The sequence below is a fragment of the Acinetobacter sp. B-6 genome, assembly GCF_056930735.1.
Genome location: NZ_JBXPBY010000002.1, coordinates 173,014 through 230,684 on the forward strand (window position 1 = coordinate 173,014; position 57,671 = coordinate 230,684).

Consider the following 57,671-nt stretch of genomic DNA (forward strand, 5'->3'; position numbering starts at 1 on the left):
ATACGATGGTAACTGGAAACTTACCGCTGAAAATGGTGCAGATGGTTATCATGTCTCTGCAGTACATTGGAACTATGCCGCAACCACCCAACAACGAAAAGAAAAACAACAGGAAAATGATAATGTTCGTGCCATGAGTGCAGGTGCATGGGGTAAGCAAGGCGGTGGCTCTTATGGTTTTGAGCATGGTCACATGCTGTTATGGACCCAATGGGCAAATCCTGAAGATCGTCCGAACTATCCAAAAGCCGCAGAATATACTGAAAAATTTGGCGCCCCCATGTCGAAATGGATGATCGAACGCTCTCGTAATTTATGTCTTTACCCGAATGTTTATTTTATGGATCAATTCGGATCACAAATACGTGTACTTCGCCCGATTTCAGTCAATAAAACTGAAGTCACGATTTACTGTATTGCCCCTGTAGGTGAAGCGCCAGAGGCACGTGCCCGTCGTATCCGCCAATATGAAGATTTCTTTAATGCATCGGGTATGGCGACTCCTGACGACCTCGAAGAGTTCCGTGCCTGCCAAGCAGGTTATGCGGGTATTGAACTGGAATGGAATGATATGTGTCGAGGCTCAAAGCATTGGATCCAAGGTCCAGACGATGCTGCCAATGAAATCGGTTTAAAACCAAAACTCAGTGGCATTAAAACAGAAGACGAAGGTTTATATCTTGCACAGCATCAATACTGGTTAGAGGTGATGAAACATGCCATCCAATCAGAAAAACAACTTGCTCAAAAAGAAGTGAACACGCAAGGAGAAGTCGCATGAATGCAACAGCACCTATTGAACAATTGTCTTTAGAAAATATTGCTCAATTTCTCTACCGTGAAGCCCGCTTTTTAGACGATGAACAATGGGACCAATGGTTGGCATGTTATGCGCCGACTGCATCTTTTTGGATGCCTGCTTGGGATGATGATGATCGCCTCACAGAAGACCCGCAATCAGAAATTTCATTGATTTACTATCCAGATCGTCAAGGGTTGGAAGACCGTGTTTTCCGTATCAAAACCGAACGTTCTTCAGCAACAATGCCCGATACACGTACCAGTCACAACATCAATAATATTGAAGTGGTTGCTACTGATGGACTTAAAGTCACGGTTCGTTTTAATTGGAACACATTAAGTTTCCGCTACAAAACCAGTTATAGCTACTTTGGAATGTCACGCTACGAAATCGACTTTTCAGGTCCTCAACCCCAGATTTTAAATAAATATGTGGTGTTGAAAAATGACTACATCAATCAAGTGATTGATATATATCACCTCTAATTGTGTTGACACCATAAGCTGATATTCGCTCTAGCTCAAGCATATTTGGGCTAACAGCAATCTAATGTTTAAAGATTTTTATAGGACCACCAGCCATGTCAAACCACAATGTTGCACTTCAATTTGAAGATGGCGTAACTCGTTTTATATCTGTTGCACAAGGTGAAACTTTATCTGATGCAGCGTACCGTCAAAAAATTAATATTCCTTTAGACTGTCGTGATGGTGCATGTGGAACCTGTCGTGCTTTTTGTGAATCAGGTACTTTTGATATGCCTGAAGAAAGCTATATTGAAGATGCGTTAACAACTGAAGAAGCTGAGCAAGGCTATATTTTAGCTTGTCAATGTAGACCCAATTCGGATGCTGTTTTTCAAATTCAAGCCTCTTCTGAAGTATGCAAAACTGAAATTCATGCCTTTCAAGGTACGCTGTCACGACTAGAAAACCTGTCCGATTCAACCATTACATTTGATATTCAATTGGATGAAGGTCAGCCTGATATTCATTTCCTTGCAGGACAATATGTCAACGTTGCCATCCCAGGAACCAATGAAACACGCTCCTACTCTTTTAGCTCTAAACCGGGACAGCGTTTAACAGGCTTTGTGGTTCGTAATGTTCCCAATGGAAAAATGAGTGATTTTTTGAGTGTCAATGCCAAAGCTGGCGATAAAATGACGTTTACAGGTCCGTTTGGAAGTTTTTACCTTCGTAATATTGTTCGCCCTGTACTTATGCTCGCTGGCGGTACGGGGATTGCTCCTTTTATATCCATGTTGCAGGTACTGGAAGAAAAAGGTTCAACACAGCCTGTACGTTTGGTTTTTGGTGTCACGAATGACTTTGATCTTGTGGCATTAGATAAGCTCAATGAACTCCAAAATAAGTTACCGTGGTTTGAATTTAGAACAGTCGTTGCCCATCCAGAATCGACACATGAACGTAAAGGTTATGTGACGGGTCATATTGAAAATGACTGGTTAAATCAAGGTGATGTCGACGTTTATCTCTGTGGTCCTGTACCTATGGTTGAAGCTGTTCGCACATGGTTAGATCAAGAAGGTATTCAACCTGCAAATTTCTTATTTGAAAAATTCTCAGCCAATTAAATTTGTCTGATTTTGGAGCTGAGCAAATGTCAAATAGACAAAGATTTGAAAATAAAGTGGTAATTGTTACCGGTGCCGCTCAAGGTATTGGACGTGGTGTAGCATTACAAATGGCTGCCGAAGGTGCGCAAGTGGTTATGGTAGATCGTTCGGCTTATGTCGAAGAAGTACTGGCAGAAATCATACAGTTTGGAGGTAAAGGTGTCACCATTCATGCAGATTTAGAAACTTTTGCAGGTGCTGAATCCGTCATTAGCAAAGCGATTACATGCTACGGACGAGTCGACATTTTGGTCAATAATGTCGGTGGTGCAATCTGGATGAAACCTTTTCAGGAATTTTCTGAAGCGGAAATTATCAAAGAAGTGAATCGTTCATTGTTTCCGACTTTATGGTGTTGTCGTGCAGTTTTACCTGAGATGATCAAAAAACAACATGGCACGATCGTCAATGTTTCTTCGATCGCCACTTGTGGTATCAATCGTGTACCCTATTCTGCATCCAAAGGTGGTGTCAATGGTTTAACAACTGGACTCGCTTTTGAACATGCTAAAGATGGAATACGCGTCAATGCTGTGGCGACTGGAGGAACAGAAGCGCCACCTCGTAAAGTACCACGCAATAGCGCAGCATTGACTGAAAATGAACAAAAATGGATGCAGGATGTCGTTGAGCAAACCATAGATCGGACGTTTATGGGACGATATGGCACGATCCAAGAACAGGTTAATGCCATTTTATTTTTGGCATCAGATGAATCTTCATATATGACAGGTACGATTGTTCCTGTCGGTGGTGGTGATCAGGGATAAACTGATCGCCCATTTTATGCAACAGGAACATTGAATTCATCGCATGGAGGCTTTGCCCAATGGCAACCCTGTTAAAAACACTTAAACAAGATTGGTCAATTTCCGCAACAGTCGCGGGGTTCTTAGCTGTACTGATTTCTTATGCGGGACCCATGATTATCTTTTTTCAAGCCGCCCAACAAGCCAACGTTTCTTCTTCCATGATGGCATCATGGATTTGGGGAAGTTCGATTGGCGCGGCGATTGCGGGTATTATTTTATCCATTAAGTTTAAAACCCCAATTATTACAGCATGGTCTGCGCCTGGAACAGCATTGCTTGTGGCATTGTTCCCGCATATTTCATTAAATGAAGTCGTTGCAGCTTATATCACTTCAGCGGTTATTATTTTTTTAATTGGTATTACTGGGTCTTTTGATAAACTTTTAAATTGGATTCCTCAAGGACTGGCTGCCGGTATGATGGCTGGCATTCTTTTTCAGTTTGGTCTGGGACTTTTTAAAGCCACGGATCACATGCCTTATCTTGTCTTTGGTATGCTGATTTGTTTTTTATTGGCAAAACGGTATTCTCCCCGTTATGCCATTATCTGGGTACTGATTGCAGGTGTTGTACTGAGCTTCTGTCTAGGACAAATCCAACCTGTTGCAATGGATTTTTCTCTTGCGATTCCACATATGATTTACCCTGAATGGACATGGTCTTCTACACTAAACCTTGCGATTCCACTCACCATTGTCAGCTTAACTGGGCAGTTTTTACCCGGTATGGCTATTTTAAAACTGAGTGGTTATCAAACTCCTGCAAAACCTATTTTAACTGTCGCAAGCATCACCTCGATTGTAGTTGCATTCACAGGTGGAATCACCATTGTACTTGCTGCAATTACAGCTGCACTGTGTACAGGTAAAGATGCTCATGAGCTTCAAGAAAAACGTTATATTGCAGGTATTGCCAATGGTATTTTTTATATTCTGGGCGGTTTATTTGCAGGTAGCATAGTCATGCTCTTTAGTATTTTACCAAAAGAACTGATTGCAGCACTTGCGGGCTTGGCATTGTTAGGGGCAATTGCAACCAATATGAGTGTTGCTATGAAAGATGATTCTCAGCGAGATGCCGCCTTAATTACATTTCTCGCTACGGTTTCTGGAATGCACTTTTTAGGGTTTAGTTCGGTTTTTTGGGGTATTTGTATTGGAATGATCAGTCATTTAATGTTAACGCCAAAGCAGTCAAAAGTTCAGACTCCAATGCCAGTTCAGGATTCTACACCGAGTCAGTAAAGTAAAAACTCATTTAACCTTGTTATAAAACCTCATTGATTAAATGGGGTTTTTATATTATTTTTTAAATAAAGTATTGTTGTGGACTCTATGTATTGAGTTATTCATTGCTTTTTTTATTTTATCGCAATATTTAAAAAAAATCATAACATTAAAAAATTAACACGCTGCTAAAGTCTTTTTATTAAATTTTTTCCTATATTCTATAAAATCCTCTTTTAAACCTATTTGCACCTCTTTTCCATTTAAATAATCTCCGTATTTTATTTGATCTGATTTAATTTTAGCATCTTCATCTAAAAATATTGAATAAAAACTTCGCTTTAAACTCTTCAACATTACTCTATTTTTAAAATAAATAATATCTTCATACCCTCCAAAATTCGACTCATTATTAAGCCTAGAAACAATAACGCATTGCTTTCCATTAATCTTATAAATATCTGCATATTTTATTAAAATCATTCCATTCTCATATTTAGCAGAAATATTTATTGAGCCTAATACTTTATAATTATTTTTTATTTCTTCCCCATTAGGATATTTCCTATTAGCCTCTACGCTTGTTGTCAATAAAAGAGTTAATAAAATTATTAACCTAGTAAAATTATTCATTTAGTATCCTTTTTTAAAAGTTAATTTTTTATAATTACTTATTCCTAACTACAAAAGCTGTAGCTTTAAAATACGCCAAGCCTTACCATTCTGATATAATTAAAAATAAGGATCGCCCTTTTTTCCCATGCCTCTCCCCATTACAAATCATAATTCGATGCTATTTGAGCTACCATAGTTAAAATTTCTATATTTTTTTAGTATCAGACTTGGAACCAAAATGCAATTTACCATCTTCCAAATGGGAGTAGGTAAACAGAAAAAATTTTAATTAATTAGAACACTTTCTTAAAGTATTTTTACTAATATTACTTATGTACCTACTAAATTCTTTTTTCAACTCAATCAGTGAATTTTCACTTTCAGGGTTTTCATAATTTACCTTATTTAATTTAATAGAACCCTCACCATTTAAAAATATATAGTTGTAATTTACATAGTATCCATATAAAACTTTTGAGTTATAAAAATATAAGATGGTTTCTGTACCATATACTCCAGAATCACCATCAATTTTTGAAACAAGAACACATTCATTCTTATTAGCTTTATATATACTTACCTTACCATCTAATATAGGACCTCCATTTTCAACCTCATAATCAACAATAAAGCTTTGTAATAATCTATACCTATTACCAATCTCGTAACCAGTATATTTAATATCATTTTTAGCCTGTACAGTGCAAACGCTAAATATAAAAATGATTGTTAATAAAAATCTCACCAATTACTCTCCTCCAAAACATATTACTCTTAAAGAATTAGATTAAAAACAAATATATGCATTCGAATTTTAAAACAATAATTCAACTATTCTTGAATAAAAAATTTTTATAAAATTTCAGACAATCTAATATAACCTTTTGTTAACTTATACTTTCCTTTAAAAATTATACTTAAATAATATAGCCCATTAATTTTAACAACATTATCAATATCAAATTCATCACCCTCAACTAAATATTTTTTTGTTAAAATAAAAGACTGATTAAGTAAAAAGACTTTCTTTTTATTTATCTGTGCATTCTTAATTATTTTTTTTGAATCATCTTGTAAAGAATAAACAGGCACATTATCTGCATAAATTTTACTCAAATTCAAACCATTGCCGAGTGTTTCCAACTCTTGCAATAAAGAATATTTCCCATTTCTCAATGCATATATACGTGTATATGTTATAGCTCCAACTTTATAATTTTCTATAATTTGCTTCTTTTTATAATCTACAATAGGGTCATTTAAAGGGCTTAAATAAAATTTTTCTGCCTTATTTCTTGATATATCAAATATTTGATATAATCCACTAGGGTTACAATCATTTGTATAATTTACAAATAAATATTTTCTATCATCATTTGTTAATTTTTCAATAGAAAAAGCATCTTTATTAAAACAATAATTATTATCTGTAAATAGAAAAATATTCTCACCCCCATGTTTAAAATAAATTTTATGATTTCCAATAAACAACTCATCATTAGCAGACACTAACATTGAATAAGATAAAAATATTATAAAAATAATTATTTTACTTAAACCCATTTCTCTTCTCAACCTCTCTTAATATTTTAAAAAACAATTTTTTCCTTTCTGCCAGACCATTAATACCACCATTAATTCTTCTACTTACTTTATCCACTACAACTAAATGATGTGAATCAGTATATGTAGCATCTAAATCAGTATAGCCATTACGGACTAAAGTATCTGCGTTTTTAAACTCATTAAAAGCCCATACTGCACTTTCTACAGCATGAGAAAGGTCATTGCACAATAAATCTGAATTAGTAACCACATCAAGCCCAGAATAATTTTTGTACTTAATATAAGCACTTTTCCATGTAAGTTGAATTAATCCCCTACCTTTATATTTAGGTCCATCACCTGGTGTCGTATTTCCTTCTGATATGATTTGTTTACGACGTCTACATGCTCGGCTTTTTTGAACTTCGCATACTGATTGAGGAAAATTCGAAATGTCATAGTCTTTCCCACTTGCGTATTCAATCAATGTATTGAAGTGATCACATTCGTGGTAGATTTGAGCAAGAAAATGACAAAGAATTAGCTTTTCTGTCATATTATATTTTAGTAATACTTTATTTAAAACGGGTAAAAATTGTTCTGGGGTTGTGTCCTTTGTGGGTCTGCCATTCATTTCATTACGCCAAAATAACTTTTTTGCTCCATATACTTCTTTAAAAAAACTCAATGAAATAATTTCTCCAGAAATACTGTCCTCTATACGTCTAGAAATATTTGGTTCATTTAATGCAGTTCTTCCATTTAGAACATCTACATTTAACTGTAAATCAATAAACTCTTCTTTTACTCTTCTAACCATAAAATCTACTGAATCTAAAGGATTTCCATCTGGTTTAAAAATAGTTAATTTAATTTTTTGACCAACCCAATTACTTAATTTCAATTGTCCTTTTTTAATTTTTAGATTCTTTTTTTGATTATTATCAAAAATCATCTCTACATCTACATCATCAACTGCATAGTGTTGACCTGATTTATCCAGTACCTTTATTAATGTTGTCCCTTTAAAACTACTATACTTTTCGTTTAGCCTAATTAGTATTGGTTGCTTTGTTCCATTTCCAGAATTTCCAGAAAATTTAAGTTCAAATTGATCTCTAGAGTTAAGCACTAAAATTTCAATATCTCTATTCGATGATGACAAAACTTCTACAATACCCTGATTATTTGTATATTTGTCAGGAGAGTTATTTTTTCCTTTTGGTCTGGATTGAATTGGAAAATTAACCATAATTCTTCCATTACTATCTACTACTTTAAACAAAGTACTCACTATTCCTTTACTTAAAGAATTATTTACTTTTTTATAATCATCAATAGTCTTAGGTAATAAAACGACAACTGGATTGTTTTCTGAGCTTTCTATGGATGAATTTATAGTTTTAAAAATTATATACCTTTGCTGATTTGGTGGTTTAGCAAGAATTTCAATTGTTCTATTACGGGATGCCTGAAATACAAAAAAACCTTTGTTATCTGTTTTTCTAGTGTTGTCTTTAGATGAACCTAAATATCTTGATTTGACATCTAAATTTATTATATATTTTCCAGAGCTATCGAAAAATTTTGCAACAATAGTTGTTAGTTCAGACATTATTAAAAATCCTCTTCAGTATAGACATCATTATCACTAGATTCAAATAAAGCTTCTTCTAATAATTCATCTTTATTTTTTCCATCTAAACGTTTTTGCATGAAAGAAACATTTGAAGAATCAAAACCTAATGCAATAAATTCAGCTTCATGCAATGTATAAAAACGTAAAGAACTAATGGCTTTTTTTTCATTTAATTTATCAGTTTCAAATTTTATTAAATTTTTATTTTGATCTAAAACAAAAATTTCCTTTTTATTGCCAATATCATCATTCCAACTATAATCAATTCTATTGCTATATAATGTTTTTGGCATAGGCAAACTTATTTTAGTACTAAGTACATGCACCCCTCCCTCAAACTTTTGTTGCCCAGACTTTACCTCAAACATTCGATCTGTTTCACATAAAATACCAGCACCGTTCAAGGTAATCCTTGAGGATTTGCCTGTAATCTGAACTTCTTTCGAGCTATTGATTTCAACACGGTTTTCTGTCGAAGATATTGTGATCCCAAGTTTGGCAAATATATCTAGAGCATTTGCCTGCGCATGAATATTAAATTTTCCCTGTGCTGCGATAATGTTGATGCCATTCATCACTGAAAATAAACTTATTTTATTTTTGGCATGCACAATCCAGTTCTTTTGCGTACTAAAGTTAATGCTGTCACCAGCAATTTGATTGATTTGGGCATCCGCAGATAAATGGATATTTTCAGGTGTGCTTAAAGCAATCCCATCTTGGGAACTGAGTAAAAGCACCGCTTGATTAAATTTGGCAATTTCTTGTTGGAGCTGTTGAGCAAATATTTTAAGTTGCTCAACTGATTCTATTTCATCGGTCTTTTGCTTCTTGGCGATATCACTGAGTACTTTACTTTTGTTTTGACTGTCTTCAAGTTGTTTCTTGGCAGGCGTTGCATCAAGATGATCGCCTTTGGCTTGGTCTTGAGTATAAGTGCTTAGCAATAAGCCTTTCCCTGCGCGTACTGCGCCCCATTGGTCCGTTCTTAATTCAAAACCTTCTCCTCGCCCTTCACTGGTCTCGGTTTCTTTTGGATGGCTTAAATTCCCAAGATTCAGTTGGCTTGTCGCATGACTGCTGTGTAACTGAGTACTGATCTGGTTGGTAGTATCGTCAAAGCGCAGTTGATTAAACCCATCAGATTTATATTCCTTAGTTTTGATCCCTGAAAGTTTTTTAGTATCAGGGAGCTTTCCTTGGTCATCAAACTTGGTCGGATAGCGATACCCTTCATGAATTCGTCCCACTACAAAGGGTCTATCAATGTCACCATCACTGAACGAGATCATGACGATCTCTCCGACCCTCGGTAAGAATCGTACCCCATAGCCTTCTCCTGCCCATGGCGTTAATACATCCACCCAAGCTGAGTCAGTATCATTATCGTTCGCGCCTGCGCCACCATCATGTTGGTGGTCTTCGTGACGGGTAAACAAGAAATTTACCTTAATCTGACCTCGTTCATTAACATAGATTTCCTCCCCACTCGGTCCGACTACTCTCGCTCGCATTGGATATGTAGTAGGTCGATGTTTCAGCGGATTGTATTCAGGGACAACGGCTATATTGCGTCGTTGTAGCAGCAACTGATTGGCTTGGCGTTGTTCGCTGTTGTTTGTGGTGATATGGGTGAGTTGCCATTGGCTTTGTTGGATGAGTGCTTCGACTTGGTGAGTTAAGTCTTTCGGTAAATTATTTTGGTGATAAAAGGTTTTGGATATAATCAGAAATTGCCGATCGGCAACATCCTTTAGATCTAGGTTTGGATGTTGGTTAAGCTCAAAGTAATAGCCAACCTGCGCATCTCTTACTGTCGATATAGCGATAAATTGTTTAGTTTGTAACGCGTAGTAATCGCTGAGGTTTTGGTTAAAGCGCTCAACCTGATTGTTACCCGATGGCGTTACTCCATCTTCTCCATTCAAATCTTGGGTCCATGCAGGGCTAAACTGCCATACTTGTTCTAAACCTAAACTGGCATTGTCATAGTTTTCACTCTGCTGATACTTACTTAAAATATTGCCTGCGCCTTCTTCTATATCTAACATATCAGCTTGCCATCGTTGAATATGTACAGACGTCGGTTGAAGTGAACGTAAACCTGTCAATGCTGTGATGGTGTCTTGCTGTTCGACAGCCGAACTTCGATGAAAACGGATAATGCGACGTTCTAAACTTTTATATTGAGTATTGTCATCAATTAAACGTAGCTTTTGAGGTTGGATTTGTTCATTAAAATAAGACACTTTAAGCTGTGTCTCATCAATTAAAGTCGTCACGCCTTCCGATGCTAGAAGCCTTTGAATAAGATCTATATCTCGTTCATTATTCTGCATAATGAAGGGTCGAATATCATAGTCTTTGGTTAGACCACTTTTATCCAAAGTCAAACTTGAAGCAAACAGTGGAGATCTTTCTCGCCATTCATTAAATATGACTTCTACTGCCTGTAAAGCAGACATATTCATAAATACTCGCGAGTTTCTTCGATACTTCCAAAGCGCAGTTGGGTCTTCTACAGAAAGGCGATAAATTGTCAACGCACCATCCGAGGAACCCAGCTCAGCTTTTGTCACAATTCCTGAAATGCGATGCAACTCAGATCGGTCATTGACCATATCAACGGCTACACGACACCCAATAAAGCTTTTTAAGGCGATGTTGTTTCGTGTAGATAAACAAATAAGTTGTAAATTCAAGCCATCATTGATGGTATGTGTCCCATCGATACGTTGCAAGAATACATGGGCAGCCAAATTGGGATTGCTAAATTGAATATGTAAAGCCCGTTTTTGAGCAGAAAGTCCCATTTTTTCCAAAACAAAATTAATATTATTAAACATGATCTATTGTGTATTTTTTCTAAATTCACCATCACCATATAATAAAATATCATGATTTGTCTACCACAAAGTATTTTTCACATGAAACCTAATTAATTGATTTATTGATAATTTTCACAGTATTTTATAAATTACAGTATATATTATGAAATTAAATTTATTGCATGATTGCCTATCAATTCTGTGAGTTATTATATAATTTATAGTTATTTTTATATAAACATGACAAATAAAAACTCAATTCACCATTCCCGTTAAAATTCTCATTTTATTCGATCAGTTTAAATATGTTTTTAACCAAGGAAATTTAAAAATTATAAAACTCGTAAGTACACTAAACATGTCTGATTATTAATGTTATATATTTATTTTTATAACATGCTATTAATCTATAAATTCTCATATTACGCAAATAAAAACAATAGCATTCATGCATAATTTTATAGATTGACATGTAGTAAGCTGTGTATTTTTTGTTCCAATGTCGCTTTTCATTCATGATTTAAATCTAAAATCATCAAAAGAATTTGGAATTTAAAAAGTCTAATTTTCTCATTTTTAAACATAAATTATTGCAGCACAAAAATAAGGATGTTTTATGACTGAAACACATACCTACGCGCCTCACGAAAAACGTAATCGTGTCATGGCTATTGTCGGCGCTGCATCTGGTAACTTAGTGGAATGGTTTGACTTTTATATTTATGCCGCTTTTGCCACCTATTTTACCCATGCATTAACTGCACCCGATATGAATGACTCCACCAAAGCAATTTATGTGTGGGGTGTTTTTGCTGCCAGCTTTTTTATGCGCCCAATCGGCAGTTGGTTATTTGGATGGATTGGCGATACTTTTGGGCGTAAAAAGTCGATGATCATTTCCATTAGTTTAATGGCGGTCAGCTCATTTTTATTTGCAGCACTTCCAACCTATGAACAAGTCGGTATGGCTGCCCCATTTTTATTGTTAGCGGTCAGACTTTTGCAAGGGCTTTCAGTAGGTGGTGAATATGGGACAGTAGCCACTTATATGAGTGAGGTGGCTTTAAAAGGTCAACGTGGTTTTTACTCATCATTCCAGTATGTAACCCTGTCTGGCGGACAGCTCTTGGCGAGTCTACTTGGCGTGATCATGTTGGCACTGATGTCAAAAGAACAGCTTATGGATGGTGGATGGCGTATTCCATTTATCATTGGCGGGGTAGTTGCGATTCTTTCGTTCTTTGCTCGTCGTCATTTGAAAGAAACACTTTCTGAAGATGATGGACGTAAAGAAGGTTCAGGAAGTCTAAAAGAGTTACTGACCAAGAATTGGAGCACCTTTTTACTGGTGGTTGGTTATACCTCGGCAGGCTCTTTGTGTTTTTATATCATCACGGTATATTCAAAAACCTATATCACCAGTTTAGGGTTTGCTGATAAAACAGTGGGTTATATGATGACCATTGCATTGTTTATCTTTATGTGCGCTCAACCATTGTTTGGAATGCTGGCAGACCGAATTGGTCGTCGATCGTCCATGATGCTGTTTAGTATCAGTTGTGCAATCTTTATTTATCCAGTCATGGTAATCGCTATGCCATATTTTAGTGGTTCAGCATTTATTGTGACCGCATTGTTGGTGTTCTTAATGATGTTACTGAGCTTTTATACCTCTATTAGTGGACTGGTAAAAGCTGAGATGTTCCCACCGCATATTCGTGCATTAGGCGTTGGTTTTGCTTATGCCGTCGGAAATGCAATTTTTGGCGGTTCAGCCCCCGCTGTCGCGCTTAAATTAAAAGATTTAGGACATGAAAACACGTTCTTCGTTTATGTGATTGTTATGCTGATAATTTGTTTATTCTGTAGTATGCAACTACCGAAACAACCCAAATATTTACATCACGATCACTAATCTCTTGCAATGATTTAAGGTCTGTTTATACAGACCTTAAAATTTTCATGTAAAATATAGCATTAAATCATAAGACTATAGAATATCTTGAGGAAATAATGAAAAAACTCTCACTTATATTTATATCTTTCGCGATTAGTCTGAGTGCCTATGCCAAAACACAAAACTATATTTTGGTGGATGGTGGTGGTGTAGATGACCTTTCATTAATGTTGAAAAATGTACAAGGTAAGACGATTCATGCCTACTGCGATCAGAAATGTGGCAAATGGTTTGATCCAGATGAAGAAATAGATGGACAAACACTTAAAAAGCAATACTTTGAAAAAAAAGTTCAAGCAGACATCAAATTAGAGAAAAATGCAGGACGTGTTGCAGGTCCAAGTGACGATGAATCATTTTATTTCATCAAACATATTAAATTATTAAAATAATCCCCCTCTACACTTTGCAATAACACCAGCGAATCTTGAATCTAACTTTGTTTAAAAAAACAAAGTATCGATATGGATGTCGCCATATTGAGCTGGGGTATATGAGCAAAGACAAAGCGCTGCTTTGATTACAGCGCAAGAATGCGATTCAACAAAAAATTTACTTAGCAAAGTAAAGCATCGCCTACAAAAACAATTTAAACTTTGGATTCAAAGGGCGGCTACAAGCTTTATATGATCAAACGATAGATTTATCGCATTGATTTTATTGATCTAGAAATTATATTTAATGTCTATTTTTCAAAAGATTGACTATATAAATTTCTGATCAACACCTTGACCATGAAACGCCATTTAAAACAATACGTCCTGTCGACCCGGCATATCTTCAACGGGGATTTTGTCAACTGTAAACTGATATTTCAAAATCTTTTTCATCGAATCTGTTTCAACCACAGCAATTGCATCAAGCACATCATCGTTTTCAGGTTCTTGTAAACGTGCTGCCTCACACCATTTGACTGCCATCGTATAATCAAAGTAGTGCGGACGATTGGCTTGATCCGCGTAAAGCCTTGCTAATGCACTCATTGCCTTGATATGCCGATTCCAACCATGCGAAACCAATTGCGGAATAATAACATCACCCAGCTCAGGGTAATAACTGTAGTGATATAAGCGATCAGCATATAGGTCTATGATGTCATCTTCAAGTTCTTGATACTCATAAGTACCATCTGTGCGTGATTTTTCAAGTCCTATTCGTGCTTGTTCAAAATAATCCAAACTTTGTTTTAATAATGGAAATGGGTTGCTTTCATCATCTTTAATGCCCCGATTAAGGTAATTTACCCCCATATTATACATGGCAATATAATGCCCTTGTTCAGCAGCTTTGTTGGAATACTTCTTTGCTATATCTACATCATATAAACTCGAATCTTCTCTTGAATGAATATAACCACTGGTAAAACTTGGGTTGACATAACCAAGTTCTGATGCGGCGTGTAACATATCAATCACATCAGGATAGCTTTCAAGTTCATCAAAACTTTTATAAACACGATAGAAGCAACAGTATTCACCTTCAGGAAAAGCTTTAGGTTTTTCTAAACTTTTAGCGAACTCAAACCAAGACTGAGCCACCAATGGATTTTTTTCTACACCAGACCAACCATGCTGAGTAAGTAATCCATAAAGAACCGCTGCGCTGGCTAGGGTTTTACGATTGGAAATAGCAATATGACCTAAAAAATCATGATCTTTTGCATATTTAAACCAATAATAAATAGCACGTTGCAAATCATATTCATCAAATACATCATGCCCAATCGTATGCAAATAACAATCTAGAATTTTTGCATCAGACTCATTCAACAAAGTATAAAAATACGCCAAACGCAAATAAATCTTAGCGCGATTTTTTTCACTCAAAGGACGTTTTAATAAGTCTAAAGCGATTTGAATATGTTTTTTAATCTCGCCCGTTTGATCATCGGAATAGCTGTCCTCTACCGAGTCGTACCACATCACAAAGTGAAGTTCATTTTTTTCAATTTCAGTAAAATGGTCACACCAATCAGATTGTATAAACTCGATGATTGCCTGATAGTTATAGCCCCAACGTGGCAATAAATACCAGCAATAGTCAATTGCAGCAACAAGACCATACTGAGACTGATCAAGAAAAACTTTCAACCAAAATGCCGCTTCATTTTGCGGTAAATCCAATTCAGATTTTAAATCCAGATACGGTTTAAGCATGTCTGGAATTTGTTGAGGCAATGTCAAAGCTAAATCTGTTGATAATCCACTTAACTTGGCAATTTTCTGTAATTTGGGCTTAATGACATGTTTTAAATTTTGTGGTTGCTTTTGTTTAAATAGCCACTTATCAAACCATTTTGGTTCATCCAGCTTTGCTGCTGCATTGAGTAAGTGAATCACAACAGTCCAAGCATTTGGAGAAAAAGCGATTGCCTGCATTGCAGTTGTATAAATCTGCTTTTGTGCTTCACGAGCACAATCCCACATATCTTCTGAAACTTGATTTGCCCAAGTTCCCCCGCGATATTCTGAAGCCCAAAATGCCCAATAACGTACCTTGATCACATAAGGAAAAAAACTCTCAGGGTATGTTTTTGACCACTCTTCAAGGTGCTGAAGTGCCTGAGGTCCTTGATTTAAAAACATCTCAGAAAACATTTGATAAGGGTAAGCAAACCAATCACTTTCCCATTGAAAAGCACTTTTCTCAGTACGGCTATTCCATAGTTGGGTAAAAAATTGCTCTAAGGCTTCATATTGTCTATTTTCGAGTAGACCCAGTGGATATTGCCCCTCTTTTCTTAAAGTTTCATGGACATACTCAGCTTTAATCATGATGAAGCTCTCATACTGTAATCTGGGGATGTTCGAGCGGAATCAAACATAATGGGATGGATTTTTAAGTCTGCAAGTTCTGGTAAAAGTGTTAAATTCCAGTCCAAAGATTTCCAATTGCATGAACGTTTTTCAAGGTATTGCTGGATTTCATGGCGTGCAGATTTATCATAATTGTTATAGTCCGAGTGGCGCACAATCAAGTCAATTTCACGACCTTGTGCATAATATTGCCCCATTTCCTGCCAGCTTGTACAACACTCTTGGATAATTTGAGCCGAAGCCAAAATGTATTGCCAAGCTTCATCTTCACCGACATATTCAAATTGATGCAATAAGCGCATCATGATAATTTTTTGGATGTGGGCATAGACCAAAACATCACGATAATAAGGTCGAACCTCTTGATTCAAATCATACCAACCATATAAGTCGCCAACATAAAAATACTCTTTTAAAAAGAATTCAATTTTTTGCAAACGTTCAATTTGACTATTCTGTTCTAGTTTCAAAAGTTGGTCTAAATGTGTTCTAAATTTTGCTTCATGATTTTTAAAATCATCAAGCATTAATGTATCCACATCATCACAAGAAATTTTATTGCGTACATAAATTAAATCACCTGTTGCCAAAGCCCATTTTTTTCTTTGATCTGCTTTACTTTTTAAAAATGGCATTGCAGGAATTGCAAAAACAAACATTAAAATTTTAAATATCCAGCCAATCCAAGGAATTTGACTGAGCATGCCTAACACTAAAAAAATGAGATAAAAAGGCAATAAGATCAAATGTAAGATAAGTGGAAGTGTTTTTTTCTTTTCAAATTTTAGTGGAATATTTAGTTTTCTTTGATCAAAATCTGTTTGATTAAATTGCATGACTTGTTGTATTAAAATATTTTGCGGGTTTTGAATGTATTCCTCTTTATTTGTTGCCAACATCATCCATTGTAAAACTGAGCTTTGTTGTGTACATAGATCCATTAAATCTGGATTTTGCATCACAATTCCTTCAACAACCAATGGATCGCTTAATTCATAAAAGTAAAAATATGGCAGTTGTTCAATGTGCAGTAAGCTATTTTTCTGTTGCTCAACTGAATCATCAATTTGCTGTGAGTCTAAAAGTTCAGGACGATATATAATTCCAAGATTCGAACAATCTGAATTGTGATTATTTTTTGGTTGAATATGATTTAAAAATAATAAAACATCATCCACATATTTTTTAACAGGAACTTGGTTTTGTTTCCCCTTAATTTGCTCAATGCACCACGCTTCACCATCCCATTCTAAACTAATGGTGACATGTGGCTTATTAGAAGCATCTCTTAGGCTAAAATAACGAAATAGACCATATTCTTTCTGTGTCACATAATGCTCACCATAGCCATCTTTAAGCTCAGTCAGGTTAGCGAACTGCCCTAGGCAATGTTGCATATAACGTGACTCAAAAGCCATCTCTTTACGCAACAACATTCCTGTGGCGGTAATTTCAATAAAACGTCCCGTATCTACCGCTAAAACCTCGCTAATCGCGTGTTCAGAACTGTCCCATTGCCCTTTTTCCAAACGCTTTTTCATTGCTTCATGATCTTTATGCCAAGCGTCTAACACTTGGTCATAAGTCATTTTCATGAATTTGCCTTTTAGATTTGTTTTGAGTCTGGAATTAAAAAATTCTAATAGTGGTTTTTCTAGCGACAAAATCTGTTCATGCAAAGGATCAATATACAGCATGTAGCTATCTGGTTGTTGTTCGAGTTTTTTCAAAAACCATGCAGGAATCGGCTGAGGTAACTGGCAGATTTTCCAAGCAGCAACTGAATTGACATGAAAGACAGGATTAAAATGTTTAATCACATATTCAAAGAATTTTTTTTCAAACCATTGGGTAATTTCTGGGTCATCTTTACGGCGTTGGCTACGTTCTACTATTGTTTTTTTAACTTCAGGTGCATTGACAATATCTCGTGTTTCCATGCTATTCCATTTAACGTATTTCTACTACATTACAGTCTGATTTTTATAAAAATATTCCAAATATCGAAATATTTAATGTGAATAGTTTATAACAAAATACTCCTTAGGAAATAGAATTCCCTAAAATTTAAATGTATTTATGTTATTATTTTAAAAATTTTCAAATGCTTATATGATGAAAAAAATTGTGATTTTCTCAGGCGCAGGAATGAGTGCGGAAAGTGGTATTGATACTTTTCGTGATCGTGGTGGATTATGGGAAAACTACAATATCCAAGAAGTCGCTACCCCTGAAGCATGGCAACGTAATCCTAAATTGGTTCAGCGTTTCTATAATGAACGTCGTAAAAACATACTTGAAGCTAAGCCCAATCTCGCCCACAGGATCATTGCTGAGCTTGAACAATACTTTGAGGTACATGTCATTACTCAAAATATAGATGACCTTCATGAACGTGCAGGAAGTCAACAGGTGATCCATCTGCATGGCAACATTCGACTCGCCAAAAGCTCAAAACCACATGCGGAATACAGCAATGAATTTTATCCCATTCAAGGTTGGAAGTTGGATTTAGAAAAAGATCAATGCCCTGAAGGTTATCCACTCCGCCCACACGTCGTTTGGTTTGGTGAAGCTGTGCCTGCTTATGAACAGGCAATCCAGACTGTTCAAGATACAGATATCTTTATTGTAATTGGTTCAGCCTTGGCTGTTTATCCTGTCGCAGGTTTGATTTATGAAATTCCACAATATTGTGAAGCATATTATATTGACCCTCAAGCCAGCCATTCGCGTGTACCAGTACAATTTGAATGTCTAAAAATGAACGCAACGGATGGTATGCAGCAACTTTTTGAAAAATTCACAAAGCATTAAAAAACCAGTGTAATTACACTGGTTTTAAAGACTTCATCATACACTTTGATGAATCATTTATTTTCATCATTTGGGTGAGCTTGCTCTTTCTTCTCATCCTTAATTGGCTTAGTTGCTAATGAATCATTGAATAACTTATTCAATAAAGGCTTCGTCACTCGATAAATAATACATCCAACCATGATCAGTAAATAAAGTGGCCAAATGGTCACTAAAATAACCAACAAGTCCAAAATAAATTGCCAACCGTATTGAACACCTTCCCAAGCGCGTTTCCAAAAACCATCACCATTTAAACGTGCTACTGCATCTACATCGACATCTAAACTTTCACGAACCATTGCTGGTTGTTTAATGGTGATACTAATGGTGCTGAAACGAACACGGTCTTGCACTTCAAGTTGTGTTAAACGAGAGATTTCATTCAGTTGAGACTGTTTAGTATCACTTGGTACAGTCTGAGTTTGTGCCATTTTTTCTTCCAATAGCTTTAACTCAAAACGTTTTGCGGAATACTGTTGCTGGTTCAAAAAGTACATTAAAGGCAACAATTGATTTACATACACAGCAGCTTTGTCACTAGGCACACGTACAATAATTTCTGCATGCGGATCAACTTTTTCAAAAACCCGAATTTTACCATCACCAATTTTTTGCGTTTGTTTATCTAACACATCAAAGCTGATATTTTTCTGCTCAATAAAACCACCCGCTTGAAAAGTAAGCTTATCGATTTCTAAAGCAGTTTTTACCACATCCTTAGCCGTAAAATTAACTTGTGCTTCTCGCACCATACGACGCGCTTTTTCTGCTTGACTGACATCGGTGCTTAAAATGGTTTCAGGCTTTTGTTCAGTTACAGGTGTGGTATCAACAGTATTTTCAGCAGCTTGTTCATTACTTTTTTCAGAAGCATCCGCGGCTTGTACAGCATCTTGCGCAACCACTTGTGAATCTTGTGCAGATGCACTTTCAGCAGCTTCTTCTGCTTTTTTTGCACATCCAGAAATTAGAACAAGACTAAGCGCGAGGATTAAATGTTTATTATTCATAAATTATTGACTTTAGTTAATGATTTTTAAGTTTTTGAGATTATAAAGACATTTTCCGATTTTTACCATGCATAAAAATACAGCATCGAAATGCTGTATTAAGAACTGATCTATTTTATTTATTTGATGCTTGTTTAACCTGTATGCACTATTTCATCATAAGACTGCACTGCAATTTCAGAAATCATATTTTCAAATGAGAAAATTTCATCTAACTGTTGTTGTGTTAATAAGCCTTGTTCTAATGCGACCTCTTGAATGGTTTTATTTTCAGCAATGCACTGTTTCCCGATTTCATCACATTTTGCATGCCCTAAAATAGGATCAAGTAGAGTAATGATGCCCACACTGCGCATTACAGCGTCATAGCAGGTTTTTTCATTGGCAATAATGCCCTGAATACATTTCTCATCCAAGGTTTGAATCCCATGAATCAATAACTCAATGGATTCATTCATCGAGAGCGCAATCACAGGCTCCATTACATTCAACTGTAATTGCCCTGCTTCAGCAGCAAAAGTAATCGCCAAATCATTGCCAATTACTTTAAAAGCAATTTGATTGACCACTTCAGGAATAACAGGATTAACTTTTGCAGGCATGATTGATGAACCTGCTTGCAATTCGGGTAAGCGTATTTCCCATAATCCTGTACGTGGTCCGGAACTCAGCAAGCGTAGATCATTACAAATTTTAGAAAGTTTGACAGCCAAACGCTTCAATGCACTGGAAAGAATGATAAAAACACCACAATCACTCGTCGCTTCGACATAATCTTCAGCGCCAATCAACTTTAGACCTGTTAAAGCGGTTAAATTATGATTTACTTGTGCTGCATAACCATGCGGTGTATTTACACCTGTCCCAATTGCAGTCGCACCTAAATTAATTTCCAATAAAAGTTCTCGTGTTTTTTTAATTAAACGTACATCTTCTTTTAATAGGGTGGCAAAGGCATGAAATTCTTGACCCAATGTCATCGGCACGGCATCTTGTAATTGAGTTCGTCCCATTTTCAGTACAAATTGAAATTCTGATGCTTTTAAAATGAGCGAACTGATCAAATTGTTCATTTTTTCAAATAACAGATCGAATGAATAATATGTCGCTAGACGTAACGCTGTCGGATAAACATCGTTGGTGGATTGTGATTTGTTGACATGATCATTGGGATGAATAATATCATATCGACCTTTTGCATAACCAAGTGACTCTAAAGCAATATTTGCAATCACTTCATTGGTATTCATGTTGATCGATGTACCCGCACCGCCTTGGTAAACATCCGATGGAAATGAATCTTTCCAGTCTTGAGGATTTTCAATCAACTTATCACAAGCTTGTTGAATGGCTAAACTCATCTCTTCCGATATTTTATTAAATTGAAAGTTGGTTTGTGCCGAAGCTTTTTTAACTTGGGCTAATGCGCGGATAAAAAAGCTTTGTTCACCGACAGTATGTTTAGAAATATTAAAATTTTCTAAAGCTCTAACGGTATGGATGCCGTAGTAACTATTTATAGGTACTTCTTTGCTTCCCAATAAATCTTTTTCTATTCTTGTAATTTCTGCAGCAAATTGGACTGTTTCCATGGGATATTCTCGTTATTTATGCACTATAGCCGTGCATTTCCTATCATATTCTCTCTATAAAAATTTTGTATTAGCAAAATATGTCATTTCTATCCGCAATTTTTCGATATGATACAGGTATTGTTGCTCATGTAACTTTATGTAACCACATTCACTGATACTTCTTCAATGTGAAAATGCACAGCGTTTTATTTAAATTTGCTTTATAAATGCTGATTTTCGCTTTTGTATCCAAATGTACAATTGGATACAAAAAGCTTGCATAATCACCTTATAAAAATTACAGCGATATTTTTTATTTATGTGAAAGAATCCGCTCGTGAAACTCATGTGAAAAAAATAAAACTTGGAGATTTGCTCCACAAGGAATGAATTAGATATGGACTCAATCAACCCCACAGTTGTGACCTTTATTTTCTATATTATTGCAATGGTCTGTATCGGCTTATATGCCTATAGAAAGACCACTGATTTCTCAGACTATATCTTGGGTGGTCGAAGTTTAGGTAGTTTTGTCACCGCGCTTTCGGCAGGCGCATCTGATATGAGTGGTTGGTTGCTCATGGGGCTGCCAGGTGCAATCTATCTCACGGGTTTATCTGAGTCATGGATTGCGATTGGCTTAATCATCGGTGCATGGTTAAACTGGTATTTGGTCGCAGGTCGTTTACGTGTACACACTGAAGTACAGAACAATGCCCTGACATTGCCAGATTATTTCACCAGTCGTTTCGGCGATAAGAAAAAAGTCCTACGCATTATTTCTGCATTGGTCATTTTGATTTTCTTTGGTATTTATTGCGCTTCAGGTATGGTCGCAGGTGCACGTTTATTCGAAAGTATTTTTGCAATGAACTATACCACCGCACTTTGGGTCAGCGCGATTGCAACCATCAGTTATGTCTGCATCGGTGGATTCCTGGCTATCTCTTGGACAGATACTTTTCAAGCTGGTCTAATGATTTTCGCATTGTTGCTAGCGCCAATCATGACTTTCTTGGCTGTAGGTGATTTACAACATGTGACGCAATTAATTGAAACTGCTCGTCCACATGCTGCAAATATGTTCCAAGGGGTAAGTTTTATTGCCATTATTTCATCAATGGCTTGGGGCTTAGGCTATTTTGGTCAACCGCATATTCTGGTCCGCTTCATGGCTGCAGATTCAGTCAAATCAATACCAAATGCACGCCGTATCGGTATGGCATGGATGATTCTTTGTTTAGCTGGTGCCGTGGCAGTAGGTTATGTCGGTATTGCTTATTTTCAAGCACATCCAGATATACCTTCAGCAGCAATTGTGGCAAAAAATCCTGAAACGGTATTTATGGAACTCACCAAAATATTATTCAACCCGTGGATTGCAGGTGTTGTTTTGGCGGCAATTCTTGCTGCTGTGATGAGTACCCTAAGCTGCCAACTTTTGGTCTGTTCAAGTACATTAACCGAAGATTTATATAAGTCTTTTATTCGTAAAAAAGCGTCACAAACTGAATTGGTTTGGGTCGGTCGTTTGATGGTGCTTGCGATTTCTGTGCTTGCCATTATTTTAGCCTTTAACCCAGAAAGTAAAGTACTTGGTTTAGTTGCTTATGCGTGGGCAGGTTTTGGCGCGGCATTTGGACCATTGATTTTACTTTCAGTGTTCTGGAAACGCATGACTTTAAATGGTGCTTTGGTCGGAATCATTGTCGGTGCTGTGACTGTAATTGTTTGGAAAAACACCATGACAGCGACTGGGCTTTATGAAATCATTCCTGGTTTTATCTTCTCTCTGATCAGTATCATTGTGGTAAGTTTATTGGGTAAAGCGCCTGAAAAAGAAGTCACTGATCGTTTTGATGATGCTGAACAAATATATGACCGTGAAATGAAAAATTTATAAGCGTAGATAATGAAACGATAAAGGGGCTAATGCCCCTTTATTATTTTTTCGCTTTTACTTTGGATTTAAAATTAAGATGTAATTGTGAACTATCTTTAATTACTTCCATGACTGGGTAGCTTCGTGTTTCCTTGACACCAGGCAACTGCCACAATACTTGTCCCGAAATATGCCGAAAAGCTTCCATGTTGGCACAGCGAATTTTCACCAAAAAATCAAAGCCTCCACTAATCATATGACAAGCCATAATTTCAGGATATTGAACCACAGCCTCTGAAAAGGCATCCAAGACATTCGGGGTCGTTTTGTCTAATAATATCTCAACAAATACCACAAAATTTGCTCCCAGCATCTTGGGATTAAGCTTAGCCTCATAACCAAGAATATACCCTTCCGCTGTGAGTTTCTGTACACGCGCTAAGGCTGCTGTAGGAGACAAATTAACTTCTTCAGCGAGTTTAATATTGGAAATTTTTCCATCTTTTTGCAAAATTTCTAAAATCCGAATATCTATACGATCCAGTGTTAAATATGCACTTTCCATAGAATAATTCTCTAAATATTCTTAAAATTATAGTGAGTTATTCACCAAATATTCTGCAATCATAAATTATATAAACCACACAGCTCAACAAAAATATTTGCGAGTCACAGGACGTTGACAATGAATATGAATTCACCCCAAATTTTAGACCCTAAACTCGCACCAAGTTTAGATTACATCACTGAATTCAAAGAAAAAACAGACTTTGAAGATGCAATCAATTCAGCATGGCGACGTGCTGAACCAGAGTGTGTTGAAAATTTAATTGAACACAGTCAACTGTCTGAAGAAATGAGTCAAAAGATCTATGACACCGCATTTAATTTGGCGCATAGTCTAAGAGATCGTAAAAGCTCATCAGGTAAAGCTGGTATTGTACAAGGCTTACTTCAAGAGTTTTCTTTATCGTCTCAAGAAGGAATCGCCTTGATGTGTCTGGCTGAGGCATTGCTGCGTATTCCTGATAGTGCCACACGAGATTTATTAATTCGCGATAAAATTAATCAAGGCAACTGGAAAGATCACTTAGGGCAAAGTAATCTGATGTTTGTCAATGCCGCAGCTTGGGGATTAATGCTGACAGGCAAATTAATGGAAACACCAAAACAGTCTAGCCTTTCAGGCGTACTTACCTCTCTTCTGGCACGTACAGGTAAAGGTATTATCCGTAAGGCTGTTGATGTTGCCATGCGTATGATGGGTGAACAGTTTGTAACCGGAGAAACCATTGAAGAAGCATTGGATAATGCCAAAGTACTTGAAGATAAAGGCTTTCGTTATTCTTACGATATGTTGGGTGAAGCTGCACTCACTGAACATGACGCGGATCGCTATTTTGATGATTATACTCAAGCAATTCATGCGATTGGTAAAGCGTCGGAAGGCAAGGATGTCTATGCAGGTCCTGGTATTTCCATCAAACTTTCTGCACTACATCCACGTTATCAACGCTCGCAAACAGAACGTGTTCATCACGAACTTTATCCACGTATTTTAAATTTAGCGCTTTTGGCAAAAAATTATGATATTGGTCTAAATATTGATGCAGAAGAAGCAGATCGTTTAGAACTTTCTTTGGAATTGCTCGAACGTTTATGTTTTGAGCCACAACTTGCTGATTGGAAAGGTATCGGCTTTGTAATACAAGCCTATCAGAAACGCTGTTTCTATGTGGTTGATTATATAATAGACCTTGCTCAACGTAGTCATAAACGCTTAATGATCCGTTTGGTTAAAGGTGCTTATTGGGACAGTGAGATCAAAAAAGCACAAATTGACGGTTTTTCTGACTATCCAGTCTTTACCCGTAAAGTTCATACCGATTTATCTTATATTGCTTGTGCAAAAAAATTACTTGCAGCACCAGAGCAAATTTACCCTCAATTTGCGACGCACAATGCGCAAACGCTTGCCACGATTTATCAACTGGCAGATCCACAAAAATATTATCTGGGTCAATATGAATTCCAATGCTTACATGGCATGGGCGAACCTTTATACGAACAAGTGGTGGGAGATATTTCGGCGAAGAAGTTAGGTATTCCTTGCCGTATTTATGCACCTGTCGGCAATCATGAAACCTTGTTGGCTTATCTTGTACGTCGTCTTTTGGAAAATGGCGCCAATACTTCTTTTGTCAATCGTATTGCGGACAAAAATATTCCCATTGAAGATTTGATTGAAAATCCAGCTCAGGAAATTATTGAAACTGCGCAAAAAGAGCATCAAATTGGTTTAAAACATCCTGCAATTCCACTACCGCATCAGTTATATCAGGGAATTCGTCAAAACTCACAAGGTTTTGATCTTGCCGATGACAGCCAATTAAAAGCTCTAAATCAAACCGTTCAACATTTTTTAAAGTATCAATGGAACAGTTATAGTTTAATTGATCATTCTAATGTATCGGATTTTGATGCAGCAAATTCACAAAAAATTCTCAACCCATCAGATCATACCGATATTGTCGGTCATGTCATTGAAGCTGAATCTGCACAGGTAGATTTAGCATTGGACAATGCACATCGTGCATTTGAAGCATGGAAAAATACCTCTAAGGATTTTCGTGCCAGCCTACTACTGAAAGCGGCTGACCTAATGGAAACACGTCTGCAAGAGCTGATGGTATTACTCTGCCGCGAAAGTGGCAAAACCTACAGTAATGCCATTGCAGAAGTACGTGAAGCTGTTGATTTCCTACGTTACTATGCCGCACAGATGCAAAGTATAGATCAACATCTTACGCCGCTTGGGACAATTTTATGTATCAGCCCATGGAACTTCCCTCTTGCTATTTTTACTGGACAAATCTCGGCAGCCTTAGTTGCAGGCAATACGGTGATTGCCAAACCTGCAGAACAAACCCCTTTGATCGCAGCACAAGCGATTCAAATCCTTTGGGAAGCAGGTATTCCACGATCTGTCGTGCAGCTACTTCCTGGACGCGGAGAAACAGTCGGTGCAAAACTCAGTCAAGATGAACGTATTCAAGGTATTATGTTCACGGGTTCCACCGAAGTGGCTAAAATTTTGCAAAAAACAGTTGCACAACGTTTGAGTCCAATAGGTCAACCCATTCCACTGATTGCTGAAACAGGTGGTCAAAATGCCATGATCGTGGATTCGTCAGCATTGACTGAACAAGTCGTGATTGATGCAGTTAACTCAGCTTTTGATAGTGCGGGTCAACGTTGTTCGGCACTGCGAGTATTGTGTGTACAAGAAGACAATGCAGCAACTTTAATCAAAATGTTGAAAGGCGCCATGCAACAATTAAATATCGGTCAACCGATTTTACTCAAGACTGATATTGGACCTGTAATTGACCTTGAAGCACAGCAAAATATTGCCAACCATATTGAAATGATGCGTAACAAAGGTCATAAAATACATCAATTGGCTTATGACACACCAAGTTCAGACTTAAATTTAGGGACTTTTATTGTTCCGACTCTGATTGAGCTACCAAATCTTGATGATTTAAAACGTGAAGTCTTTGGTCCAGTATTGCATGTGATTACCTACAAATACGGAGAGTTAAAACAACTTTTGGCTCAAATTAATGCCAAAGGCTATGGTTTGACTATGGGTCTACATACCCGTATTGATGAAACGATTCAAACCACCATTGAACATGCTGAAGTGGGTAATTTATATATCAATCGAAACATTGTGGGTGCTGTTGTTGGGGTTCAACCGTTTGGTGGTGAAGGACTTTCAGGGACAGGTCCTAAAGCTGGTGGTCCTATTTACTTATATAAACTCATGCAACAAGCAGAGTTAGCTGCTGTTGCCTTTGGTACAGTTAAAAATATTTCTGAGCAGTTAAATTTGACACCTTCCGAAGTGCAACAGCAATTCCAGCTATGGGCAAAGCAACAGTATCCGCAGATTAAACTGCACGCATATACTTCACCTCTGGCTTTATACGCACTGCCTGGACCAACAGGAGAATCAAATCAATATCATATTGTTGCGCGCCATCGCATTGCCGTAATTGCCGAACAAGAAAATGCGTTATTGAATCAATTCAATGCTGTAATGACTTTAAATAGTCAAGTGGGCATTTTAGCGACAAATGCTTTAGCATTAAAAATGATTCAATCCATGCCAAAGAACTTACAGCAACAATTTTTTATGATCAATGACTTATCCAATGATGAATTTGATGCAGTACTCCATCAAGGTTCTACACAAAATTTGAAAGTCTTACAAACCACAATTGCACAACGTCAAGGTGCTATTGTTGGCGTCACACATCATGATGCCAACGATAAGATTCCACTTGCAGCATTACTCATTGAGCGAGCCATCAGTATTAATACTGCTGCGGCTGGTGGGAATGCAAGTTTGATGACCCTAGACCAAGCTTAAACTAAGCGTAAGTTTAAATGAGTTGTATCATTTTTCCATACCAAGTCAAAGTCATTTGACTTGGTTTTTTCAGCTGAAACCTTGCGATTAAACGTAAATTTTTTGCAAAATAAAATTGCACCATCTATAGGCAAACCGCCTGATTATCCATCTAAGTGATTAGATTACAATCATTCATAGCCAATGAACTTTATGCTTATACACAAATTATTAACAGCTTAGAGATCCATTTATTTTTACATTTTTGGATCATCGAGAGTCTGTTTATCGTGAGCCGACAAGAATGTCACTATGTTATGCGGGGCATCACCTACGCAGATCTATTTCGACATTTCATAAAAAGCGTGGCAATAAATACTTTATGCCATTCAGCAACAAATTCATCGTATTGATTTTATTGATCAAAAAAAATAATATTTTAACTTCATCAACTTACAAATATTTTATTTCACATGAACTTTCCGCTCATCTTCCAAATAAGTTTTAGCTAACAATTCTTTTTTTACTTCCATATAATCATCTTGTTTTTTTGGCACTAAACTTTCAATAAACCAAAGCCCGTCTGCTGCATAGCGTAAGATTTTCAATTCAATAGACTGGTCTGTATCAGCATGTTGTAATAATCTTTGTGCCAACCAACAATCCCACTTATCGCTAAAGGATTTATCTGTCATTACTGTCATGCTTAAAGCACTCCACAACGTATCTACACCAAATTCTGAACTTAAAGTGACATCAATATAAGCACGCGTAAATCGACCATATTGAATAGCATCCTTTTGCATCACCACACTGATTCGTTCGTCAAGTTGTTGTATTAAAGCCTCAAGCATTGCTTCAATAAGGATCTGTTTGTTGGCAAAATGATGAAACACACCACCTTTTGTAATACCAGACCGAGTTGCAACCATCTGAATTGAGATCCCATTTACACCTCTTTCTGCCGCCAAATACATCGCATTTTCGATAATACTTTTTTTAACGCGCTCAGGATCTTTTTTACGCTGATAAGGATTTGTTGTAGTTTTACCAATATTCACACTATCCTACCCACTGCTCACTTAGTGCCCTGCAGAAGTTGAAAACAAGTTAATCACCAATACACCTGAAATAATTAACCCAATACCGATAATTGCAGCAATATCCAAACTCTGTTTGAAAATAAAATAACCGATCAAAGCGGTAAGAATGATTCCAACACCTGCCCATATTGCATAAGCAATACCTAAAGGTATGGTTTTAATCACTTGTGAAAGTAAATAAAAGGAAATGACGTAAAACAGGACCACCAATAAGCTTGGGGCAAGTTTGGTAAAACCTTGGGATTTGACCAAAAAAGTAGAACCTGTAACTTCTGCAATAATTGCAATCGCCAACAAAATATAAGCAAACAGGATTGAGTTCATCGTTTGAACCAAAAAGATACCGAATGGTTGGTATGCTATATAATTTTAATGAAAAGTTCAAATATCAAGCTATGAAAAAATGTTGAAATTTTGTGCTATGCTATTTCTCTATCTCTTTGTTTAATTATATTTTTTATAAAAAAAGGTGGAATATCCATTTTTTCCACCTTTTCTTTTTTCACTTTTTCAACTTAGATCGGATTGATAAAATAAAAAAATGAAATGATAAAGATCAAAACCGTTATCGCTAAAATTAGATAAGTATTTAAGGTATTGAAACTTTTTATAAAATTAAGAATTTCCATTTTTCTTCGTCACAAAATAAAACACTTTTTTATTCTAATATATTTTGTCACAATTTGTAAGATCATTAAGTATGATTAAAACTCAAAATACATATTTTCTTCATATTTCTGTGATCTTGCACAATTTTTATTTGAGAAATAAAGGTTTAAGTCATCTTTTCCGAATGATAAACTTCATCATATAATTGTTTTTATTCAATAATCATTACTTATTTTCATTTTATTCTATACTGATCAAAATTTTTATACAAAAAGTGGATATTATGCAGATATTTTAACTTTAATTAGTAATACTTAATAGCAAATAGGTCAACCACTTTACCCTTTAGTAAAAAATTAAATAAATTAAATACTTAATCATATTATATATTTCAACAATATATCTTGGAGGGGTTTATTGACTAATACGATAAGCAATTTTTCATAATGAATCTGTGATGATAAAACCACAACAATGATTTTAATCGTATAAAAATTAAGATATTGCTGCTTAAATCTATTATTTTGAACTATAAATGAGTTTTTTTCATGAATATTACACTCTTCCCTGAGTGATCGATCTCTAAAACCCTTTATTTGACTTCGAAGTGATGCTTTTCAGTGACTAATTTAATTTTTATATCTTTGTAGTAACGAATCATTGGATCATTCACATCTTTTTTCAGTGCATCAGCAAATTTATCTTCATTCATCAACTTCGCATAAGTCTTATATCCAATCTTTAAAGTTTCCGCTTGCTTTCCGGACTGTTGAAATTCTTCAATACGCTTATTAATCTGCTTAACACTAATTTCCATCTTTAATTCCCCGCGAACGCTTTAATTTTTTATAACACTGTTTTATGACAGTTCCATTTAAAAAGGGAATTTTTTTAAGTTTATTTCTGTAAATGAGTATTATTCTTCAAAAAATCTAAGGTTTTTACAAAGGTCTGTTGGCTGGCTTGTTTTCCTAAAAAGAATTGATATTCATGAACCAACCATTCTTTTGATTCAGGATAAAACACAGCATTTACAGGAATTTTCTTTTCTTGCAACGCATTCACAAATGGGATGGACTGTGTTTCTGTCAAGAAATCTTTATTGCCACCACTGATAAAAACAGGTGGATAATGGGCTGTCAAATAATGAATTGGTGATAATGCCTTTAAATAGTCAGCATTATTTTTTTGATTTCCGGTATACGCTTCAACAAGCGTATTGACACCCCATTCGATCAATTTAATTTCTTCTGGTGCTGTATCCACAAATGCATTCATGTCATAAATTCCACAATGCAAAATTAAACCCTTTACTTGGGATGGTTGAATGAGTGGGATAAATGAAGATTGCTTTGCATAATCAACATTTGTGAGTAAGGCTGCATAATGGCTGGCTAAGTTCGCACCTGCAGAATCCCCTGCTAAAAATAATTGGTTTGCATCAATTGCATATTGTTTGGCATTTAGCTGAATAAATTGTAAGGCTTGATTAATTTGATTGAGTTGAGTGGGATAAATGGCTTCAGGTGCAAACTGATACTCTACTGACACCACATTATAGCCTTGAGCTGCGAGTAATTTAAAATAACCTCTTGCATTGTCTTTAGCACCAGAGATCCAACCACCACCATGTATCCAAACAATGGTTGGTCGTGGTGTTGACTGTTTAATGTTCTCAGGCTGATAGAGATCAAAATTTAATCTTGGCGTTGTTTGATAAGCAATATTATGATGTACAACTACCTGTTCAGGTGCATGTTTATCCATTAACAATTGTTGAAAATGTGTTGATGTATCAAATACTCGCGCGATGACTTTGCTGCTTTTCTGTACATTTTGACAAGCAGAAAGTGTGAATAAAGATATTGCACAGATAAGAATATTAAATCTAAGCATTGTAAACTCAAAACGATCACTCACCATAGCGTTGATGAGTTTAAATATATTGATGGCAATATAACCTAGATTTAAACACTTTTCTTGCTGTTTTAATATATGTCAAAATCAACAAAACTTACTGTTAAATTTTAGCAATTTGTTGATGCAAACTTTGCAAAAACAAGTCTGCCTCTGCTTTGCTTTGACATTTTTTATGATACGTTCCATTCGCCTTTTGACTATGGGGTGTATATTTAATATCAATAGAAAAATCTTGTGTAATCATATTCTTCGAAACATGCACTGCAATAATATGTAGAGAGTTTAGATAAAAACCATCTTCTATTTTAACCAACATTTTACCGCCTCAAATTTTCATACAATCATAAAAAAGGTGAAAAAGCTCATAATGTGATGAGCTGACTATTTAAATAAATTAAAGTTAAGTGTATCTCAGTTTAGCTAGATTTTAAAATTTTGATTCTGTTTTTATGTAACATAATTTAGACAAGGATTAATCAGATTTAAAACATAAAAGTAACTTTCAATAAAACTGCTCTAAATTGTCCGACATTTTTTCAGCCATCCTCGGTGATTGGTGCTAGATTGAATAAATCGTGATATTTATCACATTACATAATAAAAGTTATTTGTTTTGATCTCTTTTATGGAGGTTGTGAATATGAATTATTTAATTATTTTGAATTCTTCTCATCAACATCATTTTGAGGAAGTTCATAAACTGATCTGTGACTATGATGCTTCGATTCGAGTTAACCCTTCAACTTGGCTCATACATACCCATTATGATGCAACAATCATTCGTCAACACTTAACCAGCATTATCAGTATCCATGATTCGCTTTTAGTATTCAAAATAGATCAAGAACACTCTTTTACCAATGATTTGGACTTAAATGATTGGTTGGAAGATATTCATAATGAGAGTGCCATTAGTCTTTAGTGATGAATGACCAATGTGGTTCTTCATTTAAACTAAGCTATCCCCCTGAGATCAAAGGGATAGCAATATTTTTAATGGTAAATTAAACACTCAACATACTGTTTAGTGTCTCACTGACATTTTTTGATTTCACTTGAGATTTTAACGCCTCTAGTGATGCTTTCACTTCACTGCGTTGTGGTTCAGCCAAAGTATACCAGCGTGTCAATACTTGTAATAAACGAGAACCGACGATTGGGTTTTTCTCATCTAAGTATTTCGCCAATTCAACAAAATGTTGAACACCAAAACTCCATGTATTTACAGGATTAGCATTTAAACCACCGCTCACTGAACGTATACGGTTTGGTGTACCCAAATCATAGTCTACATGTGAAGTTAAATATTTGATTGTTTCAGCAGTTGCTTTTGGATGCGCAGCTTGAATCATAAACCATTGATCCAATGACAAATCCTCATCTTTAAAACGTGTATAAAAGTCTTGTAAAGCTTCTTTGGCTTGAGGAGCATCATTCCAAACTAAAACTTTCAATGCACCCAAACGCTCCGACATATTCATTGAGTTTTCATATTGAGCATAAGCCAAATCAAAAACTTCACGATCGCCTTGTCGTGCCATTAAACTCAACATAATATTTTTCAAAGCACGGACACCCATCGCTTGTGAAAATTCATGTTGTGAATCGGGATCAAGTGACAAATAAGTGTCTTTGGCAAAACGACCCAATACTTTTGCCAATTGATTTAAAAGTGCTTCACGCGCTTCATTGACAATCAATGGATTATAATCTTGATCAATGCGACTTCCTAAGTAAGCTTCTGTAGGTACATCAAACAAACGAGATGCCAATAACGGATCTTTTTCAATTACATTCGGCAAAGTTTGTTGTATTGCATCTACATAAATTTGGGCATCGTGACCATTGAGCAAAATACGTTCAAGTAAAGTTTGTGTCGCTTGCCATTGATTAAAACCATTGGTTTCGTATTGCAGTAAGAATGCTAGCTCTGCATCTGAATAATTAAATTCGAGATTTACTGGTGCAGAGAAATTACGCAACAAAGAAGCAATTGGCTTTTCAGTTATTCCTGTAAACTCAATGCTCGCTTCTGCTTGATCAAACAAATACACACCATCTTTCACATCATTTTCAAATAGAGCATCTGATTTCAGGGTATATTGCGCTCCTGTCTGCGCATTAAATAATGCCAAAGCAACAGGAATAGGCACCGCTTTTAAATTTGGATATTTAGCGTGGGGTTTTAAACTTTGTTTAAAACTTAAACGGTAAGTTTGAGCAACGGCATCATACTCACCTTTGGCTTCAAGTTTTGGTGTTCCTGGTTGATTATACCAAATGAGGAATGCTGATAAATCTACCCCTGAACCTGCTGTCAATGCAGCAACCCAATCTTCAACTGTCACCGCTTGCCCGTCATGACGACGGAAGTACTCATCTGTACCTTTACGGAATTTTTCTTTACCCAATAAGGTGGACATCATACGATTGATTTCAGCGCCTTTCTCATACACTGTTGCTGTGTAAAAATTGTTGATCTCTACAAAATGATCTGGTCGTGGTGGATGAGACAATGGACCCGCATCTTCTGGGAATTGATGTGCTTTCAGAACAGCAACATCATCAATTCGTTGTACCGCAGCAGATTGAAGATCTTCAGAGAAAGACTGATCACGGAAAACCGTTAAACCTTCTTTGAGACACAATTGGAACCAATCACGACAAGTAATACGGTTACCTGTCCAGTTATGGAAATATTCATGCGCAATCACAGATTGCACACGCATAATCGCTGCATCTGTCGTATATTCTTCATCCGCAAGCACACATGAAGTATTGAAAATATTCAGACCTTTATTCTCCATTGCCCCCATATTGAATTGACTGGTGGCAACAATCATATAATTGTCTAAATCATAAGCTCGACCATAATGTTCCTCATCCCAACGCATAGAATGCTTGAGTGCTTCCATTGCAATATGGCATTTTGGAATGTCCTTCTCTTCTGCATAGATTTCTAAAGCGACATCCCGACCTTCTGAAGTCGTATAACGATCTTTTAATACTGCGAGATCACCGATCACACAAGCAAATAAGTAAGCGGGTTTTTTAGTAGGATCTTGCCAAATTGTATAATGACGATCTTCACCAGTTTCACCTGCTTCAATCAAATTACCATTTGCCAAAAGTACTGGATATTTTTTGTCAGCCTCTACACGTGTGGTAAAAACAGACAATACATCTGGACGGTCTGGATAGAAGGTAATTTTTCGGAATCCCTCTGGCTCATTTTGGGTCACAAATAAATCAGTACCAGCGAGATACAGTCCTTCTAGCTGTGTATTGGTTTCAGGATGAATAATGACAACCGTTTCAACAATTGCCTGTTCTGGCGCATTGCTGATAACAAGCTGTTCTGAATCCAACTTATACTCACTTTCTGTAAGTAGCTTACCATTAATTTTAATTGATTTTAATTCTAAATCACGTCCCAGCAAGACTAAATCGCCGACTGCTTGGCGTTTCATTACTAATTTTGAACTTACATCAGTATGGTCATCATAAACTTGAATATCCAGATGAATAGAATCTACAACATAGGATGGTTTCTGATAATTTTTTAAGTATATGGTTTGATCTGCTTCAACGATGGGGTTTGCCGCAATATTCATATGATGTCCTAATCCTATTGTTGAGTTTAGACGTAGTGTTGTGAATTTGATCATGCTTCAAATTTCACAATTTGTCTGTATTGTTTATTCATTTATATATGGGTGTAGTTGAAATTAATTTCAATCGTTTCAAAGCAAATGAATGCAAAAAACGTGCGAGATGCCCTTTATTTATACAAAAATAGCATTCTCGAATCGCATTGTTTGCTAGGCGCATTTAAAAATGATTTCTATATGGGGAAAATTAAATACTTATTTTAGACCAAGCGAAGAAGTCTCTTATCTGAGCACATCGATTGGTGTACCAATACAGTAAATTCGATTGAACCCAATCATGGTTTTTAGTTTTTGAGTTAAAATCACGATTCGATAGTAGATATAAAAATTGGATAATAGACATATACACTTGTTATCAGAAGCTATAACGCAGTTTTGACAAAAACCCAGTTTAGACAAGAGCAATCGCTGGAAAATTAATGAACAATGTGCAATATCAAGATATAGGAAAAAATATTAAAATGCTTAGGCTATTTATGATCACTTTATATCTCTTGAATATATCTGCATCTGCACAAGCGACAGCATCATACTTTTGCTTTAAAACAGAGCCTCAGAAAAATATTTTGCTGGTTTCTGCTGAGGAGTTTCCTGAGATCAAAACGATTCAATATTATCCATATTTAAAAAAGATTGATTTGAAGTTTTCTCATTATGATGCAATAGATACAGCAACAGGCAGACCAAGCGAATTTCACTATTTTTATAAAGAAGTCATCAATAATCAATTGTCAGGAACTTATGAAGTGATTTATCAAGGTGCGATGTTCTATGCAATCAACTATACCGCTAAAAATGATCATCGCCCAACAAGATTTGAGAGAATTGATCATCTAGATCCAAACTCACAGCAAAGCTTAAATCGACAAGGTATTTATTGCTTTTAAACGATATTTTTACAAAGAAACACGCAGAATAATGCTTTCTTAATCTGAAATTATGGATAATGGCTTTAAACGAAACAAAGATATGTCATTATGAAGTTGCGAACATTGTTCAGTGTGTGCTGTTTTACTTGGTTAGGACTTAGCACGTTTACCCATGCAAATCCTGAATTTTTAGCTCCAGATCAAGCTTTTCAATTTTCAGCAGAATCACTTTCAGAAAACAAAGCCCAATTGAATTGGACGATTGCACCTCATTATTATCTCTATCATGATCAATTCAAGGTCACTGTAAATAATAAAGCAGTACCATTTAGCTTACCAAAAGGACATATCAAAGATGATCCAACCTTTGGTAAAACTGAAGTTCACTATGAAAGTGTAAGCACCACTATTCAGGTCAAACCCAATACTCAATATGTAGTAATGTACCAAGGTTGCTCCGCTGATGGTTTATGTTATCCACTACAAAGAAAAAATATTGCTACAGATGCAGATGGCTTATTGCCTCAAAACAATACTGCATCTAAAAACATGCTGAGCAGCCGTACAAATAATTCCTTGTTGAGCCAATCTGAAACCGCTCCATCTCTAGATAAAAATATTAAAAATGATTCAGATCCTGCAAAAATCCCAACATCGAATGCAGATAATGCAGAAAAAAATTCAAATATAGCAACGACAACGAATGTACAAAAAAATATTAATCAAGATCAATCCACTGAGGCTAGTGTAGATCCCAACCAAGTACTGAGTTCAAGTGCTGTCATTACAAACAAATCCAATTCCTCCCCCCTAAATGCCAATTCCTCAACAAATGATCATACAACGTCATTACAGTGGAATGATGATCAATCATTTTTTAAACTTTTATCAAAAGATTCATTGTTTTTGAATTTATTGGTATTTTTTGGTTTAGGAATTTTGCTTGCTTTTTTACCTTGCTCACTGCCCCTCATCCCGATTCTTTCAGGCATCATTATTCAACGGGCTAAAGGCTATAAAGCGGTAGTAATTGCCCTCTCCTTTGTGGTGAGTATGGCGGTCATTTACGCCATTATGGGAATTGTAGTTGCTGAGATCGGTTATAGTTTTCAACGCTGGTTCCAAAGCCCTTGGATTGTTTCATTATTTGCTGTGTTATTTGTCATATTGGCACTGAATTTATTTGGTTTATATCAGCTCAATTTACCGCAATTTATAACCAATAAACTCAGCAATCTACAAAACAATCAAAAAGCGGGCACAATTTTAGGTGCTGTGGTGATGGGTGCTTTATCCGCACTGATTGTGGGTCCTTGCATGAGTGCTCCGCTGGCTGGTGCATTATTATTTGTTTCACAAACCCAAAATGCTGCTTTAGGTGGTCTCTATCTATTTATTCTAGGTTTAGGTATCGGCGTACCTTTATTTATTGCCAGTGTATTCGGTTCTAAATTATTACCAAAACCAGGAAAATGGATGGATCGAATCAAAGTCAGCTTTGGCTTTGTGATGCTCATGGTTGCGTTGTACTTTATTCGTCCAATGCTGCCTTCTACGGTTTATGCTGCAATTTTCGCTCTATTGTGTATCGCGCTAGCAATCTACTTATTTATTGCCTTGCGAGATAGTGAAAAAGTTGTCAATAAAGCCATACTTACAGTGATTGCCGTACTGAGTCTTTTTGCGGGACTTTGGAACATTCAACAAGGTTATGCTGCTTATCAAATTCAACATAGTCAATCCGAACATTTGGTCTGGAAAAAAGTCACCACCGCTGAACAACTTGAAAGTGCTTTGGTTCAAGCAAAACAGCAAAATAAACCGATTATTATTGATGTTTATGCAGATTGGTGTGTGGCATGCCAACCTATTGAAAAAGAGGTTTTCCCACGTGTCGACGTACAGGATGCATTAAAGAATTTCACACTGATTCAGTTAGATTTAACCGAATATAATGCCTCACAGGACATTATTTTAAAACAACGAGAAATATTAGGTCCACCAACGATGTTGTTCTTGAATCATCATGCAGAAGAAATTCGTGAATTGCGCTTCACTGGAACTTTCTCAGCACAACAATTGCTCAAACAAACAGCACAAGTGCAAGAAATCGTGAAAGCACAATGACCATGATAACCCTACAAGCCATTCATCTCGGTCCATTCATGCTACCTTGGACGCTGACGATCTTGATGGTCGCCATCTTAGTCAGCATCATCGTAGGAAAGTTGACTTACCGTTACTTTGAACTAGAAACTTCACAGTGGTCAACTTTTAAAGATTCAATTTGGACTGGGATTTGGCTTGGTGTGTTATGTGCACGTATAGGCTTTGTATTATTGAATTTAGAGGTTTACTTAGACCATCCTATTGAAATCATCAAAATTCAAGACAAAGGATTTAATCTTTATTTAGGTGTTATTACAGCTTTTCTCTGGATCATGTGGAAAAATCGCTTGCTGAAAAAAAGCTTTATCCTATTGCTACTCACAATATTTAGTTTATTGAGTGTTTCAGCTCATTACACCTATCGACAAATACAACTGCAATATCAACAATTTCCTGACGTTCAACTACTGAATTTACAACAGCAACCAATCAAACTCACAAAATATTTAGGAAAACCAACTGTGATTAATCTATGGGCAAGTTGGTGTCCACCATGTAGACGTGAAATGCCCGTATTAAGTGAAGCACAGAAAAAATATCCCAATGTGAAATTTATCTTTATTAATCAAAATCAAGATGCGGTAACTGTACAAAACTATCTGCAACAACACTCACTGCAACTAGATGAAGTTTTATTGGATACAAATGGTTCAACTGCGCAAAAAATGGGAATGTTTGGTCTACCCAGCACTTTATTTTTCGATGCACAAGGCAAATTGATCGATACACATATGGGAGAAATTACCCATGCTGCCTTACATCAAAAAATTCAAAACTTAGTTTCGGATTAAATGATGTCAACATCACTGGTTTTGTCATGATGAGTTTTCAACACAAGGAGTTTCTTAATGATAGATTTAAAAACATTCGGTATTTACTCATTGAGTTTGGTCTTAAGTGGCTCACTTTTTGCCGCAGATGCTGATTTTCTCAAAAATAAACTTGAAAAAGAAGGTTATAACTTCGTTAAAAAGATTGATGCCCCTGAAGGTATGGAAGGTTGGACAGGCTATAAAGACGAATATCCATCTACCTTATTTATAGCCAAAGATCAAAAACACTATATCGTGGGCGATCTTTTTGATGCATCTGGAAAAAATTTAACAGAACAAGCGATTAATACGCATGTTAAAGGTGCAGTCCTCGATGAGATTTGGAAAAGCTTAGAAAAATCCACTTGGATTCAAGATGGTGATACAAACGCTAAAAAAATTGTCTATGTGTTTAATGATCCTAACTGTCCCTACTGTCATACCTTTTGGCAACAAGCACGTCCATTTGTTGCATCTGGAAAAGTACAATTACGTCATATTATGGTTGGTGTGATTCGCCCAAGTAGTAAAGGGCAAGCAGCAACGATTTTAAATAGTGCAAATCCTGCTGAAATTTTTAAACAGTACAATCTAAGTAATGGTAAAAACAAATTGGTTGAAATGAAAAATCTACCAAAAGCGCTATCTGACAAATTGGATGCCAATACTAAACTGATGGATAAGTACGGTTTTTATGCCACACCAGCAATGGTTTGGAAAGATGCCTCAGGTGAAATCCAGAGCCAACAAGGTGCACCTAAAGATATTCAGAAATTATTCAATGAGTCCTTATAGAGGCTGTTAACAATTTGTCTATATTTGCGACCAGATATTTTTTAGGCGATAGTAGCCTCGAAATACGACATTTAGTCATTCTAAATGATGAGAAATACTGTTTTGCAAGGAAATGACCAAGCAGCAAAAAACGCGAGTCTTTCATTGCAACTTACGCAGCAAACAAAGCATTACCTTGTTCTTGCTCTGGGTTATGGATACTCCTTACCAATCACTCACTTTGATCTTGCTGGCATGACATGGATGTTCTGCTTATATCATTGTTGGGCATTGCTTAAAATTTTCAGCGCATGATCTAAAGCTTATTAAGAACTTAAACTGTGTAATATATTCAACATAGCATGCTACATTACACTTTTATTTTATATCCAAATGAATACTTTCAACCGAATATACTTAAAGATCTTTAACCCAAACAACTGATTTTAAAATAATTTTATAGCTTTCAATTGGATTTTATTTTTGATAAATCATGCAACAACTCCATTAATTGTTGGATTTTTTCAGCGCCATATTGTTCTTTAATATTTTTATAGGACTCTTCCATTTTTAAAGCTTGGCTTTCAAAATAATTTCGACCTGCTTGGGTAAGTTTGATCAAGCTCACTCGTTGGTCATGTAAATCCTTACTTTTGATAATTAAATTCTGCTCAGCCATACGATTGACGATGCCTGTTAAACTTGGTCTTAAAATACAGGTTAATTCTGCCAAGTGGTTGTTCTCAAGCTCATCGTATTGATAGAGCGTACAAATCACCCGCCATTGTTGCTCAGTTAAGCCCATCTCATTTAAAGCAGGGCGAAAATAGGTTTTGGTGGCTTCACGCGCCTGTACCAGTGCTAAAGTTAGCGAAGGTGATAATCGAATTGTTTTCATAGAAATCCTTTCATGAAACTCATGCTAATGGATAGGTAAATCGAGTTTTCATTCAATAGATCCAAATTGGTTTACTGTAATGATTTAAGTTAACTTTCTTTTTGTTACATCTAAATTTATATCAGATGTGAAATAAAATAAAAAATTAATTTTAATTAACAATAAAGTTTACTTTTTTTCATTCATCGCTTGAGTCTGGCATTGTTAATGGTCGGAATTACACAATATTGCTTTATTTAATTGAATAATTTACAGCCATAAATAAACCACTTTTCATCTTTATCAGATCGATTTACTTCGAATATTGGTTTTATTTTTTCCATAAAAAAACTCGCAATAAAGCGAGTTTAGGATACATCAATCGCGAAATTGACGATTAAAACAAGATGAATCAAAGACCAGGGAAAATCAACTATCATCATGTTTTAATGCCTTTATTATTCATGATTTCTAAAAAATTTCCTTGTCATTTTCAGCCAATTAAATGTCATTTCCTGACAAAATAAAATTTAAAGGATATTTTTGTTTATTTTTCAACCAAACAAAATTTTTCCAGTGCCACTCCTGAAATTTGCATGCTCTGCTTTTGTCGGTCCAAGAAATCATTGGCAATCATTAACATCATGTTTGCCGTATCCAATTGCAAATTTTCTTGAGAAATTTGTGCAATCCCTTGATATGCTTCTAAACGAGAACAAAAAGCTTTTCTCTGTTGATCCGCGTCTTGGTTTCCCATTATTTCATCATCTAGAATCTGTTTGGTTGCATTGACTTGAGCAGTATAATTTTGAATACGCTGGTTATATTCATCTTGTGTAAGTTTTTGCGTCTGGTCTTTAGCAAAAACTGATGTCATTAATCCAATACCCGTCATCACCAATAACTGCAAAATAAACTTATGCTTCATAAGCACGCCTTTTCATTTATATGACATCAGCTTTCCAAACATCCTCATAATCATCTGCATCAATCATAAAACGAAAGCCTTGCTCCAAAGCCAAATAAGGGATTGCATCTGGAAAAACGTCTTCTAATTCTTTTACACTAATGACATCAAAGAAGTCCTCACCTTCTTCTAACTCTCCCCCATAAATAAACCACGAAACATTTTCAGCATCGGGTTGTTTACGTAAACCCACAATCGGTTCTTTATTTAAAGTGTGTTTGGCAATTGCAACCAGATCTGTTTCATTGACTTTGATATAACGTGAATCAAACTCTTCACAGACCAATTTTTGTTCTTCTACAAAATCTTGCAACATATCTATTCTCAAACAACCTGATTTTGTGAGATTGTAAGCTGACAGTTTGACAATCACAACTAAATTCACATGCTGTTCAAACGATAGACAGCATTGCAAAAAATAAATAATTTGCTAAACTTGATTTTGTAACATATTCAAATTAGATCATTCGAGGTCAAACATAATGCAGCAATATTCACAGACAAAGTCTGGACTCGTTGACCTCAAAGCATATCCGAGATCTCGAACCACTCAACAGGACATGATCATCAAAGATGAAATATCCGCTCAAAACTTATATTTTTTTCACCCACATCTTAAAATAGAAATCCCCTATCCGCTTGAAACTGTTGCTGCAGGTTTTCCCTCTCCAGCACAGGACTATACTGAAAAGAAAATTGATCTAAATGAACACTTGATTCATAACCCTATTGCAACGTTTATTTTAAAAGTTAATTCTTTATCGATGAAAAATGCGGGAATTGAAATTGGTGATGAAATTCTGATTGATCGTAGTCTAGATGCTGAACATGGTGATGTAGTATTGGCATTAATCAATAATGAATTTACCGTTAAACGATTTATGCATAAAAAATTATCCACGGGCGCATATGACATTTGGCTTAAAGCGGAAAATCCAGATTTCCCCGATATTCATCCGCATAGTGAAGAGCAGATTATGATTTGGGGCGTTGTGACCTGTATTTTGAAAAAACTCAAATAAACTGCAAAATTGATTTTGCTGCCTAATTAAATTAAAGCTACCCCTTCCTTATCTAGGATTGATTTGCATGGAAATTAAATGATATGACTGAATTATTGAGACGTTTAGCACTTTCGCATCAAGGTTTAATTTCTCAACCTGCATTTGGTTTAGGCTTATCTGGAACACTTCAAACAATTCAACATCTAGGTTATGTGCAAATTGACACGATTTCAGTCGTCGAACGTGCTCACCATCATATCTTATGGAGTCGAGTTCCAGACTATCAGCCCAATCATCTAAATCAACTGGTACAACAACAACATATTTTTGAATATTGGTTCCATGCAGCATCTTATTTACCGATTCAAGATTATCGCTATGCGCTTCCTCATATGACATCAGTACGAAATGGCGAACATCGCTACTTTAATCGGGGTGATCAACATTTGATGAAAGAAATTTTAGCAAAGACTCGCGCTGAAGGTAGCATTCGTTTACGTCATATCGAGCAAGGCAATCGACTAAACTCAGGGGGATGGTGGAACTCCAGTTCAGCACGTCGTTCAATCGATCAATTGTTTATGCAAGGCGATTTGATGATATGCGAACGAAATGGGATGGAAAAGGTCTATAACCTGACTGAGCGTTGTCTCCCTAGCCAGCTCAACTTAACCATGCCGACGCTAGAAGAATATGCACGCTATTTATTTAATACTACGCTGAGAGCGCACGGTATATTTACCTGGAAACAATTACTGCATCTTAAAGTCGGCAGTCAAATTCGCGAAGCAATGCGTAAAATAGTCAAGGAACAACTGGATGCAGGCGTGATCATCCCCTTATCTCAGTTAGGTGATACCGATAAAGAAAGTTCAAATATTTATATTAAAACAGATGCTTTAGAACGCAAACATCAGATTGAATTAAAAGTTAAAATTCTGTCCCCTTTTGACAATCTTGTCATACACCGAGAACGTCTAAATACACTGTTCCACTTTGATTATCGTTTAGAATGTTATGTAACCCCAACTAAGCGACAATTTGGATATTTTTGTTTACCTATTTTATATGCTGATCAAATGGTGGGGCGTATCGACTGTAAAGCACATCGAACCAAAAAGGAATTTGAAGTATTGAATCTGCATTTAGAAGATCATTGCTTTAAAAATAAACATATAGATCATGATCACTTTCTCAATGCACTCAATGATGAACTACTTAATTTTGCGCAATTTAATCAATGCCCTAACTTAATAAACCACCCTAGTCAGCTTTTTAATCGTGCTCTACAACAATATTCATAAGGTGAAAGATCAGCTCAAATCTGTATTTAAGTCGAATTAGAAAACCTACTCATCTACTACCAAACACAAGTACAGCGCCTCAATCCTTAATTGAGGCGCTGTACTTTTATTTATTCCGTAAATTAAGTCTGAATGCTACTTTTGCTGAGCTTTATTCTGACTTTGTTGATTATGTTGAGCCTGTTGATTTGATTGCTGATTTTGCTGCTTCTGTTGGTCCTGCTGACTTTGTTGCTTTTGCTGTTGATTAGATTGGTTAGGTTGACGTTGTGGGTCATTCTGCTGATTTTGTTGCTGGTTGTGTTGATTAGCCATTTTCATATCCATCCTTTTTTACATGTTGGGATATGCCGTACAAATCGACGACAACTGTTAATTTAACGCGCTTATCATTAGAAACAAGCGTATAGATGTTTCATTTTTCGACATCGTAACGCCCTATATGAGATTCTTGTTGTAAAAGAATAACTTCGAGGTTGAAGCTTTTTACGTGGATTACTTAAACCACGATGAAGCACAACAATCCTTACAAAGCGCTTTCTTGATCTACTGAATAGCAAAATTTTTATGTTGTGAAATTCAAGCTATCCACACCTATTTAAATTTGAATTTATTTTAAACATCTTTTAATATTTCACTTGAATTTGTAACTTTTTCAAAATCATCATGAGTGAACAAATTTTTGCTTTAATCGACATCAACAATTGTTATGTCAGTTGTGAGCGGATATTCAATCCTAGCTTAAACAATAAACCTGTCGTTGTATTAAGTAATAATGATGGCTGTGTTGTTTCACGCAGTAATGAAGCCAAAGCATTAAATATAGATATGGCTGTTCCTTGGCATGAAGTTGAAAAAGCAGCGAAAAAAGCAGGTGTTATCGCCTATTCAAGCAACTATGCTTTATATGGCGATTTCTCAGAACGTTTTTTTAAAACACTTAAAACCTTTTTTAAAGAGGATGATCTAGAACCCTATTCAATAGATGAATGCTTTATTAATTTAAGCTCTTATCGAGACTTATTTGACTTAGAAGAATATTGCCGCAGATTGGTGAAAACTATTCAAAAATGGTTAGGTTTACCGTGTTGTATTGGCATTGGTTATAGTAAGACGCAAGCCAAGCTTGCCAATAGTTTTGCAAAAAAACGGCATGGATTTGAGAATGTTTGCGATTTGACTGGCTTAGATTTATGTAGCTTTGAAGCTTTGCTTCTCGAAACCAATGTAGCTGAGGTGTGGAGCATTGGACGTAAAACCAGCAAACGGTTACAAGCATATAATATTTATAATTGCTATGACTTAACTTTTGCCAATGAACACTACCTAGCACGAGAGTTCTCAGTGGTCATTGCACGTACTATTCGTGAGCTAAAAGGTCAATCCTGCATTGCTTTAGACGATCCTGAAATGCCCTCTAAACGGATTCTTTCTTCTCGAAGTTTTGCTTCAGCATTAACCAATGTTGAAATCATCAAACAGGCGATTATTTTTCATGTTAATCGAGCACATCAACGCCTTACTCGACAGCAACAACTCTGTGCAGTTGTGCATGTCTCTTTGTATGAAAAAATTCCTCAGGCACCTTATAAAAAAGCCCAAAGCAGTGTTTCAGGCTTGCCATATGCAACAGATGATTTGATGACTTTAACTAAGGCAGCATTGCAGCAAATAGATGTTTTATTTAAAGAAAATATCAAGTATGTAAAAGTCGCAGTGATGCTTTCTGCCCTTCATCACAAAAGCCAACACATCAATGACTTATGGCATCCCGTAGACTTTATTCAGCAACGTGATCAACTCATGGATACGCTGTCCAATATGAAGCAACGCTTTGGTCCTGATTGTATTCAAGTGGGTTACCATTCCAGTAGTGAAACATGGAAAATGCGTCAACAAAACCGCTCTCCAAGTTATACGACACGCTGGAGTGATATCTTATGTATTGATGATAGTCATATGGCTGTTACACAAATCAAATGAATAGTTTTGGTCACTCAGTTTAGAATGGAATCACTTTAAAACAATGCATGAAAATGTCATATTTTAACATTGCCATTTAACGACAAAATTTACATTATATATGCCGTACAAGGCACAGCATTTCCGCGACGATTCAAAGAAAATATAAAGTATTTGTGGAAAAACATGCCATAATATGCAAACTTTGCAGACATCTTGCAAAGATTTTTGCAACTTTTGAATTGGAGCAGTCTCAATGAGTTCGACCATTTTGGTCATTCACGGACCAAACTTAAACTTGCTAGGAAAGCGCGAACCAGAGGTCTATGGTCACCTCACATTGGATGACATTAACCAACAACTCCTAACGCAAGCTCAGCAAGCCAATATTACTTTAGATACTTTTCAAAGCAATTGGGAAGGTGCTGTGGTGGATCGCATTCATCAAGCACAACAAGACGGCGTCAAAATTATTATTATTAATCCTGCCGCACTTACACATACTTCCGTTGCTGTACGTGATGCCCTTTTAGGTGTCGCCATCCCTTTTATTGAAGTACATCTTTCTAATGTTCATGCACGTGAAGCATTTAGACATCATTCTTATTTATCAGATAAAGCCGTTGGCGTAATTTGTGGTCTTGGTGCTAAAGGCTATTCTTTTGCACTTGATTACGCTATCGACAAAATTCAATCTTCAACTCAATCATAATTTAGGAATACGAACCCATGGATATTCGCAAAATTAAAAAGCTCATCGATTTGATGATCGAATCTGATCTTCAAGCAATTGAAGTGAAAGAAGGCGATCAATCGATTGCTTTAACTCGTCGTAATCCTGTGGTTGCTGCTGGTGTAGCACCTGTTGCACTCCCAGCTGCTGAAGCACCAGTAGTTAAAGCTGCCTCTCGTGGTGCTGTAGAAACCTCACCTATGGTCGGCGTGTTCTATTCTGCACCAAGTCCTGGCGAAGCTCCATTTGTCAATGTTGGTCAAACTGTTTCTGCGGGTGAGACTTTAGGTATCATCGAAGCAATGAAAATTATGAACCCAATTGAAGCAACTCAAAGTGGTGTAGTTGAAGAAATTCTTGTAAAAAATGGTGATGTAATCCAGTTCGGTCAACCTTTATTCCGCTACCGCGCGTAATACCTCGGGGGTTGATATGTTGCAAAAAGTTTTAATTGCAAACCGAGGTGAGATTGCGCTACGCATCACTCGCGCTTGCAAAACTTTAGGGATTAAAACAGTCGGAATCTATTCTGATGCTGACAAAGATTTAATGCATTTACGTTTTTGTGATGAAGCCGTATGTATTGGTCCGGGTGCAAGTAGTGAAAGTTACTTAAATATTCCTGCCATTATTACAGCTGCAGAAATTACTGGTGCAGATGCAATCCATCCCGGTTATGGTTTTTTATCTGAAAATGCTGAATTTGCTGAAATTGTAGAAAGTTCAGGTTTTATCTTTATTGGTCCACGTCCTGAACACATTCGCCTAATGGGCAATAAAGTTTCAGCGATTACGGCGATGCGTAAAGCAGGTGTACCAACAGTTCCAGGTTCTGCACATGCAGTGACGCCAAACAATGCTTTGGCTGAAGCAAAAGAAATTGGCTTTCCATTGATCGTCAAAGCTGCTTCAGGTGGTGGTGGTCGTGGTATGCGTATTGTTGAACGTGTAGACACCCTACTCGAATCTGTTCAAGCTGCACAGCGTGATGCAGAAATGTGGTTTGGCGACGATACCGTTTATATGGAACGTTTCCTACAAAAACCTCGTCATGTTGAAGTTCAGGTTTTGGCAGATGGTAATGGTCAAGCAATTCATTTATATGACCGTGATTGTTCGTTACAACGTCGACATCAAAAAGTCCTTGAAGAAGCACCTGCACCTGGTCTACCAGAAGAAGCACGCGCCCATATTTTAGAAGCATGTGTAAATGCTTGTAAATTAATGCAATACCGTGGTGCTGGCACCTTTGAATTCTTATTTGAAGATGGCGAATTCTTCTTCATTGAAATGAATACACGTGTTCAAGTTGAGCATCCTGTGACTGAACAAGTCACAGGTGTAGATATTATTGAACAGCAATTGCGTATTGCAGCTGGTCTAGGTCTTAATCTTCAACAAGAAGATATTAAGATCGAAGGTCATGCCATTGAATGTCGTATCAATGCCGAAGATCCATCTACCTTCTTACCTTCACCGGGTAAAATTGAATCATTCTATGCACCAGGTGGCGCAGGGATTCGTTTAGATTCTCATATCTATCAAGGTTATAGCATCCCACCATATTATGATTCGATGATTGCAAAATTGATTTCTTATGGTAAAGATCGTGATACCGCGATTGCCCGAATGAAACAAGCTTTAGATGAAATGATTTTAACTGGGATTAAAACCAATATTCCATTACATAAAGATTTGATTCTTGAAGATAAGAACTTCTGTTCGCAAGCGATGGATATTCATTACCTTGAAAAACATTTATTAAAGCAACTTCAAGGTCATGAAAATGATGCTTAACTGAGATCTTTGCTTAACAAAAAACCTCTGTAAATCAGAGGTTTTTTAATATCAATAAAATCGATTTATCATTTAACTCAGTGACCTATCAGCACAACATCTTTAAGCCATGGCACTGTTCAAATTATATATCTCAAGCCTAAGGCAAGACTTTACGCAAAGTGGCAAAACATTGATCCCCTTTATCTGACGCACAAAAACTCATGGTATTTTTATTAATCCACTTTACATAATACTGCGACACATCCCCAGTTTGATCTTCTTTACGCCCGGAACAATCGGTTTCGTTATTTTCATAGCGAATTTGCATAATCAATGCAGGAGGTTTTTCTAAAGTATTATCAGGCGAGGGTTGATAATCAAAAAGTCCTACTGACCACTCTTTGGCACTGTTGACAACAACTTCATTAGAACCTCGGAAATTATAATATTCGATGCATTTTTTATTTTCAGGAATTTCCATTCCCCATAAACCTAAAATTTCAGGTCGAGTACTAATTCGAATGGTGCTGGTTGTATTTGTCGCCATTACATTGTTGGTCGTTGTTGCTTGAGCGCGTGGAGGTGCCTCATCAGCTTTAGTGTAAGAAGAAAAGCTAAGCAGTAAAGAAATTATAAGTGCTGTTTTTTTCATACCCAATCTTGTATGCCAAATTTTATCATGTATAAACTATCATACATTTATAATAAAACATGTAAAATTAACCATATAAGAACAATCTTTATCCAAGCTCAACTGTAGAATAAATTTCTAAAATGCTGGATTAAAGGCGATTAAAACTATTGATTTATCGATATACATAGATATGATTATCATTACTACCTTAAAGACAAAGCCACGTGACTTGGAATTGGAATTAAGCATTCTTCTAAAATAGGTTAGTCATTTGCCACGAGCGATACTGTATTTAAGTCAAACGTTTAAGGACAATATTTCTGCATTTTTTCTGATTGCAGTGATCATATTTGCCTGTGCTTTGGCTGGAATATTGGGTAGACCGCTCTCCTTTCTTGCTATTTTCTGGCCAGCAAATGCCGTATTACTTGGACTCTTTTTAAGATTTACCACGCTCAAAAATATTGGTGGGTGGCTAGGTGCATTTACAGGTTTTATGCTTGCAGACCTGATCACTGGAAATAGTTTTTTAGTGACCTTATTTTTAACCTTAGCCAATCTATCGCACACTTTGGTAACCTTATTACTTATTCATTTCTTTAAACTAGACTATAAACAATATAATAAAGGTTTAACTTTTTTATATCTTTTTGGCATCAGTGCATTTGGTGGTTGTCTCGCCGCAGCTACAGTTGCTTGCTTAACGGTTCCTCACTTGCCCAATACCTTTATGTCTATTGATCGAATCTGGATCGACTTTGGGATGTGGTGGACTGGTGAAATCCTCAATGTCATAGCATTTTTACCAATCGTCTTAGCAATTCCAAACCGCACTACATTACAAAGTTATTTCCATGAATTTAAGCAACAACCCGTTCAAGCCCAACTTATTCTACCTTTTTTAGGTGTTGTTTTCTCAGTAACACTCACCCACTTTTTTATCGGTCCGGGTGCAATCATGTTCCCAATTGCGGCATTGATATGGGCTGCACTCAGTTATAATCTATTCTTTGTCTCAATTATCAATTGTGGGGTATGTATGCTTTTATATAATGCATTGACCTCATACTATATTACCCAATCACCAAATGCCTATCTAGAAACAACGCTTTCCGTTCGAATAGGTTTGTTTATGCTGGCATTAGGACCGTTGACGCTAACCATTATCAGTCGTAACCGACAAAAGTTATATCATCAGATTTTATATCTCGCCAATCATGATGGTTTAACAACTACGTTAAATCGACGTTATTTTTATGAGGAAAGTGAACGTACAATCGCCAAAAATACTGAAAAAACAGCGCATAGTGTAACAATATTACTGCTGGATCTAGATCATTTTAAAAAAATTAATGATCAATACGGACATATGATTGGGGATTATGTTTTACAAACATTTTCCCAACAAGTAAAAGCACAGCTACGTGCCCATGACTTGTTTGGTCGTTTAGGGGGAGAAGAATTTGCAATTTTACTGAAAGATTTAAGCTTAGATCAAAGTATCGCAATTGCTCAAAGAATCTGTAATATGACCTTTGATACCCCTATTTATTTAGATGATCAACGTACACTTCAGATCAGTGTAAGTATAGGTTTGAGTTACCAAACATTACCCCACTGTATTCCTTTTCAACAGCTCATCAAACGTGCAGACGCAGCACTGTATTTGGCGAAAGAGAAAGGAAGAAATCAACTTTGTTTAGAAACAGATATTCAACAAGATCAAAAAATATTTGCCCAATAACCTTAAATTGCGAGGGAATGCAATGAAATATTCAGAATATATTCAATATGATGGCATCGGTTTAGCACAACTGGTACAAAGCAGACAAATACAAGCCCATGAATTACTTGAAATCGCCATTCAACGTGCTGAACAGGTCAATCCTAAAATCAATGCCATCGTGATTCCGATGTATGAACAGGCAATGAAAAATGCCAATAACCACCATTCAGGTCATTTTTCTGGCGTTCCTTTTTTATTAAAAGATCTCCACCAAGAGTTCGCAGGTGTGGCAACATCTTTCGGTTCAAAATCTTTTAAAAATGCCCAATATATTGCCAAAGAAAACGCTGAAATCGTTACTCGCTGGGTTAAATCCGGTGTTGTAACTTTTGGTTTAACCAACTCTCCTGAATTTGGCATTAAAGGCATCACTGAACCTGAAGCATGGGGAAGCTGTAAAAACCCATGGAATCTCAAATATAACAGTGGTGGTTCATCAGGGGGTGCAGCCTCAAGTGTTGCTGCTGGAATTGTACCTATTGCAGGGGCAAGTGATGGTGGAGGCTCAATCCGTATTCCCGCATCATATTGTGGGTTGTTTGGATTAAAGCCAAGTCGAGGACGTACGCCTTGGGGACCTAAAATTAGTGAAGCCATGCATGGTGCAGCAATGCAGCATATATTGTGTAAATCCGTAAGAGACAGCGCAGCAATGCTGGATGCAACACAAGGTTCAGATCACAGTGCACTTTTTAATATTCAACGTCCAACAGAAAACTATTTAGAGATCATTCAAAAAGCCCCAAAAAAATTACGTATTGGTTTTTCAGTCACGTCACCGATTGGTACTCAAGTATCACAAGATGCCGTCAATGCCATTCAAAACACCGTAAAGTTGCTACAATCCTTAGGGCATATCGTTGAAGAAGCTTCACCGCAGATTGATGGAATGGCTTTGGCTAAAGATTTTATTACCACATGGTTCAGCCAATGTGCTTATACTGTAAAACAAGTTAAACAGCAGTTTGGTGCAAAAGATCAAGATTTTGAATTAGATACTTTAGCCATTGCTGCATTTGGTGCTAAAGCATCTGCATTGGATTACATCAACAACCTGAATAACTGGGGAACTTATGTAACTCAAATGAATCAATTTTTTAGCCAATATGATTTACTCCTTATTCCCTCCACTGCATCTGTTGCACCAAAAAATGGTGAAGTCAAAACACCTGCTTGGCAAATTCCTATTTTAAAAGCGTTACTGAAAGTTGACCAAGCACACTTACTGGCTAAAGGAAAACTGGTTAAACAATTGATTAAAAATAATTTGCAGTGGGTACCCTTTACACAACTGGCAAATATTACGGGCTTGCCTGCCATGTCTGTACCCTTGTATTGGAACAAAGATCATTTACCCTTAGGCTCTCAATTTATTGCCCCATTTGGGCATGAAGATACACTATTACAATTGGCGGCACAGCTAGAACAAGCACAACCCTGGGCAGCACGTTACCAATCCATCAAGGTATAAATTAACCTATTGTAAATATTCATATAAATTTCAACAATTTATATGAATATTTACGTATTTTTTAATAACTATAAAAGTTTAATTAAACCTTTAAATCCCCAAATCAAAACTAAACTTTGCGACAAAGAATAAATGATCAAGCAGCTGATTTATTGTTTATAAAATGCCTCCACCACTTAGCCAAACATTTAAAAAATTGAGTGTTTTTAACAATAGAGGCTTTAGCATTTTTTTGCATAAGTAAATCAACAATCAAGACAACCACTTATACAAAAAAGTCATAAGATATGCCTGTTTTTTGATATCTGGCAAATAAGTCATGTTTGGTCCTGTTGAGTTTATTTTGGCTGGCGTTTTAGTCGGTTTCTGTGTAGGTATTACGGGTGTCGGTGGTGGATCACTGATGACACCTATTTTGATTAGTTTATTTCGAATTGAACCACACATCGCCATCGGAACGGACCTCCTCTATGCTGCGATTTCAAAGTTCTGCGGTTCACTTGTACATGCAAAAAAACTCAATATTGTTTGGCCTATCGTACTTTGGCTCGCTTTAGGGAGTGTTCCAGCATCATTTGTGACCCATTGGGTTTTAGAAAACTATTTGAGCGGTTCAACCCATTACAAAGCCATCTTAACCATGGTTTTAGGATTTATGCTGACGCTAACAGGTCTATCCATTATGTTCCGTGCCAGAATTGAAAAGTTTTTTGCCAAATTTCGTGAAGATCAACACGACTTTCGAAAGGTAAATAATTTTAACATTCAAGGTAAGCGTGTATACGTCGTGCTCATGGGCATTGTACTGGGTGTATTCGTGACGCTCTCTTCTGTAGGTGCTGGCGCTTTTGGTGTCATGGCACTCATTCTGATGTTTCCGAACTTACCGATGATTCGTATCATTGGTTCAGATGTGGTACATGCCGTTTTACTCACCTCTGTGGCAGGTTTTGCACACATGACTTCAGGCAACGTAGATTTTCAATTACTCGGATGGCTACTCGTTGGGTCTATTCCTGCGATTATTGTTGGCACATTAATCAGCTCGAAAATGCCTGAAAAGATGATCCGTAAAGTACTTGGAATCACCCTATTTGCTCTAGGTATTAACTTTATCTTAAATCCAGTTAAATCCAAACCTGTTGAAAAACCACAGGCAGTCATGGTTACTCAAACTGTTCAACAACAGCATGTTTAAATTTAATCTGTAATTGATAACTTATCATTATGAATGGGTTGTGAAGTTTTAATGATTTATTTATAACAAAACTTGAACCAATTCATGTTATATTCTGACCACTAAAAATACTTTCTGTATGTTCTAATACCCAGTGACGGCAATGAATACATTAAATTCAAATCCAATTATTCAATCAGATATTGATGACGTGAATGTCCAAAGCATTCAAACGCTTGTAACTCCAGCTGAACTTAAAGCTGAACTCCCATTAAATGAAAATGCTTACCAAACTGTACTTCATGGTCGGGAAACAGTCCGTAATATTTTAGATGGTAAAGATAAACGTCTATTTGTTGTGATTGGTCCTTGCTCGATTCATGACCCTGTTGCAGCACATGATTATGCAGATCGTTTAAAAGTTTTAAGCGAAAAAGTAAAAGATACGCTCTACATCATCATGCGTGTTTATTTTGAAAAACCTCGTACAACTGTAGGTTGGAAAGGTTTGATCAATGATCCTGACATGAATGATTCTTTTAATATCGAAAAAGGTTTACGTTTAGGACGTAAATTACTGCTTGAGTTAAATGACAAAGGTTTAGCTTGTGCGACTGAAGCGTTGGATCCAAACTCACCTCAGTATTATCAAGATTTAATTTCATGGTCTGCCATTGGCGCACGTACCACAGAAAGCCAAACCCATCGTGAAATGTCATCTGGTTTGTCATCACCTGTCGGTTTTAAAAATGGTACCGATGGTGGCTTAACTGTTGCAACCAACGCAATGCAATCCGTGAAGCATGGTCATAGCTTTTTAGGTCTGAATAACGAAGGTCAAGTTTCAGTGATTCGTACCAGTGGTAACCCGTATGCGCATGTTGTATTACGTGGCGGCAATGGTAAGCCGAACTATGATGCAGGCTCAGTTGCAGAAGCAGAAAACGCACTAGCAAAAGCTAAAGTCAGTACGAAAATTATGATTGATACCAGTCATGCAAACTCAAATAAAGACCCATATTTGCAACCATTGGTATTGAAAAATATCACAGAACAAATTCTTGATGGGAATAAATCGATTGTTGGCATCATGGTTGAAAGTCATATCAAAGGTGGGCGTCAAGATATTCCAGAAAATCTAAGCGATTTGGAATATGGTAAATCAGTGACTGATGGCTGTATTGACTGGGAAACTACAGAAAAAGCATTGCTTGAAATGGATGCAGCCTTAAAAGATATTTTACCAAAGCGTTAATTAGTATAAAAACGCCATCTACATAGATGGCGTTTTTGTTTATGATGTTATTAAAATTTTTCTGTAAGAATGCTATGAACGAACTTGAACAAGAACTCTGTCAAATCGCAAACTTTCAGTTTGTCCATGAACATTTACTGACTTCAGGTCAACCGACGGCTGAACAACTGAAGCAAATTAAAGAATACGGCGTAGATACGATCATCAATCTGGCATTTACAGATGCATCGGTACATTTAGAACATGAAGATAAAATCTGTGCTGAGTTAGGCTTAAACTATATCCAAATTCCCATTCATTGGGATCGACCTGCAGATGACCAATGTTTATTTGCTCTAGATTTGATTGCACATTTAGTGCAGGAAAAAATGGTGTGGGTACATTGTGCCAAGAACATGCGTGTCAGTAGCCTAATGTATTTATATCGTCAGTATTTTATGGATATGGATATGCCAACAGCACAAGAGTTGTTGCATCAAGTGTGGGAACCCAATGAGACATGGACAGGGTTAATGCATGCAGTCAGTCTACAACTTCAAGGACGTAAAGCAACTGAAGATTTACAACACTCATTAATGCATGCAGACCAATTTTCTTAAAAATATAACACCCTTGATATCTTTGATCGATTTCAATATAAAAGCATCCAGTATGATAAAAAATAAGCGCCCTTAGGCGCTTATTTTATAGCGATCTAAACAATCTGATTCTGCTTAATGAATCAATAATTGTTTGATCAATGGTAAGTTTGCTGAACTTGTCGCAGCCAAAATCAAACTATTATTGGAGCGTAAACTTGTCCATTTTTGATTCCCACCTGTCCCGCAGTTATAACTAATCAAACGGGCACGATTGTTATTTAAATAACCATATTCTAAATCAAAACATTTTGAACCTTGTTCAATGCGTTGTAATGTAGAATTAATCATCCATGCCTGCGCTGAACTCTCATTATTACATGATGCAAGATTGATCACACCAGCCTGACTTGCTAAACATTGATCCATATATTTCTTACTATGGATTTTACCCATCGCATCATAAATCCATTGCTCAGAGTCATCACCCGTACAAGCACTCTTACCACTGATGTAGGCATTTAGCTTGCCATCAGACAGTGTTTCTACCTTCAAACAATTGGTTCCATTTTTTAGACTAGAAACTTCATTTAAATTAAAATCATTATTCAATTCCAATTTAGCCACAAATCGGTTAAATGCCTCAATTGCTTCAGCATTACCACTTTCCAAATCAACTCGATAAGCATTAATCCAACGATTTAAACGATAAAGTTTTATTTGCTGTTGGGTGTAACGTACCATTTCAAGCTGTGCATTTGGAGAAAGTTCAGTTTTAAATAGACGATAAGAGTCAAATAATAAACGTGAATTTGCATCAAGTTTAACCACCGCTTTACCTTGATTATTGAGTAAAGCTTGTTCAAGCTGCGGCATTTCAATTTTTCTTAAAGCAGAATATTCTGCTTCCTTACCAATGGTCACAAAAGGCGTCATAGCTTCAACTGCAACAGGAATACTGATGCTAGAGAGCTTAACTGCCTGTTGACCCGTTTTTTGGCAATAAAGATCCACATTTTGAGGTGTATCACTTTGTGCAAGATTGACATGGAACTTATTGGCATTGCTTCCAGCATTTACCCGTTGTGGTGCAAGTGCAATATGTTCAACTTTACTGGCATATTGTACCTTCAACCAACAACTTGCAGCAGTGCTAGAGGTATTGACTTGTGGCAAATTGAATACATTGCCCCAGTTACCACGTGCAGCAGGATAAACAATACCCACCTGATTTACAGGGTCATATCCCCCTAAAATTGTATAAACTGGCACACTAAATAGACGCGGCTTTAAGAAATTTCCATCTGCACTGTTGTACCAAACATTGCCTGAGTTTGGCGTTTTGGGTTGAGCATCCACCATTTCTCGTGTGTTCGCATTCCACTTTTTATAACCTGTGATTGAGTTTGCATCCCAAATATACTTATCAAATGCAGGCTGAATTTTCAACCAAGTACTATAACCTGTGTAATGGGTATATTTAGAAATCGAGCTGGCACTTGCGCCACCACTCATTGCATCCCAGCCATAAGCATATAAATTTTGGAAGTTAGGCACCCCATTACTCCCATCCCCTAAATTAGTACTGCCCCAATTTAAGTTGCCGCGCATCTTATTACGAAATGCAATATAGCCCCAGCCACTATCCGCATGATGTGCAGACCAGAAATAATTGGTTGGGCTACCACTGGTTTCAACAGAACCTGGATAATGTCCTAATCCATAATGATGTCCAATTTCATGACTGAATTCATTTCCTATAGAATCAATCAATGTCAAAATCCCATTGCCACCACTCAAGCCATGATTTGACTCACCATTGGCATATTTACCTCTGGCATGATGAATCACAACACTTTGTGTCAGCTGTGGTTGTTCCTGACTTTGCATTGAGGAACTGGTCACCCCCCAATTGGCTAAATTTATACCGACACTAAATGTAGATTTCGCAGTATTCTCACGCATGTCACCATCATAAACGCCCCCATTGGTCGCGCTCGCTGAATCATAAATCACGCCACTCGCAACCATCACACGATTGAGCTTCATTTCCTCATATTTACTGACAATCATTTTTGCCGCTGGGATGGTTTGTAAATAATCAGTACCCGCTTTTTCTGGTTCCAAAAGCATATAGTGCCCATTGGATTTTGGTGCATCGGTCAATAAACCTAAGCGAATACTTTGAACCACAAGCTCTCCGGGCGCTGCAAAGTCAATATCGCTTCCGCCAAGCGTACCACTACGATTATTGACTGGATCGATGACGCGAATAGAAAGTCCTGGACGAACTTCATTCCACTTCAAAGCAAGTGACCATGCTTGCTTTGAGTACATGACACGTGCTCGATCGTCCTGATTGGATTGATCTGAAGCTGCAAGGCGTGATGGTTCTTTTAAATTAACTGTACGAATCAGTTGATTACCTTGATAAATTTCAGCTTGTAATTGGTTGAGTTCCCCCATCGCAACCAAAGGCGTTACCAATAACAAAGCATCTTTTTCAGTGGTCAAACGTGGCATTTTATCCTGTTCATTATTTTTAGGATTGACCGCATGACTTTGAACAAACTGTACCATTGCAGCGAAATTACCC

49 protein-coding genes (2 of these 49 only partly in view) are annotated in these 57,671 nt (G+C 36.5%); 27 read left to right on the plus strand and 22 right to left on the minus strand.

Annotated features, from left to right (window positions below; all coding sequences use genetic code 11):
* The 5 genes from benA to benE form a co-directional block, all read left to right on the plus strand.
* Positions 1–781, plus strand: partial view of a benzoate 1,2-dioxygenase large subunit gene (gene benA / locus AC1Z3T_RS03545; protein ID WP_100885328.1) — the 3' portion only. 620 nt of this gene lie to the left of the window's left edge; the window shows 781 of its 1,401 coding nt (coding positions 621–1,401); its start codon lies beyond the left edge, outside the window; its stop codon occupies positions 779–781.
* Complete coding sequence (gene benB, locus AC1Z3T_RS03550) at positions 778–1,287, plus strand: benzoate 1,2-dioxygenase small subunit (RefSeq protein ID WP_042088668.1); 510 nt, start codon at positions 778–780, stop codon at positions 1,285–1,287. Before benA ends, benB begins: the two co-directional genes overlap by 4 nt.
* Before the next feature lie 95 nt (positions 1,288–1,382).
* A complete protein-coding gene (benC, locus tag AC1Z3T_RS03555) occupies positions 1,383–2,399 on the plus strand; it encodes a benzoate 1,2-dioxygenase electron transfer component BenC (protein WP_100885329.1) in 1,017 nt (338 codons plus the stop codon).
* A 26-nt stretch (positions 2,400–2,425) separates the two neighbouring features.
* On the plus strand, positions 2,426–3,211 hold the full coding sequence (locus AC1Z3T_RS03560) for a 1,6-dihydroxycyclohexa-2,4-diene-1-carboxylate dehydrogenase (protein WP_100885330.1): 786 nt from the start codon (positions 2,426–2,428) through the stop codon (positions 3,209–3,211).
* 59 nt (positions 3,212–3,270) lie between these two features.
* Complete coding sequence (gene benE, locus AC1Z3T_RS03565; RefSeq protein ID WP_100885331.1) at positions 3,271–4,497, plus strand: benzoate/H(+) symporter BenE; 1,227 nt, start codon at positions 3,271–3,273, stop codon at positions 4,495–4,497.
* 159 nt (positions 4,498–4,656) lie between these two features.
* On the opposite strand, the gene AC1Z3T_RS03570 is transcribed toward benE, so the two are convergent.
* The 5 genes from AC1Z3T_RS03570 to AC1Z3T_RS03590 all read right to left on the minus strand — a co-directional run bounded on the left by AC1Z3T_RS03570 (position 4,657) and on the right by AC1Z3T_RS03590 (position 11,124).
* Positions 4,657–5,112: a hypothetical protein gene (locus AC1Z3T_RS03570; RefSeq protein WP_100885332.1), complete on the minus strand. Its 456-nt coding sequence runs from the start codon at positions 5,110–5,112 to the stop codon at positions 4,657–4,659.
* Positions 5,113–5,383: 271 nt separating this feature from the next.
* A complete protein-coding gene (locus AC1Z3T_RS03575) occupies positions 5,384–5,839 on the minus strand; it encodes a hypothetical protein (protein WP_100885333.1) in 456 nt (151 codons plus the stop codon).
* 107 nt (positions 5,840–5,946) lie between these two features.
* Entirely contained in the window at positions 5,947–6,657 is a 711-nt protein-coding gene (locus AC1Z3T_RS03580) for a hypothetical protein (RefSeq protein ID WP_100885334.1), read from the minus strand.
* Positions 6,644–8,254 carry a glycoside hydrolase family 19 protein gene (locus tag AC1Z3T_RS03585; protein ID WP_042088661.1) on the minus strand — a complete coding sequence of 537 codons (1,611 nt, stop codon included), beginning with the start codon at positions 8,252–8,254 and terminating at the stop codon, positions 6,644–6,646. Before AC1Z3T_RS03585 ends, AC1Z3T_RS03580 begins: the two co-directional genes overlap by 14 nt.
* Before the next feature lie 2 nt (positions 8,255–8,256).
* Positions 8,257–11,124, minus strand: coding sequence for a type VI secretion system Vgr family protein (locus tag AC1Z3T_RS03590; protein ID WP_483396465.1), 2,868 nt, complete (start codon positions 11,122–11,124; stop codon positions 8,257–8,259).
* Between the two features lie 598 nt (positions 11,125–11,722).
* Here AC1Z3T_RS03590 and AC1Z3T_RS03595 point away from each other — a divergent pair.
* Positions 11,723–13,021 (plus strand): MFS transporter, encoded by a 1,299-nt coding sequence (locus AC1Z3T_RS03595; protein ID WP_004830535.1) that lies wholly within the window; start codon positions 11,723–11,725, stop codon positions 13,019–13,021.
* 98 nt (positions 13,022–13,119) lie between these two features.
* Complete coding sequence (locus AC1Z3T_RS03600; RefSeq protein WP_005031871.1) at positions 13,120–13,455, plus strand: hypothetical protein; 336 nt, start codon at positions 13,120–13,122, stop codon at positions 13,453–13,455.
* A 354-nt stretch (positions 13,456–13,809) separates the two neighbouring features.
* Here AC1Z3T_RS03600 and AC1Z3T_RS03605 read toward each other — a convergent pair whose 3' ends face one another.
* Positions 13,810–15,837, minus strand: a complete 2,028-nt coding sequence (locus tag AC1Z3T_RS03605; protein ID WP_100885336.1) for a DUF4034 domain-containing protein — start codon at positions 15,835–15,837, stop codon at positions 13,810–13,812.
* Positions 15,834–17,819: a DUF1266 domain-containing protein gene (locus tag AC1Z3T_RS03610; protein ID WP_100885337.1), complete on the minus strand. Its 1,986-nt coding sequence runs from the start codon at positions 17,817–17,819 to the stop codon at positions 15,834–15,836. The genes AC1Z3T_RS03605 and AC1Z3T_RS03610 overlap by 4 nt, the downstream gene beginning before the upstream one ends.
* A gap of 175 nt (positions 17,820–17,994) precedes the next feature.
* On the opposite strand from AC1Z3T_RS03610, the gene AC1Z3T_RS03615 reads away from it, so the two are divergent.
* A complete protein-coding gene (locus tag AC1Z3T_RS03615) occupies positions 17,995–18,696 on the plus strand; it encodes an SIR2 family NAD-dependent protein deacylase (protein ID WP_100885338.1) in 702 nt (233 codons plus the stop codon).
* Between the two features lie 53 nt (positions 18,697–18,749).
* Here the strand turns inward: AC1Z3T_RS03615 and AC1Z3T_RS03620 are convergent, their stop codons facing one another.
* Positions 18,750–19,748, minus strand: coding sequence for a DUF4349 domain-containing protein (locus AC1Z3T_RS03620; protein ID WP_046760773.1), 999 nt, complete (start codon positions 19,746–19,748; stop codon positions 18,750–18,752).
* 134 nt (positions 19,749–19,882) lie between these two features.
* Positions 19,883–21,340 (minus strand): aspartate ammonia-lyase, encoded by a 1,458-nt coding sequence (gene aspA, locus AC1Z3T_RS03625; RefSeq protein WP_100885339.1) that lies wholly within the window; start codon positions 21,338–21,340, stop codon positions 19,883–19,885.
* Between the two features lie 379 nt (positions 21,341–21,719).
* On the opposite strand from aspA, the gene putP reads away from it, so the two are divergent.
* Positions 21,720–23,225, plus strand: coding sequence for a sodium/proline symporter PutP (putP, locus tag AC1Z3T_RS03630; RefSeq protein ID WP_004830527.1), 1,506 nt, complete (start codon positions 21,720–21,722; stop codon positions 23,223–23,225).
* Between the two features lie 40 nt (positions 23,226–23,265).
* On the opposite strand, the gene AC1Z3T_RS03635 is transcribed toward putP, so the two are convergent.
* A complete protein-coding gene (locus AC1Z3T_RS03635; RefSeq protein ID WP_004830526.1) occupies positions 23,266–23,769 on the minus strand; it encodes an Lrp/AsnC ligand binding domain-containing protein in 504 nt (167 codons plus the stop codon).
* A 120-nt stretch (positions 23,770–23,889) separates the two neighbouring features.
* Here AC1Z3T_RS03635 and putA point away from each other — a divergent pair, with 120 nt between their 5' ends.
* Complete coding sequence (gene putA / locus AC1Z3T_RS03640) at positions 23,890–27,642, plus strand: trifunctional transcriptional regulator/proline dehydrogenase/L-glutamate gamma-semialdehyde dehydrogenase (protein WP_483396466.1); 3,753 nt, start codon at positions 23,890–23,892, stop codon at positions 27,640–27,642.
* A gap of 443 nt (positions 27,643–28,085) precedes the next feature.
* Here putA and AC1Z3T_RS03645 read toward each other — a convergent pair whose 3' ends face one another.
* The 5 genes from AC1Z3T_RS03645 to AC1Z3T_RS03665 all read right to left on the minus strand — a co-directional run bounded on the left by AC1Z3T_RS03645 (position 28,086) and on the right by AC1Z3T_RS03665 (position 31,569).
* Positions 28,086–28,682 carry a TetR/AcrR family transcriptional regulator gene (locus AC1Z3T_RS03645; protein WP_100885341.1) on the minus strand — a complete coding sequence of 199 codons (597 nt, stop codon included), beginning with the start codon at positions 28,680–28,682 and terminating at the stop codon, positions 28,086–28,088.
* Positions 28,683–28,703: 21 nt separating this feature from the next.
* Entirely contained in the window at positions 28,704–29,036 is a 333-nt protein-coding gene (locus AC1Z3T_RS03650) for a DMT family transporter (protein ID WP_418134816.1), read from the minus strand.
* Positions 29,037–29,925: 889 nt separating this feature from the next.
* Positions 29,926–30,150, minus strand: a complete 225-nt coding sequence (locus tag AC1Z3T_RS03655) for a hypothetical protein (protein ID WP_004830522.1) — start codon at positions 30,148–30,150, stop codon at positions 29,926–29,928.
* Between the two features lie 80 nt (positions 30,151–30,230).
* Positions 30,231–31,229 (minus strand): alpha/beta hydrolase, encoded by a 999-nt coding sequence (locus AC1Z3T_RS03660; protein ID WP_167387356.1) that lies wholly within the window; start codon positions 31,227–31,229, stop codon positions 30,231–30,233.
* 124 nt (positions 31,230–31,353) lie between these two features.
* Positions 31,354–31,569 carry a hypothetical protein gene (locus AC1Z3T_RS03665; protein ID WP_004830520.1) on the minus strand — a complete coding sequence of 72 codons (216 nt, stop codon included), beginning with the start codon at positions 31,567–31,569 and terminating at the stop codon, positions 31,354–31,356.
* A gap of 324 nt (positions 31,570–31,893) precedes the next feature.
* On the opposite strand from AC1Z3T_RS03665, the gene AC1Z3T_RS03670 reads away from it, so the two are divergent.
* Positions 31,894–32,175 (plus strand): hypothetical protein, encoded by a 282-nt coding sequence (locus AC1Z3T_RS03670; protein ID WP_004830519.1) that lies wholly within the window; start codon positions 31,894–31,896, stop codon positions 32,173–32,175.
* An 82-nt stretch (positions 32,176–32,257) separates the two neighbouring features.
* Here the strand turns inward: AC1Z3T_RS03670 and pepN are convergent, their stop codons facing one another.
* The gene (pepN, locus tag AC1Z3T_RS03675; protein WP_100885344.1) at positions 32,258–34,867 is read right to left on the minus strand and encodes an aminopeptidase N; all 2,610 of its coding nucleotides are present in this window, start codon (positions 34,865–34,867) and stop codon (positions 32,258–32,260) included.
* Between the two features lie 476 nt (positions 34,868–35,343).
* Between pepN and AC1Z3T_RS03680 the strand changes: the two genes are divergently transcribed.
* The 5 genes from AC1Z3T_RS03680 to AC1Z3T_RS03700 all read left to right on the plus strand — a co-directional run bounded on the left by AC1Z3T_RS03680 (position 35,344) and on the right by AC1Z3T_RS03700 (position 39,863).
* The gene (locus tag AC1Z3T_RS03680; protein ID WP_100885345.1) at positions 35,344–35,811 is read left to right on the plus strand and encodes a hypothetical protein; all 468 of its coding nucleotides are present in this window, start codon (positions 35,344–35,346) and stop codon (positions 35,809–35,811) included.
* Positions 35,812–35,901: 90 nt separating this feature from the next.
* A complete protein-coding gene (dsbD, locus tag AC1Z3T_RS03685) occupies positions 35,902–37,920 on the plus strand; it encodes a protein-disulfide reductase DsbD (RefSeq protein WP_100885346.1) in 2,019 nt (672 codons plus the stop codon).
* Positions 37,917–38,753: a TlpA disulfide reductase family protein gene (locus AC1Z3T_RS03690; RefSeq protein WP_100885347.1), complete on the plus strand. Its 837-nt coding sequence runs from the start codon at positions 37,917–37,919 to the stop codon at positions 38,751–38,753. Before dsbD ends, AC1Z3T_RS03690 begins: the two co-directional genes overlap by 4 nt.
* A 57-nt stretch (positions 38,754–38,810) precedes the next feature.
* Positions 38,811–39,569, plus strand: a complete 759-nt coding sequence (gene dsbG / locus AC1Z3T_RS03695) for a thiol:disulfide interchange protein DsbG (RefSeq protein ID WP_100885348.1) — start codon at positions 38,811–38,813, stop codon at positions 39,567–39,569.
* 84 nt (positions 39,570–39,653) lie between these two features.
* The gene (locus AC1Z3T_RS03700) at positions 39,654–39,863 is read left to right on the plus strand and encodes a hypothetical protein (RefSeq protein WP_100885349.1); all 210 of its coding nucleotides are present in this window, start codon (positions 39,654–39,656) and stop codon (positions 39,861–39,863) included.
* Between the two features lie 151 nt (positions 39,864–40,014).
* Here the strand turns inward: AC1Z3T_RS03700 and hpaR are convergent, their stop codons facing one another.
* The 3 genes from hpaR to AC1Z3T_RS03715 all read right to left on the minus strand — a co-directional run bounded on the left by hpaR (position 40,015) and on the right by AC1Z3T_RS03715 (position 41,708).
* Complete coding sequence (gene hpaR, locus AC1Z3T_RS03705; protein WP_004830512.1) at positions 40,015–40,446, minus strand: homoprotocatechuate degradation operon regulator HpaR; 432 nt, start codon at positions 40,444–40,446, stop codon at positions 40,015–40,017.
* A 526-nt stretch (positions 40,447–40,972) separates the two neighbouring features.
* Positions 40,973–41,353, minus strand: coding sequence for a hypothetical protein (locus AC1Z3T_RS03710; RefSeq protein ID WP_004830511.1), 381 nt, complete (start codon positions 41,351–41,353; stop codon positions 40,973–40,975).
* Between the two features lie 16 nt (positions 41,354–41,369).
* Positions 41,370–41,708, minus strand: coding sequence for an immunity protein Imm33 domain-containing protein (locus AC1Z3T_RS03715; protein ID WP_004830510.1), 339 nt, complete (start codon positions 41,706–41,708; stop codon positions 41,370–41,372).
* A 166-nt stretch (positions 41,709–41,874) separates the two neighbouring features.
* On the opposite strand from AC1Z3T_RS03715, the gene AC1Z3T_RS03720 reads away from it, so the two are divergent.
* Positions 41,875–42,414: a LexA family protein gene (locus tag AC1Z3T_RS03720; protein WP_005031908.1), complete on the plus strand. Its 540-nt coding sequence runs from the start codon at positions 41,875–41,877 to the stop codon at positions 42,412–42,414.
* A gap of 83 nt (positions 42,415–42,497) precedes the next feature.
* Positions 42,498–43,700 carry a winged helix-turn-helix domain-containing protein gene (locus AC1Z3T_RS03725; RefSeq protein ID WP_046760782.1) on the plus strand — a complete coding sequence of 401 codons (1,203 nt, stop codon included), beginning with the start codon at positions 42,498–42,500 and terminating at the stop codon, positions 43,698–43,700.
* A gap of 135 nt (positions 43,701–43,835) precedes the next feature.
* Here the strand turns inward: AC1Z3T_RS03725 and AC1Z3T_RS03730 are convergent, their stop codons facing one another.
* Entirely contained in the window at positions 43,836–44,015 is a 180-nt protein-coding gene (locus AC1Z3T_RS03730) for a hypothetical protein (protein WP_174761299.1), read from the minus strand.
* Positions 44,016–44,366: 351 nt separating this feature from the next.
* Here AC1Z3T_RS03730 and AC1Z3T_RS03735 point away from each other — a divergent pair, with 351 nt between their 5' ends.
* The 4 genes from AC1Z3T_RS03735 to accC all read left to right on the plus strand — a co-directional run bounded on the left by AC1Z3T_RS03735 (position 44,367) and on the right by accC (position 48,192).
* Positions 44,367–45,683 carry a Y-family DNA polymerase gene (locus tag AC1Z3T_RS03735; RefSeq protein WP_100885350.1) on the plus strand — a complete coding sequence of 439 codons (1,317 nt, stop codon included), beginning with the start codon at positions 44,367–44,369 and terminating at the stop codon, positions 45,681–45,683.
* A 235-nt stretch (positions 45,684–45,918) separates the two neighbouring features.
* A complete protein-coding gene (gene aroQ, locus AC1Z3T_RS03740) occupies positions 45,919–46,374 on the plus strand; it encodes a type II 3-dehydroquinate dehydratase (RefSeq protein ID WP_004830504.1) in 456 nt (151 codons plus the stop codon).
* A gap of 17 nt (positions 46,375–46,391) precedes the next feature.
* Positions 46,392–46,811, plus strand: a complete 420-nt coding sequence (gene accB / locus AC1Z3T_RS03745) for an acetyl-CoA carboxylase biotin carboxyl carrier protein (RefSeq protein ID WP_004830503.1) — start codon at positions 46,392–46,394, stop codon at positions 46,809–46,811.
* A gap of 16 nt (positions 46,812–46,827) precedes the next feature.
* On the plus strand, positions 46,828–48,192 hold the full coding sequence (accC, locus tag AC1Z3T_RS03750) for an acetyl-CoA carboxylase biotin carboxylase subunit (protein WP_005031915.1): 1,365 nt from the start codon (positions 46,828–46,830) through the stop codon (positions 48,190–48,192).
* Positions 48,193–48,331: 139 nt separating this feature from the next.
* On the opposite strand, the gene AC1Z3T_RS03755 is transcribed toward accC, so the two are convergent.
* The gene (locus tag AC1Z3T_RS03755) at positions 48,332–48,826 is read right to left on the minus strand and encodes a hypothetical protein (protein WP_004830501.1); all 495 of its coding nucleotides are present in this window, start codon (positions 48,824–48,826) and stop codon (positions 48,332–48,334) included.
* Between the two features lie 253 nt (positions 48,827–49,079).
* On the opposite strand from AC1Z3T_RS03755, the gene AC1Z3T_RS03760 reads away from it, so the two are divergent.
* From AC1Z3T_RS03760 to AC1Z3T_RS03780, 5 genes are all read left to right on the plus strand, one after another.
* A complete protein-coding gene (locus AC1Z3T_RS03760) occupies positions 49,080–50,552 on the plus strand; it encodes a GGDEF domain-containing protein (RefSeq protein ID WP_100885351.1) in 1,473 nt (490 codons plus the stop codon).
* A 22-nt stretch (positions 50,553–50,574) separates the two neighbouring features.
* The gene (locus AC1Z3T_RS03765) at positions 50,575–52,065 is read left to right on the plus strand and encodes an amidase (protein WP_100885352.1); all 1,491 of its coding nucleotides are present in this window, start codon (positions 50,575–50,577) and stop codon (positions 52,063–52,065) included.
* Positions 52,066–52,384: 319 nt separating this feature from the next.
* Positions 52,385–53,263: a sulfite exporter TauE/SafE family protein gene (locus AC1Z3T_RS03770; protein WP_100885353.1), complete on the plus strand. Its 879-nt coding sequence runs from the start codon at positions 52,385–52,387 to the stop codon at positions 53,261–53,263.
* A 142-nt stretch (positions 53,264–53,405) separates the two neighbouring features.
* The gene (locus AC1Z3T_RS03775) at positions 53,406–54,497 is read left to right on the plus strand and encodes a 3-deoxy-7-phosphoheptulonate synthase (protein WP_004830496.1); all 1,092 of its coding nucleotides are present in this window, start codon (positions 53,406–53,408) and stop codon (positions 54,495–54,497) included.
* Between the two features lie 74 nt (positions 54,498–54,571).
* On the plus strand, positions 54,572–55,096 hold the full coding sequence (locus AC1Z3T_RS03780; protein ID WP_010591581.1) for a protein tyrosine phosphatase family protein: 525 nt from the start codon (positions 54,572–54,574) through the stop codon (positions 55,094–55,096).
* A gap of 114 nt (positions 55,097–55,210) precedes the next feature.
* Here AC1Z3T_RS03780 and AC1Z3T_RS03785 read toward each other — a convergent pair whose 3' ends face one another.
* Positions 55,211–57,671 carry the 3' portion of a M66 family metalloprotease gene (locus AC1Z3T_RS03785; RefSeq protein ID WP_100885354.1) on the minus strand. Its footprint extends 578 nt past the window's final position, so the window shows 2,461 of its 3,039 coding nt (coding positions 579–3,039); the start codon falls outside the window, past its right edge; the stop codon is at positions 55,211–55,213.

Coding starts and splice junctions, on each gene's coding strand:
- AC1Z3T_RS03715 (WP_004830510.1), bottom strand. CDS start 41,708: ATGTTGCAAGATTTTGTAGAAGAACAAAAATTGGTCTGTGAAGAGTTT.
- AC1Z3T_RS03570 (WP_100885332.1), bottom strand. CDS start 5,112: ATGAATAATTTTACTAGGTTAATAATTTTATTAACTCTTTTATTGACA.
- AC1Z3T_RS03585 (WP_042088661.1), bottom strand. CDS start 8,254: ATGTCTGAACTAACAACTATTGTTGCAAAATTTTTCGATAGCTCTGGA.
- AC1Z3T_RS03770 (WP_100885353.1), top strand. CDS start 52,385: ATGTTTGGTCCTGTTGAGTTTATTTTGGCTGGCGTTTTAGTCGGTTTC.
- accB (WP_004830503.1), top strand. CDS start 46,392: ATGGATATTCGCAAAATTAAAAAGCTCATCGATTTGATGATCGAATCT.
- AC1Z3T_RS03560 (WP_100885330.1), top strand. CDS start 2,426: ATGTCAAATAGACAAAGATTTGAAAATAAAGTGGTAATTGTTACCGGT.
- accC (WP_005031915.1), top strand. CDS start 46,828: ATGTTGCAAAAAGTTTTAATTGCAAACCGAGGTGAGATTGCGCTACGC.
- AC1Z3T_RS03765 (WP_100885352.1), top strand. CDS start 50,575: ATGAAATATTCAGAATATATTCAATATGATGGCATCGGTTTAGCACAA.
- benC (WP_100885329.1), top strand. CDS start 1,383: ATGTCAAACCACAATGTTGCACTTCAATTTGAAGATGGCGTAACTCGT.
- pepN (WP_100885344.1), bottom strand. CDS start 34,867: ATGAATATTGCGGCAAACCCCATCGTTGAAGCAGATCAAACCATATAC.
- benE (WP_100885331.1), top strand. CDS start 3,271: ATGGCAACCCTGTTAAAAACACTTAAACAAGATTGGTCAATTTCCGCA.
- aroQ (WP_004830504.1), top strand. CDS start 45,919: ATGAGTTCGACCATTTTGGTCATTCACGGACCAAACTTAAACTTGCTA.
- AC1Z3T_RS03635 (WP_004830526.1), bottom strand. CDS start 23,769: ATGGAAAGTGCATATTTAACACTGGATCGTATAGATATTCGGATTTTA.
- AC1Z3T_RS03775 (WP_004830496.1), top strand. CDS start 53,406: ATGAATACATTAAATTCAAATCCAATTATTCAATCAGATATTGATGAC.
- hpaR (WP_004830512.1), bottom strand. CDS start 40,446: ATGAAAACAATTCGATTATCACCTTCGCTAACTTTAGCACTGGTACAG.
- AC1Z3T_RS03710 (WP_004830511.1), bottom strand. CDS start 41,353: ATGAAGCATAAGTTTATTTTGCAGTTATTGGTGATGACGGGTATTGGA.
- AC1Z3T_RS03720 (WP_005031908.1), top strand. CDS start 41,875: ATGCAGCAATATTCACAGACAAAGTCTGGACTCGTTGACCTCAAAGCA.
- AC1Z3T_RS03610 (WP_100885337.1), bottom strand. CDS start 17,819: ATGGAAACACGAGATATTGTCAATGCACCTGAAGTTAAAAAAACAATA.
- benB (WP_042088668.1), top strand. CDS start 778: ATGAATGCAACAGCACCTATTGAACAATTGTCTTTAGAAAATATTGCT.
- AC1Z3T_RS03595 (WP_004830535.1), top strand. CDS start 11,723: ATGACTGAAACACATACCTACGCGCCTCACGAAAAACGTAATCGTGTC.
- AC1Z3T_RS03780 (WP_010591581.1), top strand. CDS start 54,572: ATGAACGAACTTGAACAAGAACTCTGTCAAATCGCAAACTTTCAGTTT.
- AC1Z3T_RS03655 (WP_004830522.1), bottom strand. CDS start 30,150: ATGGAAATTAGTGTTAAGCAGATTAATAAGCGTATTGAAGAATTTCAA.
- AC1Z3T_RS03670 (WP_004830519.1), top strand. CDS start 31,894: ATGAATTATTTAATTATTTTGAATTCTTCTCATCAACATCATTTTGAG.
- AC1Z3T_RS03620 (WP_046760773.1), bottom strand. CDS start 19,748: ATGAATAATAAACATTTAATCCTCGCGCTTAGTCTTGTTCTAATTTCT.
- AC1Z3T_RS03755 (WP_004830501.1), bottom strand. CDS start 48,826: ATGAAAAAAACAGCACTTATAATTTCTTTACTGCTTAGCTTTTCTTCT.
- AC1Z3T_RS03725 (WP_046760782.1), top strand. CDS start 42,498: ATGACTGAATTATTGAGACGTTTAGCACTTTCGCATCAAGGTTTAATT.
- aspA (WP_100885339.1), bottom strand. CDS start 21,340: ATGGAAACAGTCCAATTTGCTGCAGAAATTACAAGAATAGAAAAAGAT.
- AC1Z3T_RS03680 (WP_100885345.1), top strand. CDS start 35,344: ATGAACAATGTGCAATATCAAGATATAGGAAAAAATATTAAAATGCTT.
- AC1Z3T_RS03580 (WP_100885334.1), bottom strand. CDS start 6,657: ATGGGTTTAAGTAAAATAATTATTTTTATAATATTTTTATCTTATTCA.
- dsbD (WP_100885346.1), top strand. CDS start 35,902: ATGAAGTTGCGAACATTGTTCAGTGTGTGCTGTTTTACTTGGTTAGGA.
- AC1Z3T_RS03660 (WP_167387356.1), bottom strand. CDS start 31,229: ATGCTTAGATTTAATATTCTTATCTGTGCAATATCTTTATTCACACTT.
- putP (WP_004830527.1), top strand. CDS start 21,720: ATGGACTCAATCAACCCCACAGTTGTGACCTTTATTTTCTATATTATT.
- AC1Z3T_RS03690 (WP_100885347.1), top strand. CDS start 37,917: ATGACCATGATAACCCTACAAGCCATTCATCTCGGTCCATTCATGCTA.
- AC1Z3T_RS03730 (WP_174761299.1), bottom strand. CDS start 44,015: ATGGCTAATCAACACAACCAGCAACAAAATCAGCAGAATGACCCACAA.
- AC1Z3T_RS03700 (WP_100885349.1), top strand. CDS start 39,654: ATGATGAGAAATACTGTTTTGCAAGGAAATGACCAAGCAGCAAAAAAC.
- AC1Z3T_RS03615 (WP_100885338.1), top strand. CDS start 17,995: ATGAAAAAAATTGTGATTTTCTCAGGCGCAGGAATGAGTGCGGAAAGT.
- AC1Z3T_RS03600 (WP_005031871.1), top strand. CDS start 13,120: ATGAAAAAACTCTCACTTATATTTATATCTTTCGCGATTAGTCTGAGT.
- dsbG (WP_100885348.1), top strand. CDS start 38,811: ATGATAGATTTAAAAACATTCGGTATTTACTCATTGAGTTTGGTCTTA.
- AC1Z3T_RS03735 (WP_100885350.1), top strand. CDS start 44,367: ATGAGTGAACAAATTTTTGCTTTAATCGACATCAACAATTGTTATGTC.
- AC1Z3T_RS03665 (WP_004830520.1), bottom strand. CDS start 31,569: ATGTTGGTTAAAATAGAAGATGGTTTTTATCTAAACTCTCTACATATT.
- AC1Z3T_RS03590 (WP_483396465.1), bottom strand. CDS start 11,124: ATGTTTAATAATATTAATTTTGTTTTGGAAAAAATGGGACTTTCTGCT.
- putA (WP_483396466.1), top strand. CDS start 23,890: ATGAATATGAATTCACCCCAAATTTTAGACCCTAAACTCGCACCAAGT.
- AC1Z3T_RS03605 (WP_100885336.1), bottom strand. CDS start 15,837: ATGATTAAAGCTGAGTATGTCCATGAAACTTTAAGAAAAGAGGGGCAA.